The sequence below is a fragment of the Luteibacter sp. 329MFSha genome (genome assembly GCF_900111665.1).
GTDB lineage: Bacteria > Pseudomonadota > Gammaproteobacteria > Xanthomonadales > Rhodanobacteraceae > Luteibacter.
The window spans coordinates 1,340,460-1,393,655 of sequence record NZ_FOJE01000001.1 but is presented as its reverse complement, the minus strand read 5'-3'; the positions used below and the strand labels follow the sequence as shown (position 1 = coordinate 1,393,655).

61 protein-coding genes and 2 tRNA genes (1 of these 63 cut by a window edge) are annotated in these 53,196 nt (G+C 68.3%); 28 read left to right on the top strand and 35 right to left on the bottom strand.

Annotation, left to right across the window (positions count from 1 at the left end; genetic code table 11):
- Positions 1–29: 29 nt before the first annotated feature.
- A tRNA-Ala gene (locus BMW54_RS06125) sits at positions 30–105 on the bottom strand.
- A gap of 53 nt (positions 106–158) precedes the next feature.
- The gene (locus BMW54_RS06120) at positions 159–1,277 is read right to left on the bottom strand and encodes a ribonuclease D (protein ID WP_090053807.1); all 1,119 of its coding nucleotides are present in this window, start codon (positions 1,275–1,277) and stop codon (positions 159–161) included.
- Between the two features lie 109 nt (positions 1,278–1,386).
- Between BMW54_RS06120 and BMW54_RS06115 the strand changes: the two genes are divergently transcribed.
- The 3 genes from BMW54_RS06115 to BMW54_RS06105 all read left to right on the top strand — a co-directional run bounded on the left by BMW54_RS06115 (position 1,387) and on the right by BMW54_RS06105 (position 4,884).
- On the top strand, positions 1,387–3,342 hold the full coding sequence (locus tag BMW54_RS06115; protein ID WP_090053805.1) for a formylglycine-generating enzyme family protein: 1,956 nt from the start codon (positions 1,387–1,389) through the stop codon (positions 3,340–3,342).
- 65 nt (positions 3,343–3,407) lie between these two features.
- A complete protein-coding gene (locus BMW54_RS06110; protein ID WP_090053803.1) occupies positions 3,408–3,989 on the top strand; it encodes a TetR/AcrR family transcriptional regulator in 582 nt (193 codons plus the stop codon).
- Positions 3,990–4,146: 157 nt separating this feature from the next.
- The gene (locus BMW54_RS06105) at positions 4,147–4,884 is read left to right on the top strand and encodes an SDR family oxidoreductase (protein WP_090053801.1); all 738 of its coding nucleotides are present in this window, start codon (positions 4,147–4,149) and stop codon (positions 4,882–4,884) included.
- 211 nt (positions 4,885–5,095) lie between these two features.
- Here the strand turns inward: BMW54_RS06105 and BMW54_RS06100 are convergent, their stop codons facing one another.
- A complete protein-coding gene (locus BMW54_RS06100) occupies positions 5,096–5,332 on the bottom strand; it encodes a hypothetical protein (RefSeq protein ID WP_090053799.1) in 237 nt (78 codons plus the stop codon).
- Positions 5,333–5,577: 245 nt separating this feature from the next.
- Here BMW54_RS06100 and BMW54_RS06095 point away from each other — a divergent pair, with 245 nt between their 5' ends.
- A complete protein-coding gene (locus BMW54_RS06095) occupies positions 5,578–5,931 on the top strand; it encodes a hypothetical protein (RefSeq protein ID WP_090053797.1) in 354 nt (117 codons plus the stop codon).
- 110 nt (positions 5,932–6,041) lie between these two features.
- Here the strand turns inward: BMW54_RS06095 and BMW54_RS06090 are convergent, their stop codons facing one another.
- On the bottom strand, positions 6,042–6,470 hold the full coding sequence (locus BMW54_RS06090) for a low affinity iron permease family protein (RefSeq protein ID WP_090053795.1): 429 nt from the start codon (positions 6,468–6,470) through the stop codon (positions 6,042–6,044).
- Positions 6,467–6,625 carry a hypothetical protein gene (locus tag BMW54_RS18760; protein WP_175472783.1) on the bottom strand — a complete coding sequence of 53 codons (159 nt, stop codon included), beginning with the start codon at positions 6,623–6,625 and terminating at the stop codon, positions 6,467–6,469. Before BMW54_RS18760 ends, BMW54_RS06090 begins: the two co-directional genes overlap by 4 nt.
- On the opposite strand from BMW54_RS18760, the gene chrA reads away from it, so the two are divergent.
- Positions 6,624–8,015 (top strand): chromate efflux transporter, encoded by a 1,392-nt coding sequence (gene chrA, locus BMW54_RS06085; RefSeq protein ID WP_090053793.1) that lies wholly within the window; start codon positions 6,624–6,626, stop codon positions 8,013–8,015. The genes BMW54_RS18760 and chrA overlap by 2 nt on opposite strands.
- Before the next feature lie 129 nt (positions 8,016–8,144).
- On the opposite strand, the gene BMW54_RS06080 is transcribed toward chrA, so the two are convergent.
- The 18 genes from BMW54_RS06080 to BMW54_RS05995 form a co-directional block, all read right to left on the bottom strand.
- Positions 8,145–8,231, bottom strand: a tRNA-Leu gene (locus BMW54_RS06080).
- A gap of 23 nt (positions 8,232–8,254) precedes the next feature.
- Positions 8,255–8,833, bottom strand: coding sequence for a cysteine dioxygenase family protein (locus BMW54_RS06075; RefSeq protein ID WP_090053791.1), 579 nt, complete (start codon positions 8,831–8,833; stop codon positions 8,255–8,257).
- Positions 8,834–8,896: 63 nt separating this feature from the next.
- Positions 8,897–10,000 (bottom strand): homoserine O-acetyltransferase MetX, encoded by a 1,104-nt coding sequence (locus tag BMW54_RS06070; RefSeq protein ID WP_090053789.1) that lies wholly within the window; start codon positions 9,998–10,000, stop codon positions 8,897–8,899.
- A gap of 11 nt (positions 10,001–10,011) precedes the next feature.
- Positions 10,012–10,713, bottom strand: coding sequence for a tetratricopeptide repeat protein (locus BMW54_RS06065; RefSeq protein ID WP_090053787.1), 702 nt, complete (start codon positions 10,711–10,713; stop codon positions 10,012–10,014).
- Positions 10,710–11,147 (bottom strand): cytochrome c-type biogenesis protein, encoded by a 438-nt coding sequence (locus tag BMW54_RS06060; protein WP_090053786.1) that lies wholly within the window; start codon positions 11,145–11,147, stop codon positions 10,710–10,712. The genes BMW54_RS06065 and BMW54_RS06060 overlap by 4 nt, the downstream gene beginning before the upstream one ends.
- Positions 11,147–11,689, bottom strand: a complete 543-nt coding sequence (locus BMW54_RS06055) for a DsbE family thiol:disulfide interchange protein (protein WP_090053784.1) — start codon at positions 11,687–11,689, stop codon at positions 11,147–11,149. The genes BMW54_RS06060 and BMW54_RS06055 overlap by 1 nt, the downstream gene beginning before the upstream one ends.
- Entirely contained in the window at positions 11,686–13,656 is a 1,971-nt protein-coding gene (locus tag BMW54_RS06050) for a heme lyase CcmF/NrfE family subunit (protein WP_090053782.1), read from the bottom strand. The genes BMW54_RS06055 and BMW54_RS06050 overlap by 4 nt, the downstream gene beginning before the upstream one ends.
- Entirely contained in the window at positions 13,653–14,120 is a 468-nt protein-coding gene (ccmE, locus tag BMW54_RS06045; RefSeq protein ID WP_090053780.1) for a cytochrome c maturation protein CcmE, read from the bottom strand. Before ccmE ends, BMW54_RS06050 begins: the two co-directional genes overlap by 4 nt.
- Positions 14,104–14,298 carry a heme exporter protein CcmD gene (gene ccmD / locus BMW54_RS06040; protein WP_090053778.1) on the bottom strand — a complete coding sequence of 65 codons (195 nt, stop codon included), beginning with the start codon at positions 14,296–14,298 and terminating at the stop codon, positions 14,104–14,106. Before ccmD ends, ccmE begins: the two co-directional genes overlap by 17 nt.
- Positions 14,295–15,056, bottom strand: coding sequence for a heme ABC transporter permease (locus tag BMW54_RS06035; protein WP_090053776.1), 762 nt, complete (start codon positions 15,054–15,056; stop codon positions 14,295–14,297). Before BMW54_RS06035 ends, ccmD begins: the two co-directional genes overlap by 4 nt.
- 64 nt (positions 15,057–15,120) lie before the next feature.
- Entirely contained in the window at positions 15,121–15,807 is a 687-nt protein-coding gene (gene ccmB, locus BMW54_RS06030; protein WP_090053774.1) for a heme exporter protein CcmB, read from the bottom strand.
- Entirely contained in the window at positions 15,804–16,439 is a 636-nt protein-coding gene (gene ccmA, locus BMW54_RS06025; protein WP_090053772.1) for a heme ABC exporter ATP-binding protein CcmA, read from the bottom strand. Before ccmA ends, ccmB begins: the two co-directional genes overlap by 4 nt.
- A gap of 124 nt (positions 16,440–16,563) precedes the next feature.
- Positions 16,564–17,925 carry an FAD-dependent oxidoreductase gene (locus BMW54_RS06020; RefSeq protein ID WP_090053770.1) on the bottom strand — a complete coding sequence of 454 codons (1,362 nt, stop codon included), beginning with the start codon at positions 17,923–17,925 and terminating at the stop codon, positions 16,564–16,566.
- An 88-nt stretch (positions 17,926–18,013) separates the two neighbouring features.
- Positions 18,014–18,514: a polyhydroxyalkanoate synthesis repressor PhaR gene (phaR, locus tag BMW54_RS06015; RefSeq protein ID WP_090053768.1), complete on the bottom strand. Its 501-nt coding sequence runs from the start codon at positions 18,512–18,514 to the stop codon at positions 18,014–18,016.
- 106 nt (positions 18,515–18,620) lie between these two features.
- The gene (locus BMW54_RS06010; protein ID WP_090053766.1) at positions 18,621–20,186 is read right to left on the bottom strand and encodes a DHA2 family efflux MFS transporter permease subunit; all 1,566 of its coding nucleotides are present in this window, start codon (positions 20,184–20,186) and stop codon (positions 18,621–18,623) included.
- Entirely contained in the window at positions 20,183–21,382 is a 1,200-nt protein-coding gene (locus BMW54_RS06005) for an HlyD/EmrA/EmrK family protein (protein WP_090053764.1), read from the bottom strand. The genes BMW54_RS06010 and BMW54_RS06005 overlap by 4 nt, the downstream gene beginning before the upstream one ends.
- Positions 21,379–22,839, bottom strand: a complete 1,461-nt coding sequence (locus BMW54_RS06000) for an efflux transporter outer membrane subunit (RefSeq protein WP_090053763.1) — start codon at positions 22,837–22,839, stop codon at positions 21,379–21,381. The genes BMW54_RS06005 and BMW54_RS06000 overlap by 4 nt, the downstream gene beginning before the upstream one ends.
- Positions 22,836–23,360: a MarR family winged helix-turn-helix transcriptional regulator gene (locus BMW54_RS05995; protein ID WP_090053761.1), complete on the bottom strand. Its 525-nt coding sequence runs from the start codon at positions 23,358–23,360 to the stop codon at positions 22,836–22,838. The genes BMW54_RS06000 and BMW54_RS05995 overlap by 4 nt, the downstream gene beginning before the upstream one ends.
- A 207-nt stretch (positions 23,361–23,567) precedes the next feature.
- Here BMW54_RS05995 and BMW54_RS05990 point away from each other — a divergent pair, with 207 nt between their 5' ends.
- On the top strand, positions 23,568–24,368 hold the full coding sequence (locus BMW54_RS05990; RefSeq protein WP_139206051.1) for a hypothetical protein: 801 nt from the start codon (positions 23,568–23,570) through the stop codon (positions 24,366–24,368).
- 16 nt (positions 24,369–24,384) lie between these two features.
- Here BMW54_RS05990 and BMW54_RS05985 read toward each other — a convergent pair whose 3' ends face one another.
- The gene (locus BMW54_RS05985; protein ID WP_090053758.1) at positions 24,385–25,152 is read right to left on the bottom strand and encodes a TatD family hydrolase; all 768 of its coding nucleotides are present in this window, start codon (positions 25,150–25,152) and stop codon (positions 24,385–24,387) included.
- A gap of 140 nt (positions 25,153–25,292) precedes the next feature.
- On the opposite strand from BMW54_RS05985, the gene BMW54_RS05980 reads away from it, so the two are divergent.
- Together BMW54_RS05980 and BMW54_RS05975 are read left to right on the top strand one after the other, a co-directional pair.
- Positions 25,293–25,880, top strand: a complete 588-nt coding sequence (locus BMW54_RS05980; RefSeq protein ID WP_090053757.1) for a glycine zipper 2TM domain-containing protein — start codon at positions 25,293–25,295, stop codon at positions 25,878–25,880.
- A gap of 31 nt (positions 25,881–25,911) precedes the next feature.
- Positions 25,912–26,388: an outer membrane lipoprotein gene (locus BMW54_RS05975; protein WP_090053755.1), complete on the top strand. Its 477-nt coding sequence runs from the start codon at positions 25,912–25,914 to the stop codon at positions 26,386–26,388.
- Positions 26,389–26,539: 151 nt separating this feature from the next.
- Here BMW54_RS05975 and BMW54_RS05970 read toward each other — a convergent pair whose 3' ends face one another.
- The gene (locus BMW54_RS05970; RefSeq protein ID WP_090053753.1) at positions 26,540–26,974 is read right to left on the bottom strand and encodes a cell wall hydrolase; all 435 of its coding nucleotides are present in this window, start codon (positions 26,972–26,974) and stop codon (positions 26,540–26,542) included.
- A gap of 476 nt (positions 26,975–27,450) precedes the next feature.
- Positions 27,451–28,236 carry a CAF17-like 4Fe-4S cluster assembly/insertion protein YgfZ gene (locus tag BMW54_RS05965; protein WP_090053752.1) on the bottom strand — a complete coding sequence of 262 codons (786 nt, stop codon included), beginning with the start codon at positions 28,234–28,236 and terminating at the stop codon, positions 27,451–27,453.
- Between the two features lie 126 nt (positions 28,237–28,362).
- Between BMW54_RS05965 and BMW54_RS05960 the strand changes: the two genes are divergently transcribed.
- From BMW54_RS05960 to lolD, 9 genes are all read left to right on the top strand, one after another.
- On the top strand, positions 28,363–28,530 hold the full coding sequence (locus BMW54_RS05960; RefSeq protein WP_090053750.1) for a DUF1674 domain-containing protein: 168 nt from the start codon (positions 28,363–28,365) through the stop codon (positions 28,528–28,530).
- Positions 28,531–28,591: 61 nt separating this feature from the next.
- Positions 28,592–28,984, top strand: a complete 393-nt coding sequence (gene sdhC / locus BMW54_RS05955; RefSeq protein WP_090053749.1) for a succinate dehydrogenase, cytochrome b556 subunit — start codon at positions 28,592–28,594, stop codon at positions 28,982–28,984.
- A complete protein-coding gene (sdhD, locus tag BMW54_RS05950) occupies positions 28,981–29,367 on the top strand; it encodes a succinate dehydrogenase, hydrophobic membrane anchor protein (RefSeq protein ID WP_090053747.1) in 387 nt (128 codons plus the stop codon). Before sdhC ends, sdhD begins: the two co-directional genes overlap by 4 nt.
- 3 nt (positions 29,368–29,370) lie before the next feature.
- Positions 29,371–31,155 (top strand): succinate dehydrogenase flavoprotein subunit, encoded by a 1,785-nt coding sequence (gene sdhA / locus BMW54_RS05945; RefSeq protein WP_090053745.1) that lies wholly within the window; start codon positions 29,371–29,373, stop codon positions 31,153–31,155.
- 21 nt (positions 31,156–31,176) lie between these two features.
- Positions 31,177–31,962, top strand: a complete 786-nt coding sequence (locus BMW54_RS05940; protein WP_090053744.1) for a succinate dehydrogenase iron-sulfur subunit — start codon at positions 31,177–31,179, stop codon at positions 31,960–31,962.
- 95 nt (positions 31,963–32,057) lie between these two features.
- Entirely contained in the window at positions 32,058–32,306 is a 249-nt protein-coding gene (locus BMW54_RS05935; protein WP_090053742.1) for an FAD assembly factor SdhE, read from the top strand.
- The gene (locus tag BMW54_RS05930; RefSeq protein WP_139206050.1) at positions 32,278–32,679 is read left to right on the top strand and encodes a hypothetical protein; all 402 of its coding nucleotides are present in this window, start codon (positions 32,278–32,280) and stop codon (positions 32,677–32,679) included. Before BMW54_RS05935 ends, BMW54_RS05930 begins: the two co-directional genes overlap by 29 nt.
- A 148-nt stretch (positions 32,680–32,827) precedes the next feature.
- The gene (locus BMW54_RS05925) at positions 32,828–34,069 is read left to right on the top strand and encodes a lipoprotein-releasing ABC transporter permease subunit (protein ID WP_090053738.1); all 1,242 of its coding nucleotides are present in this window, start codon (positions 32,828–32,830) and stop codon (positions 34,067–34,069) included.
- Complete coding sequence (gene lolD / locus BMW54_RS05920) at positions 34,062–34,754, top strand: lipoprotein-releasing ABC transporter ATP-binding protein LolD (RefSeq protein ID WP_090053737.1); 693 nt, start codon at positions 34,062–34,064, stop codon at positions 34,752–34,754. The genes BMW54_RS05925 and lolD overlap by 8 nt, the downstream gene beginning before the upstream one ends.
- 2 nt (positions 34,755–34,756) lie before the next feature.
- Here lolD and BMW54_RS05915 read toward each other — a convergent pair whose 3' ends face one another.
- The gene (locus BMW54_RS05915; protein WP_090053735.1) at positions 34,757–35,506 is read right to left on the bottom strand and encodes an anti-sigma factor family protein; all 750 of its coding nucleotides are present in this window, start codon (positions 35,504–35,506) and stop codon (positions 34,757–34,759) included.
- On the bottom strand, positions 35,503–36,015 hold the full coding sequence (locus tag BMW54_RS05910) for an RNA polymerase sigma factor (RefSeq protein WP_090053734.1): 513 nt from the start codon (positions 36,013–36,015) through the stop codon (positions 35,503–35,505). The genes BMW54_RS05915 and BMW54_RS05910 overlap by 4 nt, the downstream gene beginning before the upstream one ends.
- A 130-nt stretch (positions 36,016–36,145) precedes the next feature.
- Between BMW54_RS05910 and BMW54_RS05905 the strand changes: the two genes are divergently transcribed.
- From BMW54_RS05905 to BMW54_RS05890, 4 genes are all read left to right on the top strand, one after another.
- Positions 36,146–37,228 (top strand): catalase family peroxidase, encoded by a 1,083-nt coding sequence (locus tag BMW54_RS05905; protein WP_090053732.1) that lies wholly within the window; start codon positions 36,146–36,148, stop codon positions 37,226–37,228.
- Complete coding sequence (locus BMW54_RS05900) at positions 37,225–37,782, top strand: cytochrome b (RefSeq protein WP_090053731.1); 558 nt, start codon at positions 37,225–37,227, stop codon at positions 37,780–37,782. Before BMW54_RS05905 ends, BMW54_RS05900 begins: the two co-directional genes overlap by 4 nt.
- Positions 37,783–38,310: 528 nt before the next feature.
- Positions 38,311–39,354 carry an aminopeptidase gene (locus BMW54_RS05895; RefSeq protein ID WP_090053729.1) on the top strand — a complete coding sequence of 348 codons (1,044 nt, stop codon included), beginning with the start codon at positions 38,311–38,313 and terminating at the stop codon, positions 39,352–39,354.
- 117 nt (positions 39,355–39,471) lie between these two features.
- The gene (locus BMW54_RS05890) at positions 39,472–40,743 is read left to right on the top strand and encodes a dicarboxylate/amino acid:cation symporter (RefSeq protein WP_090055751.1); all 1,272 of its coding nucleotides are present in this window, start codon (positions 39,472–39,474) and stop codon (positions 40,741–40,743) included.
- 12 nt (positions 40,744–40,755) lie between these two features.
- Here the strand turns inward: BMW54_RS05890 and BMW54_RS05885 are convergent, their stop codons facing one another.
- On the bottom strand, positions 40,756–41,562 hold the full coding sequence (locus tag BMW54_RS05885; RefSeq protein WP_254779101.1) for a cytochrome c: 807 nt from the start codon (positions 41,560–41,562) through the stop codon (positions 40,756–40,758).
- Positions 41,563–41,650: 88 nt separating this feature from the next.
- Between BMW54_RS05885 and BMW54_RS05880 the strand changes: the two genes are divergently transcribed.
- Together BMW54_RS05880 and pncB are read left to right on the top strand one after the other, a co-directional pair.
- A complete protein-coding gene (locus tag BMW54_RS05880) occupies positions 41,651–42,034 on the top strand; it encodes a thioredoxin family protein (protein ID WP_090053726.1) in 384 nt (127 codons plus the stop codon).
- The gene (gene pncB, locus BMW54_RS05875; RefSeq protein WP_090053725.1) at positions 42,031–43,215 is read left to right on the top strand and encodes a nicotinate phosphoribosyltransferase; all 1,185 of its coding nucleotides are present in this window, start codon (positions 42,031–42,033) and stop codon (positions 43,213–43,215) included. Before BMW54_RS05880 ends, pncB begins: the two co-directional genes overlap by 4 nt.
- 136 nt (positions 43,216–43,351) lie before the next feature.
- On the opposite strand, the gene BMW54_RS05870 is transcribed toward pncB, so the two are convergent.
- The 3 genes from BMW54_RS05870 to BMW54_RS05860 all read right to left on the bottom strand — a co-directional run bounded on the left by BMW54_RS05870 (position 43,352) and on the right by BMW54_RS05860 (position 45,923).
- Entirely contained in the window at positions 43,352–44,167 is an 816-nt protein-coding gene (locus BMW54_RS05870; RefSeq protein ID WP_090053723.1) for a MetQ/NlpA family ABC transporter substrate-binding protein, read from the bottom strand.
- Positions 44,168–44,247: 80 nt separating this feature from the next.
- Positions 44,248–44,922 carry a methionine ABC transporter permease gene (locus BMW54_RS05865; RefSeq protein ID WP_090053721.1) on the bottom strand — a complete coding sequence of 225 codons (675 nt, stop codon included), beginning with the start codon at positions 44,920–44,922 and terminating at the stop codon, positions 44,248–44,250.
- On the bottom strand, positions 44,919–45,923 hold the full coding sequence (locus BMW54_RS05860; RefSeq protein ID WP_090053719.1) for a methionine ABC transporter ATP-binding protein: 1,005 nt from the start codon (positions 45,921–45,923) through the stop codon (positions 44,919–44,921). Before BMW54_RS05860 ends, BMW54_RS05865 begins: the two co-directional genes overlap by 4 nt.
- A gap of 109 nt (positions 45,924–46,032) precedes the next feature.
- Between BMW54_RS05860 and BMW54_RS05855 the strand changes: the two genes are divergently transcribed.
- Positions 46,033–46,518, top strand: coding sequence for a glutathione peroxidase (locus tag BMW54_RS05855; RefSeq protein ID WP_090053718.1), 486 nt, complete (start codon positions 46,033–46,035; stop codon positions 46,516–46,518).
- A gap of 102 nt (positions 46,519–46,620) precedes the next feature.
- Here BMW54_RS05855 and dacB read toward each other — a convergent pair whose 3' ends face one another.
- On the bottom strand, positions 46,621–48,063 hold the full coding sequence (gene dacB / locus BMW54_RS05850; protein ID WP_175472781.1) for a D-alanyl-D-alanine carboxypeptidase/D-alanyl-D-alanine endopeptidase: 1,443 nt from the start codon (positions 48,061–48,063) through the stop codon (positions 46,621–46,623).
- Positions 48,064–48,077: 14 nt separating this feature from the next.
- Positions 48,078–48,863 carry an enoyl-CoA hydratase-related protein gene (locus BMW54_RS05845; protein ID WP_090053715.1) on the bottom strand — a complete coding sequence of 262 codons (786 nt, stop codon included), beginning with the start codon at positions 48,861–48,863 and terminating at the stop codon, positions 48,078–48,080.
- Between the two features lie 159 nt (positions 48,864–49,022).
- On the opposite strand from BMW54_RS05845, the gene BMW54_RS05840 reads away from it, so the two are divergent.
- Genes BMW54_RS05840 through BMW54_RS05830 form a run of 3 tightly spaced genes read left to right on the top strand, consistent with a single transcriptional unit; the run spans position 49,023 to position 51,399 of the window.
- Positions 49,023–49,268 (top strand): FeoA family protein, encoded by a 246-nt coding sequence (locus BMW54_RS05840; protein ID WP_090053713.1) that lies wholly within the window; start codon positions 49,023–49,025, stop codon positions 49,266–49,268.
- Positions 49,265–51,112: a ferrous iron transporter B gene (locus tag BMW54_RS05835; RefSeq protein ID WP_090053712.1), complete on the top strand. Its 1,848-nt coding sequence runs from the start codon at positions 49,265–49,267 to the stop codon at positions 51,110–51,112. The genes BMW54_RS05840 and BMW54_RS05835 overlap by 4 nt, the downstream gene beginning before the upstream one ends.
- Positions 51,109–51,399, top strand: coding sequence for a DUF6587 family protein (locus tag BMW54_RS05830; RefSeq protein WP_090053710.1), 291 nt, complete (start codon positions 51,109–51,111; stop codon positions 51,397–51,399). The genes BMW54_RS05835 and BMW54_RS05830 overlap by 4 nt, the downstream gene beginning before the upstream one ends.
- A 171-nt stretch (positions 51,400–51,570) precedes the next feature.
- Here BMW54_RS05830 and BMW54_RS05825 read toward each other — a convergent pair whose 3' ends face one another.
- Positions 51,571–53,049, bottom strand: a complete 1,479-nt coding sequence (locus tag BMW54_RS05825; protein WP_090053708.1) for a phospholipase D-like domain-containing protein — start codon at positions 53,047–53,049, stop codon at positions 51,571–51,573.
- Between the two features lie 89 nt (positions 53,050–53,138).
- On the opposite strand from BMW54_RS05825, the gene ispG reads away from it, so the two are divergent.
- Positions 53,139–53,196, top strand: the 5' end (the start) of a protein-coding gene (gene ispG / locus BMW54_RS05820) for a flavodoxin-dependent (E)-4-hydroxy-3-methylbut-2-enyl-diphosphate synthase (RefSeq protein ID WP_090053707.1). The gene runs 1,202 nt beyond the window's last position; only the first 58 of its 1,260 coding nucleotides appear in the window; the start codon lies at positions 53,139–53,141; its stop codon lies off the right edge, out of view.

Genomic DNA, 53,196 nt, shown 5'->3' with positions numbered 1-53,196 from the left:
CGCGGAGCACGCTTTCCTGGCGGGATGATTGGTGGAGCGGAGGAGGATCGAACTCCCGACCTTCGCATTGCGAACGCGACGCTCTCCCAGCTGAGCTACCGCCCCACGAAGCGCGAACTATATCAGCGGCGAACGCGTCTGCCAACGGGTCGCATGCATCAATCCGGCAGCAGCGGCGACAGCCGGTCGAACAGCACCTCGCGGCGCCAGCCCTCGAGCGCCTCGGGCCATGTCTTCGTCATCACGAACTCCTCCATGGAGCGACGCGCGCAGAGCAGGCCGGGCGGGAGATCGAGCTGGGTGGCCAGCGTGTCGACGGCGCTGCGCATCTCGTTGATGGCACGTTTGGCGTCGCCCAGCGGGTGACCGACGATCGGCGCCGTGGCGGCGACTTCGTCCGGCTCGACCGGACGGTGCAGGAGATCGAACAGCTCCTGTCGCTGTGGAGAGCGCAGGGCGCGCGTGCCGCGCGTCCGTTCGTCGAGGCTGGCCGGCGTCTCGGGAAGGCGGCCCACGAGATCCACCGCCTGCGCGTCCTCGAGCAACCAGGAACGCGGCTTGTCGAGCTCGCGCGCGGTGGTCTCGCGCCAGCGCAGCACGCGGCGCAGCAGCGCCTGGCGTTCCATCGGCCACTCGGCGGCCGGCTTCACGCCGCGTTGCGGCTGCGGATCGCCTTCGCGATGGCTCGCCCGGCGCTTCATGCGCGCGCAATCCTCCGCATGCCACCCGGTGCGCCCACGTTCGGCGAGGCGCTCGGCGAGGATGGCGTGCACGGGGTGAAGGTGGACGACGTCCAGCGTGGCGTACAGCTTCTGCGATTCGGTGAGCGGACGCTGCAGCCAGTCGCTGCGCGTCTCGCCCTTGTCGAGTTCCGCGCCGACGAGCTCCGCGACCAGCGCGCGATAGCTGATGCCCAGCCCCATGCCGACGAAGGCGGCGGCGATCTGGGTGTCGAACAGGGTATGCGGACCATCGGGAAGGAAAGGCGACATCGCCTCGAGATCTTCACCCGCGCTGTGCATCACGGTGACGACCGGCTGCGCCGCGAACGTCGGCGCCAGCGCGTCGCCGAGCGGCACGGCCAACGGGTCGATCAGCGCGTAGCGCCCGTCGTGCGCGAGCTGGAGCAGGGCGAGCTGTGGATAGAACGTGTTGCGACGCATGAACTCGGTGTCGAGGCCGACGACGGTACCCGGACCGATCGGTGCCAGCCAGGCGTCCAGCGCTTCGCGGCTGTCGATCCAGGGAGCGTGGGGAGCGAGATCGCTCGATGTCATGCAGGATCCTTGTGAGGCTCGGGCCGCGCCGATGGTGCGTGTTGCCCTGTCGCGCGCGATTCCCTAAGGTGGCACCGCACGATAGCAGGCCCGCACGGAACCGCCCACCATGCCGAATACCGAGACCGTCCGCCGACAGCGCGCCATTGGCGGCGCGCTGGGCGTCGCCGTGCTCGCGTTCGGGCTCTTCTATCACTTCTTCCCGCAGGCGCTGCACGTCCAGCCCACCCAGCGCACGGCGCGCACGCCCTTGCGTGGCCAACCGACGGTGATGGGCTTCGACCAGCGTCCGCAGGCCGCGCCGCCGTCGCAGGTTTCCGAAATCGACGCGGGGCCGCCGATCATGCTGGCGCCGGCCTCGGTGATCGCGGCACGGCGCAGGGAGAAGACGCAGGACGTCGAGCTGCCGGCGCAGAAGACCCCGGATTCGCCGGAGCTCACCGCCTTGCTCGACCGCGGCGACAAGGCGCTGGCGGGCGACCGGCTGGTGGGCGGCAAGGACAGCGCGGCGGCGCTCTTCGAACTCGCCCTGAAAGAGAAATCGGATAGCCAGCGGGCGCTCGCCGGCCTGAGCGAGGTTCGCGCGCGACTCGCGGCGGAAATCGAGCAGGACATCGCGCTGGGCGACGCCGACGCCGCGCGCGAATCCCTCGGCGCGCTCAAGGCGCTGCCGTCCTCGTCCACCGATGCGGCACCGCTGCAGCAGAAGCTCGCGGTGCTCGACAAGGTGCGGCCGATGCTCGGCAAGGCCGCGTCGCAACTGCAGGAAGGCAAGGCCACGCAGCCGCGCGGCGACAGCGCGCTCGACACGTATCGCGAGGTGCTCGAGATCGATCCGCAGAACGCGGTGGCGGAGCAGGGCATCACCAACGTCCAGCGCACCGTGCTCGACAGGGCGCTCGCGGCGGTCGCGCAGAACGACTTCGGCACGGCCGACTCGGCGCTGGCCGAGGCCGCCGCGATCGAGCCCGAATCGCAGGCCCTACAGGACACGCGTGGCCGCATCGAGGGCATGCGCCGGCAGAACGCCGCGGGCATGCTCGCCCAGGCGCGCTCCGCGCTCGACGCAGGCAACATCGAACTGGCCCAGCAACTGGCGGCCAACGCGCAGAAGATCAGCCCTGATCTGGCGGGCATCGACGATTTCAACGAACGCGTGACCAACGCGCGCCTGTATGCCAGCTACAAGCCGGGGCAGGTCTTCGCCGACCGCTTCGTCGACTCCGCGGGGCAGGCGCCCGCCATGGTCGTGATTCCCACCGGCAAGTTCCTCATGGGTTCCCCGGACGGCGAGGCCGGGCACGACGCGAACGAGGCGCCGGCGCACGAAGTCACGATCGACAAGGGTTTCGCGATGGCGCGAAGCGCGATCTCCATCGGTCAGTTCCGCGACTTCGTGCGCTCCACGGGCTACGTGCCCGAATCGCAGTCGAAGGGCGGCGGCAGCATCTACGACGAGCAAAGCGGTGGACTGCGGGACGATCCGACCGTGACCTGGCAGGACGACTACGCCGGCAAGCCCGGCCAGGATCGCCTCCCGGTCATCAACGTTTCCTGGAACGACGCGAAGGCGTACGCGGACTGGCTGTCCAAGCGCACCGGCAAGACCTACCGGCTGCCGAGCGAAGCCGAGTTCGAGTACGCGCTGCGCGCCGGCAGCACGTCGCGCTACTGGTGGGGTGATGGCGCACCGTCGTCCCGGCTGGAGAACCTGACCGGCGGGAATGATCGCTCCGGCTCCGGCCGCCGCTGGAGCAACGCGTTCGGCGGCTACAAGGACGGCTACTGGGGCCCGGCGCCGACGATGAGCTTCGCCGCCAATCCCTTCGGCCTGTACGACATGGGCGGCAACGTGTCCGAATGGGTCGCCGACTGCTGGCACGACAACTACATCCGTGCGCCGCGCAGCGGCGAGGCATGGGTCAATCCGGGCTGCGGGCGTCACGTCATCCGCGGCGGCTCGTGGGGCAGCGCGCCGGACATGGTCCGCTCCGCGTACCGGCAGGGCGCGCCGGCCGACCTGCGCAACGCGCGCGTCGGTTTTCGGATCGTGCGCGAGCTGTAGCCTCGCGGCACCGCGTCGCCGGTGCTATGCTTTTGTGGACTTTTCGTTCCAGAAACGGTGATGCCATGGCGCGCCCCCGCGAGTTCGACAGGGACACCGCCTTGCAGCGGGCGATCGACACGTTCGCCATGCACGGCTTCGAGGGCACCTCGACGCCCATGCTGCTCGACGCCATGAAGATCGGCCGGCAGAGCCTTTACGACACCTTCGGCGACAAGCGCAGCCTCTATCTCGAAGCGCTCCGCACCTATTCGAACGACAGCGTCGGCATGACGCTGTCGGCGATGTTCGCATCGACCTTCGTGCGGGAAGGCATCGAACAGGCGCTGCTCGGCTTCGCGAAGAACGCGACCTCCGTCACCACCGCCCGGGCGTGTCTCGGCATCCACGCCATCACGGAGTTCGGCACCTTCGCGAGCGACGTCAAGGCCGTGACGGACGAGATCGCGGGCCGGACGGTCCTCGCGTTCGAGAGCCGCATTCGCGAGGGCATCGCGCGGGGCGAGCTGGCGGTCGATCTCGACGCGGCGGCCACCGCGCAGTTCCTGCTCGCCACGCTGTCGGGTCTGAAGATCGCGGCCCGCGCGGGCGCCGATCTGTCCACGCTGCAGGGCATCGTCGGGATCGCCATGCGCGCTTTGGGATAATTAACTGGACTGAACAGTCAATTAAGTGCTACGCTCTGTTCATGGGCCTGACCGAGCCCCGCCTTCCATCAAGGACGGTGACGCTAAAACTCAGGGCGGCGACGCCCCTTTTTTACACCCATTACTTGACTACTCGTTCCATAACTTGAGGCATACCATGACCATTCGTTTTCTCGAAGGCAAGACCGCCCTGGTGACCGGCGGGTCCCGCGGCATCGGCGCGGGCATCGTTCGCTCCCTCGCCGAAGCGGGCGCGCACGTCACCTTCACCTATGCCAGCGCCTCGGCCGCGGCGGACGCCCTTGTCGGCGAACTAGCGGGCCGTGGACTCCGCGCTCGCGCCGTGCGGGTCGACAGCGCCGACGACAAGGCGCTGGTGGCGGCGGTCGCCGAGACCGCCGGCCAGAGCGGCAGCCTCGATATCTTCGTCAGCAGCGCCGGCCTGCTCGTGCATGCCCCGCTGGCGGAGACTTCCGTCGACGACTACGACCGCCTCTTCGCGGTCAACGTGCGCGCCGTATTCGTGGGTGCGAAAGCCGCCGCATCTTTCATGGGTGAGGGTGGCAGCATCATCAGCATCGGCAGCATCAGCGCCGAGCGTGCCGGCGTCGAAGGCGCGGCGCTCTATTGCAGCTCGAAGGGGGCCGTGCAGTCGATGACCCGCGGTCTGGCGCGCGACCTCGGTCCGCGCGGCATCACGGTGAACAACGTGCAGCCGGGCCCGATCACCACCGACATGACCGAAGGCTACGCGGAGATGCTCGTGCCGATGATCCCGGTAGGCCGTCTCGGCAAGCCGGAAGAGGTTGGGGCGTTGGTCGCCTTCCTCGCCGGCCCGAACGCACGCTACATCAACGGCGCGAGCATCGACATCGACGGTGGCTTCATCGCCTGATCGAGCGCATCGGCGATCCCGCGGCAGCGGGCAAGCTTGCGGCGACCATCCACCCTCGGTAGCACCGTCACATGAGCTCTGGTGGGAGCCGATCGCATCGGCGATCCCGCGGCAGCGGGCAGGCTCGCCGCAAGCACCCATCGCGGATGCGATCCGCTCCCACCCCTCCGGTAGCAGCCCCCACGAGAATCTGGTGGGAGCCGACGGCGGCTCAGCGAACCCACGTGGTCGCGTGAAAAAGCACCTCGGCCTGAAGCGCGACGGTGACGTCGTTGCGCAGGATGCGCGATACGTCGTCCGGCGGCACGCCCAGGATCGACGTGGCGCCCGTCCGGGCGATGCCGGAGCGAAACCGCCCGTCGCCGGTCGCGTGCAGTGTCCAGCGAAGCGATGCCCCGACGCGACAGTAGGTAACATCGCACTCGAATGTCTCGCGACGTAGCGTCACCTGGAAGGTCTGGGCCTGCCAATGCGGCGGTGACAGCGCCCGGCGTCGAAGCGTGCGCGGTCTGACACATTCACTGATTTCATCAGTTTTCACGGGAACGCCTTAGTGGATCGCCACCGAGCACTCCCCCCGGAGTCATGTCACGACCTTGGACTCTCACGAGTTACGTGGGCGTGACCGGCGGAACCGCTTCAGTTCCCGCCTGCACGGCCGATGAGATGAGATCGACCATCGGGAGGAATGCCGTGAGGCTCATCGCAGGACTGACACTGGCGGCGCTCGCGCTAGGCACGACCGCGTGTCATCGGGACGAATGGCATCTGATCAGCGTCGAAAAGGGCAATCCCGCCGACATACGCATACGCGGCGACAGCGGCGACGCGAGCTGGACGTGGGGGCCGGATGCCCACTCGGTCGATGTCGCCGTCGTCAGCAACGAGCTGATCGGCGATCCCCTCCCGGCCACCGGCGGCGCGTTGGTTCTGCAACTTGCCGACGGTACGACGCTCGAATTCGCCGGACAGTACAACGCCCTCGTCTGTTCGCGCGGCTGCGACGCGAAGCACATGCCCATCGCGTGGCATGTGCAGAGGGATTAGGTGACGCCGAAGGACTTCGCAGGCGGCGTCTTGCGGCCTGCGACCACGCGTTAGTGGCGGTGCACGGCGCCGACGCATACAAGGTTCGCCAGGGCACCGCGCCACCTGAGTCAGTGGGTGATCCCGTCCGCTTCATGGCCTGGACGATCCTCGCAACCCAGGTTTTTGCGCGCCTCGGCGGCTCGCTTCGTGTAATTCCGGCGGATCGCATCGAGTGTCTTCTCGTCGAGCTGTTCCAGGTCGAGCAGTGCGGCGTTGGCGCCTTTCATCACATTGATCAGCTCGTCGAGCTTGATCTGCATCGCTTCGGTGTCGCGGTTCTGCGTGTTCTGGATAAGGAAAACCATCAGGAAGGTGACGATCGTGGTTCCGGTATTGATCACCAGTTGCCAGGTGTCCCCGAAGCCGAAGACCGGGCCGCTCGCGCCCCAGAGCACCACGATGCCCGCGGCTGCGGCGAACGTCGCCGGTTTTCCGGCGGCTTTGGAGACCGCCATGGCCATGCGCGTGAAAAGGCTTTGCTTACTTTTCTTCGTCATCGGTTCGTCCTCCTGCTGAAGATACCTTCTGACGCGTGGCGCAGGCGTGGCGTGAAGGCCGCGATGCCTTCGTGGTGCCAGGCATCGCGCAACTGATTACGATGGTCGAACCCGAGTTCATCCACGTCATGCCACCGCTCGATCGAGGATGCCATGCCCGAAGCACCCGCCCACCTGCGTCACGGAATCTCGTTTCGCGAAGCGTCATGGGTGTGGGTTCGCGTCGCTGCCCTGAGCTTCGGCGGTCCGGCCGGGCAGATCGCGGTGATGCACCGTATCCTCGTGGAAGAAAAACGCTGGATCAGCGAAACGCGGTTCCTGCACGCGCTCAACTATTGCACGCTGCTTCCCGGACCCGAGGCGCACAAGCTGGCCATCTATATGGGGTGGCTCCTGCACAGGGTGCGCGGCGGCCTCGTCGCCGGCCTGCTGTTCATCGTGCCGGGGCTGCTGTCGTTGGGCGTGCTGAGCTGGGTTTATGCCAGCTATGGCGACGTGGGCCCCGTCCACGCGCTGTTCTTCGGACTGAGGGCCGCGGTGTTGGCGGTGGTCCTCGAAGCGGTGCTTCGCGTGGGACGGCGCGCACTCAACAGCAGGGCATTGGCGGTAGTGGCGGTACTGTCCTTCGTCGCGATCTTCTTTCTGAGCGTGCCGTTCCCGCTGATCATCGCCTCCGCGGCGGCCATCGGCTGGGCCGGCCACCGTCTGCGTATCGCGGGGTTGCAAGGCGGTGCGGCCGGTAGCGCGATGGACACGCCGGACAGCGGCCCGCTGCCGGCTCTCGACGCCGCCTTCGCGGTGGAGGTTCCAACGCACGTCCTGCCGCACCATCGCCGGATACTCAAGGTTCTGGCGGTGTCGCTGGCCGTCTGGCTTGCTCCACTCGTCGTGCTCCTGGCGTGGGCGGGAGCGGGTGACGTCTTCACCGATATCGCGTATTTCTTCACCAAGATGTCGGTGGTGACGTTCGGAGGCGCGTACGCGATCCTGGCGTACGTGGCGCAGCAGGCGGTGGAGCACTACCACTGGCTGGCTCCGGGCGAAATGCTCGCCGGATTGGGCATGGCGGAAACGACACCCGGTCCGCTCATCAGCGTCGTGCAGTTCGTCGGTTTCATGGCGGCCTATCGCCAACCCGGTGCGCTTTCACCGGTCGTCGCGGGTACGCTGGGCGGACTCCTGGCGAAATGGGTCACGTTCGCCCCGTCGTTCCTGATCGTTTTCGTCGGCGCGCCCTATATGGAAGCGCTGCGCAATAACCATGCGCTGAAGGCGGCGTTGAATGCCATCACCGCGGCCGTCGTCGGCGTGATCCTCAACCTAGCCGTCTGGTTCGGCCTGCATACGCTGTTCTCGAGGGTCGAAGCGCATTCGCTCGGGCATCTCGTGCTGCAGATACCGGACCTCTCCAGTCTCGATCGCGCGTCACTGCTGTTGTCCGTCACAGCGGCGGTCCTGCTGTTCCGGTTCAAGGCGGGCATGATCGCCACGCTCGCGCTCTGCTGCCTGGGAGGTGTCGCGCTGCATTTACTCGGGCATCTCTGAGGCATGCTTGCCCTGGAGCCTTGGCGGACAGGGCGGAAGGCATGCTTACGTCAGGCAACAAAAAACCCGCCTGCGGGCGGGTCTTTCGAAAACCGGGAAAAGCCGTGGGCTTGCCCGGTGTTTCGTCTCTGGTGCCGAAAGTGGGACTCGAACCCACACTGTATCTCTACAAACGGATTTTGAGTCCGCCGCGTCTACCGGTTCCGCCATTTCGGCTGGGGCCCGCGATTATGCGTCAATCAATGGACCTGGTCGAGGCCCAGCTTGCGTTCGGTGCGGTGGTACCAGTCGTCGCCCTCGGGGTTGAACACGGCGCACTGGGTCATCCGGCCCGAGTAGATGTGCAGGCTGACGGCCACCGCGTCGTCGCTGGGGTTGCGGATGGTGTGGTACTCGTGGGGCGGAATCAGGCTGCCGGCGGAGCCGGGGCCCGCCTGAATCGAGCCGACCGGCCGGAAGTGGTAGCGCTCCGCATCGTGGCCGAGCAGCTCGTACTGGACGATCTCAAGCGCGCCGTTCCAGACCCCTTCGACGCACCACATGCCCGAATGATCGTGGATCAGGGTGCCCTGGCCGGGGCCCCAGGTCATGGCGACGACGCTGTAGCCGTGCTCGTCGCTGCGATAGAGCTCACGGCGGGCGTAGTGGTCGCCGGCGGTCTCCATGACGCAGGAGGGCAGGATGACCTCCTGGGAGCGGATCAGGCGGCACAGCGCGTTGCGCAGGGAATCCGTCAGGGCCGGGGTGCTCGGCTGAGCCACGGCGGTGTCGATGGCGTCGATGAGCTTGCGGCTGCCCGGGAAGTCGACGGTGATCATGGGTGGAACCTCGTGGGGAAGACGTGGGGGCCCGTTTCGCCCCCGATCATAGCAAACCGGGGGTCAGATCGAGGCCAGGAACCCGCCGATGGCCCGGCTGTAGTTGTCGATGTCGACGAGGAAGGCGTCGTGGCCCTGCGGCGAGTCCAGGGCCACGAAATCGACGTGCGCGCCGGCGGCTTCCAGTCCCTTGGCGATCGTTTCCTGCTGTTCCAGCGGGAACAGGATGTCCGTGCTCACGCCGATGACCAGCGCGCGCTCCACCTGGATCCGGGCCAGGCCGCGCATGACGTCGCCGTCGCCGTACTCCGCCACGTCGAACCAGTCGCTGGCACGCGACAGGTACAGGTAGCTGTTCGGATCGAACTGGCGGTTGAAGCGCTTGGCGTGGGCTTCGAGGTACGACTCCACCTGGAATTCGAAACCGAACGGCGAGGTCTCGTCGCGATCGTCGGGATCGAGGCGAATGCGCGCGAATCGACCCTTCCACTCCATCGCCGAGCGATAGGTGATGACGCCCAGTTTGCGAGCGATGCCCATGCCGTGTTCCGGCCATTCGTCGCCCGCGTACTGGCCCTTGTTCCAGTGCGGGTCGAGACGGATCGCCTCGCGTTGCAGCGAGCGGATCGCGATCGCGAACGGTTGCGCCTGCGGCGCGGTGTCCACGCTGATGTGCGTGCGCGCGGCGCCCGGATGCAGCAGCATGTAAGCGAGCGCGCCCATGCCGCCCATCGAGCAGCCGACGAGGCAGGCGAGCTGGACGATGCCGAGTCCGGTGACCGCTTCCCACGCCGCGTTCGCGACATCCTCGAGCGAGAGTTCGGGAAACGTCAGGCGATACGGCGCGCCCGTCGCGGGATCGATCGAGGCGGGGCAGGTGGAGCCCTTGTCGCTGCCGAGCGAGTTGACGCAGATCACGAAGAATCGGTCGGTGTCGAACGCGCGACCCGGCCCGATCATGGGCTCCCACCATCCCGGCGTCGGATCCTCGGCGTTCGAGGCCGCGTGCGCGCTGGGCGACAGGCCGGTGAGGATCAGGATCGCGTTGTCGCGCGCTTCGGAAAGCGTCCCCCAGGTCTCGAACGCGACGCGCGCGCCGTGCAGTTCGCCGCCGCGCTTCATGCGGAACGGCGAGGAGAGGCTGTGATAGCGGCGTGCGTCGCCCATGGGTCGTTCCTTCAATGGGGTACGTCGATGGTACCCGTGGCGGGGGCGCCGGGCTCCGCTTCGATGTGTTTTTCGGCGACGGCGATCTGCCGGGCGACGGCGTGGGCCACGTTGGAATCCGGGTCGAGCAACGGCTGCAGCTGGCGCCAGGTCGCGATGGCGTCCGCGTAGCGTTCCTTCTGGAACTGCGCGATGCCGAGCAGCCAGAGCGCGCGCTGGTTGTCCGGCGCGGCGTTGGCGGCGCGCTGCAGCAGCTCGAAGGCGCGCCCGTCGATCCGGTGGTCGTCGCGCGCGAGGGAATCGGCTTCCGCCCAGCCGACCATGGCGGGCACGTTCCGCTCGTCGATGGCGAGGACCTTGCCGTAGGCGTCACGGGCGGCGGCGGGCTTTTTGGCCATCCCGTAGGCCTGTCCCAGCAGCATCCAGCCCTGCGCGTCGTCGGGCCGCTCATCGAGGCGCCGCACGAGTTCGCCGATGGCGTCGTCGAGCGTGACTTCCTTTGGCGGCTCGACACCGGCGAGCGTGACGGGCGTGCCGACGAGCATGTACAGGGCGGTGCTGGCGGTCGGCAGAAGGATCGCGATGGCGACCACGATCGCGAAGATGCCGCGCGAGCGACCGTCCCGGCGGCCCTGGCGGACCAGCGGGACGAGGAGTAAGGCCAGCGCGACGACCAGCATGGCCGCGGCGGTGAGATAGAACGCGAGGGTCACCAGTCGTCCCCGTTGTCGTTGGCCGGCGGAGCGGCGGGCGCCAGGCGCGCTCGGCGGCGAACCTGCACGGCGACGACGATGCCGCCGACGGCGAGCAGTAGCAGCGGGCCGAACCAGAGCAGCCACGTCGACGGTTCGACGGGCGGCTTGTACAGCACGAACTGCGAATAACGCTCGACCAGGAACGCCTTGATCTCGTCGTCGCTCCGGCCCGCCTGCATCATCTCGAACACCTGTCTGCGCAGGTCGTGCGCGATCGGCGCGTTGGAGTCGGCGAGCGTCTCGTTCTGGCACATCGGGCAGCGCAGTTCCGCGCTGAGCTTCTGGAAGCGGACTTCCTCCGCGCGATCGCGGAACGGCATCGGCTGGATTGCCTGCGCGGACACGGCGGCCGACAGCATGCACAGCGCGAGCACCAGAAGGACGCGGCGCATCACGGCGTTTCCTTCGCGAGCGCGGCGATGGCGGGGCGGATCTCGTTCTCGAGCACGTCGGGCGTGATCGGGCCGATGCGCTTGTAGCGGATGACTCCCTTCGCGTCGATGAGGAACGTTTCGGGCGCCGCGTAGACGCCGAAGTCGATGCCGGCGCGTCCGTCGCGATCGGCCACGACGACGTCGAACGGATTGCCGTGTTCGGCGAGCCAGGCGGTCGCGGCCTGCGGCTCGTCCTTGTAGTTGAAGCCGACGAGCGGAATGCCCAGCCGCTTCACGCCGGTCATCAGGATCGGGTGTTCGTGCACGCACTCGACGCACCAGCTGGCGAACACGTTGAGCAGGTACGGCTTGCCGAGCAGCGAGGTCTTGTCCACCGTGCGCGACGGCTCGTCGAGCACGGGCAGGGCGAAGGCCGGCGCCGGTTTGTCGATCAGGGGCGAGGCGATGTCGTGCGGGTCGTGACCGGTGTTCCACCAGATGCCGAAGCCGAACAGTCCGGCGAGCAGCAGGAACGCGACGAGGGGCAGCAGGCGGCTCATGCCAGCGACTCCTTCGGCGTGGCGGCCGGCACGTCGGCCGCCGCCGTCTTCTTCGCGCGGAAACGCCGTTCGGCCGCGGCGAAGAAGCCGCCCGCCATCATGAACAGGCCGCCCAGCCAGATCCAGCGCACGAAGGGCTTGTGATACAGGCGAAGCGCCCAGGCGCCCTGGACGTCGTTCGGATCCATCGGCTCGCCGAGCGCGACGTAGATGTCGCGGAACAGGCCCGCGTCGATCGCCGACTCGGTCTGCACCTGCCCACGCGAATAGGTGCGCTTCTGCGGATGCATCGTGCCCACCGGCTTGCCTTCGCGCAGGATCGTCACGATGCCTTCGTCGGCGCGCCAGTTCGGGCCTTCGGTTTCCTCGACACCGTCGAAGCGGAAATCGTAGCCGCCGATCGACGCGCTCGCGCCGGGCGCCAGCCGGACGTCGCGTTCGACGCTGAGGGATTCGGAAAGCATCACGCCGACGAGGAAGATCGCCACGCCCGCGTGCGCGACCAGCATCCCGGCCATTTCCGCGGGGTAGCGCCGCCCGCGCGGCATCTCGCGCCAGCGCTTGATCACGTAGGCGAGCGTGCCGGCGGCGACCCAGACCGCGCCGCCGACGCCCGCGATGGCGCGCAGCTGGCCCTGGGCGAAGAACGCCGCGACGACGGCGCAGACCACCGCGGCCACGCCGGCGCGCAGGGCCATCGCCGTGAGCTGGCGGCCCTCCGCGCGGCCCCAGCGCAGGTAGGGCCCGAACGGCAGCAGGAGCACCGCCGGCGCCATCAGCAGCACGAACAGGAAGCCGAAGTACGGCGGGCCGACGGACACGCGACCGAGGTTCAGCGCGTCGCCGATCAGGGGGAACAGCGTGCCGAGCAGCACCATGGCGGCGGCCGTGGTGAAGAGCAGGTTGGCGACCATGATGCCGGTCTCGCGCGACAGGGGCGCGAATGGCTTGCCGGTCGCGACCTTCGGCGCGCGGATCGCGTAGAGCAGCAGCGAGCCGCCGATCACCACGACGAGGAAGCCGAGGATGTAGAGCCCGCGGCGCGGATCCGACGCGAAGGCGTGCACCGAGGTCAGCACGCCCGAGCGGACGAGGAACGTGCCGAGCAGCGACAGCGAGAAGGCGAACAGGGACAGCAGCACCGTCCAGGCCGGGAGCGAGCCGCGCTTTTCCGTCACGGCCTGCGCGTGGATCAGCGCGACGCCGACCAGCCACGGCATGAACGACGCGTTCTCGACGGGGTCCCAGAACCACCAGCCGCCCCACCCGAGCTCCGCGTAGGCCCACCAGCTGCCGGCCACGATGCCCATGGTGAGGAACGCCCACGCGACATTGGTCCACGGGCGCGCCCAGCGCACCCAGGCCTGCTCCATCTCGCCGCCGAGGAGCGCGGCGATCGAGAACGCGAAGGCGACGGAGAAGCCGACGTAGCCCATGTAGAGCACGGGCGGGTGGAACGTCATGCCCGGGTCCTGCAGCACCGGGTTGAGGTCGCCGCCGTCCGCCGGCATCGGCAGTTCGCGCACGAACGGGTTCGACGTGAACAGGATGAACGCGAGGAAGCCGACGCCGATCAGGCCGAGGACGCCGAGCACGCGCGCGACGAACGGCTGCGGCAGGTGCCGGCTCAGCGCGGCGAGCGCCACCGACCACACGTTGAGGATGGTGACCCACAGCAGCATCGAGCCTTCGTGCGCGCCCCACACCGCGGTGACGCGGTAGTACCAGGGCAGCGCGAGGTTCGAGTTGTCGGCGACGTAGGCCACCGAAAAATCGAACGTCGCGAACGCGTAGATCAGGATGGCCATCGCCGCGAACACGAAGACGCCCTGACCGGCGGCGGCGGGCCGCGCCACGGCCATGAGCGCCGCGTTCCCGCGCCACGCCCCCACGATGGGGAGGACGCCCTGCGCGATGGCCAGGAGCAGCGCGAGGACGAGGGCGAACTGGCCGAGCTCGGGGATCATGGGGTGGCGTCCTGCGTGGCCTTGTCGTCGATCCGACGATTCTCGTGGGCCTTGGCCATGGCGTCCTTGAGTTCCTTCGGCATGTAGTTCTCGTCGTGCTTGGCCAGCACTTCGCTGGCGATGAAACGCCCGCTGTCCATGCGGCCCGTGGCGATCACCGACTGGTTGTCGCGGAACAGGTCGGGGAGGATGCCGGTGTATTCCACCGGCATCGCGCCGGCGTCGTCGACCACGATGAAGCTCACCTTCAGCGTGTCGGCCGCGCGCTGGATCGAGCCGGCCTTGACCATGCCGCCCAGGCGGAAGGTCGGGTACTGCGTGGCCTGGCCTTCCTGCACCTGGCTCGGGGTGAACAGGTAGCTCATGTTCCGCTGCAGGGCGAACACGACGAGGCCCACCGCGATCGCGGCGGCGACGACGACGGAAATGACGATGGCGAGGCGGCGCTTACGCGTTGGATTCATTGCTCTGCGAGGTTCCGGGCCGGCGGCGGTTTTCCTGGCGCGCGATCCGTGCGCGCAGGTCGCGCAGGTTCCGGCGGCGCCTGGCGAGTGGCGCCAGCGTGTCGATCAGGAGGACGATGAGGAAGACGGCGACGGCGCTCCACACATAGAAGCCGTAGGCGCCCATGGCGAGGTTCATGCGACGCCTCCCTCGCGGACCAGCAGCTCGCGCACCCACGCCTTGCCGCCTTCGGAGGCGATGAGGTCGGCGCGGACGCGGGCGAACAGGCTGGCGATGTAATACAGCTTCGTGGCGGCCATCATGGTCAGCAGCGGCCAAAGCATGCTCGCCTCGATGTGCGACGGACCGACGAGGCGCACTGTGGAGCCCTGATGAAGGGTGTTCCACCAGTTCACCGAGAAGTGCACGATCGGCACGTTCACGGCCCCGACCAGCACGAGGAAGCATGCCGCGCGCGCACCCTGGCGACGATCCTCGAACGAGTGATACAGGCCGACGATGCCGAGGTAGATGAAGAGCAGCACGAGTTCGGAGGTCAGGCGCGCGTCCCACGTCCACCAGGTACCCCACATCGGCTTGCCCCACAGCGAGCCGGTGACGAGCGTGATCAGGGTGAACGCGGCGCCGACGGGCGCGGATTCCATCGCCACGACCTCGGCGATCTTGATGCGCCAGACCAGCGCGACGAAGGCCGCCACCGCCATCGCGCCGTAGATGAAGAGGCTCATCCAGGCGGATGGCACATGGATGAAGATGATGCGGTACGCGTCCCCTTGCTGGTAATCCGCGGGCGCCACGAAGAGGCCCGCATAGAGGGCCACCGCGCCGAGGGCGAGCGCGAGGCCGAGCGCCCACGGGCGCACGGCGCCGGCGAAACGGTAGAACACCGGCGGCGAGCCGAGGCGGTGAAGCCAGAGCGGAACCCAGTTAGCCATCGATCCTCGTGGGGTTGCGTGCGGTAAGCCGGGCGTCCCCCTACGGGCCGCACGGCTGCGTGCGTCAGGTGTCCATGGCGATGCGAAGCGCGGCGGCGCAGGCGAGCGGCGCAAGGACGACCGCCATGACCAGTCCGGCGCCCAGCCAGGCGATCGGCGCGATCCACGGCAGCCCTTCCTGCGCGGCGGCCACGGCACCGGCGGCGAAGATCACGACCGGCACGCACAACGGCAGCAACATGAGCGCCAGAAGCATACCAGAGCGCCTCGATCCCGCCGTCAGCGCGACGAGCACGGCGCCGAGCAGGCTGAGCAGCGGCGTCGCGATGCCCAGGGCCATCACCAGCGCGGGCAGGGCGGCGGCGGGCAGTTTCAGCATCCCCGCGAGCAGCGGTGCGACGACGATCAGGGGCAGCGCCGAGGTGATCCAGTGCGCGAGGATCTTCATGCCGACGAGCAACGCCAGCGGTTGCGGCGCGAGCATCAGCTGCTCCATCGAGCCGTCGTCGATGTCCGCGCGGAAGAGCTGGTCGAGCGACAGCAGCACCGCCAGCAGCACGGTGACGAAGACGACGCCGCCGGCGATGCGGGCGAGCAGCTGCGGCTCGGGTCCCAAGGCGAACGGGAACAGCGTGGCGACGATCAGCGCGTACAGCACGGGCATCGCGATGTCGCCGCGGCGCCGCCAGGCCAGGGTGAGGTCGCGCCGGAGCAGGGCGGCGCAGGCGGCGGGAGTGCTGCCCGGCGTCATGCGTGCAACCGGATGCGCCGCGGTTCGCCGCCAGCGAAGCTCACCGCGCCATGGCTGGTGACGAGCGCCGCGCCGCCGCGGTTCGCGTGGCCATCGAGCAGGCGGTTGACCAGCGCGATGCCATCGCGGTCGAGGTTGGCGTAGGGCTCGTCGAGCAACCAGACGCGCGCCGGCAGGATCAGCAGCCGCGCCAGCGCGGCGCGCTTCTTCTGACCCGCGGAAAGGCGGCGTACCGGTTCGTCCTCGAACCCCGCGAGCCCCGTGTCCGCCAGCGCGGCGTCGGCGTCTGCGCCGGCGCGAAGGCCGTACAGGCCCGCGCTCACGCGAAGATTCTCCCGCGCGCTCAGGTCGAACTTGAGGCCCAGATGATGGCCGAGAAAGACGACGGCGCCGGCCATCGTGTCGAGCGAGAAACGCAGGCCGTCGAGGAGCACCTCGCCTTCGCCGGCACGCAGCATGCCGGTCAGCACGCGCAACAGCGTGGTCTTACCGCTGCCGTTGTCGCCCTCGACGAGCGCGATCTCCCCCGCGCGCAGCGCGAAGTCGACCGGCCCGAACACCGGCTCGTCCTGGCGCGAGAACGACAGCGCGCGGGCTTCGAGGAGGATCGGCGGTTCGGCGGACGCAGGCATCCGGCGATTGTTGCGAGGTACGCCAAGGAAGTCCATGGCGCGGGCGTCCACTGTGGGAGCGGACCCGGCCGCGACAGCTTCTCGCCGGACGCCACAGGTCCTGCGGCGCGGTAGTAGCAGACCGTTAAAGCGGCAGCGGAGGCAACGTGGCCTCCAGCGCACGCACCGCCGCGTCGATATCCACCGAAGCGACGCTGTCATGACCCTTCAGCAACTGCTCCAGCAACGTATCCTGCGCCCGACCCCGCTCCAGCGCGTACGCATACGGAAGGTGGGTGAAGGTGACCATGCGGTAGCGCGGAAGGTAGTGCGTCGGCGAGCGCTCCGCGAGCAGCGCGCCGAGTTCGCGCTTGCGCAGGTAGTGCGGATCCGCGACCGAATCGCGCATCTCCACGTAGTTCTCGAGCGCCATGGTCGCGATGGCGTCCGCGTTCGGCTTGCGCCGGGCCTCGAACGCGGCGAACACGGCCGCCGGATCGTCGGGCGTCGCGGCGAAGAGTTCCGCCAGTTCCGCCGCGTCCTCGAAGCCGCAGTTCATGCCCTGGCCGTGGAACGGCACGATCGCATGCGCCGCGTCGCCGATGAGTAGGGCGCGCCCCCCGATGTGCCAGCGATCGAGGTAGAGCGTGCCGAGCGTGCCGACCGGATGCGCCGCCCAGTCGGCCGCGAAATCCGGCATCAGGGCGAGCGCGTCGGGAAAATCCGCGCGGAAGAACGCCTCGGCGGCGCCGACGCCCGCGATCGTGCGGAAGCTCGGGTGCGGCCCGTCGTTCGGGAGGAACAGCGTCACGGTGAAGCTGCCTTCGCGATTGGGCAGGGCGATCGACATGTAATGACCGCGCGGCCAGATGTGCAGCGCGTTGCGCTCGATCGCGAAAGGCGCCGACGGATCGCGACCGGGAGGAATCTCCAGTTCCTTGTAACCGTGGCCCAGTTCTTCCACGCGTTCGCCCAGCGGCGAATGCGCGTGCATGGCGGCGCGCAGGGCCGAACCGGCACCGTCCGCACCGATGACGACCGGCGCGTCGACGGTGCGCCGCGTGCCGTCCGGCGCGCCCAGCGTGAGCGTTCCGGCGTCGAGATCGGCGGCGACGAGGCCCTGGTCGAAATGGATCGTGGCGCCGGCGGCTTCCGCGGCATCCAGCATCAAGGTGTTGAGCCCGCCACGCGACACCGACCAGATCACTTCGGAGTCGTCGACGCCGTAGCGTTGCAGGCCACTGTGACCCGCGGGGTCGTGGACCATCCGGCCGCGCATCATCACGGCCTGATCCAGCACTTTTTCGGCCAGGCCCGTCGCGCGCAGGGCATGCAATCCGCGCTCGGCGAGGGCGAGGTTGATCGACCGGCCCCCTTCGAAACCCGCGAGGCGCGGATCGGAACGGCGCTCGTAGACGGTGACGCGGAACCCGCGCTGGGTGAGGAGCGTGGCGACGAGCGCGCCGACCAGTCCGGCGCCGACTACGGCGATGTCGTTACGGGGCATGGAGGCCTGTGTCCGTGCGCGATATTGCGGGGCAGCGCATCGTGCGCCGCAGCGCCGCCGTGGGCAAGCCCAGGGCGGCCGGACGGGCTCAGCCCGCTTTCTTGCCCGGTCGCGTCGCCGGGCGGACCGGTTCCGCCGGCTTGGCCGTCGCGGCGTCGAGGAAGCCGCGCTGCATCGACTTCCACACGTCGAGGTTGCGCTCGGTCATCTCGTTGAGCATCGACCAGGGGGTCTGGCCCATCAGGCTGTTGAGCTGGTTGCGGAACTGCTGCTGCTGGTCGAGGAAGACCTGCAGGCTGCGCTCCAGGTACGGGCCCATGAATCCCTGCAGCGAATCGCCGTAGAAACGGATGATGTGGGAAAGGAGTTGGGGCGACAGCATCGGCTGGCCGTGCTCCTCGTGCTCCGCGATGATCTGGAGCAGCACGGAACGGGTCAGGTCCTCGCCGGACTTGGCGTCGCGGACCTCGAAAGTTTCCCCGTCGAGGACCAGCTGGCGGACTTCCTCCAGCGTGATGTAGCTCGAGATTTCCGTATCGTACAGACGACGGTTCGGATACTTCTTAATGATGCGTAGGGTTTGTGCCATGCGGCGAAAGCTACCACGAGGTATTGCGCCGCACCAGTTGCCGCGGACCCGCGTAATCGTTTACATCCGAGCCAATTCGATTTGGATCGATTTAGCTCGGCTTGAATTAATGCGCCGCGGCACCGCCGGCGTTGCCGAAGGGTGGGCGGGCGAGCCAGAGGATGGGGATGAGCGCGAGGAACAGGATCGCGCATCCCCAGAACACGTCGTTGACCGCGAGCGTGGCCGCTTCGCGGGTCACGATCTGATCCATGACGCCAAACGCCGGTTTGCCGGAAATCCCCAGGGTGTCGAGCCGCTGGGTGAACGCCGTCGTCGCGGGTGAGGCGTGCGTCACGTATTCGGTGAGCGAGGCGTGGTGGGAGTCCGTCCTGTGCTGCCAGAGGGTGACCGTGATCGCGGTCGACACGCTCGAAGCGAGGGTGCGGCAGAAATTCGCCAGCCCGGACGCGCCGGCGATCTGGTCGGGATTCAGTCCGGACAGGAAGATCTGGTTGAGCGGGATGAAGAAGCAGGCGATCGCGATGCCCATGATGAAGCGGGGCAGCACGAGCGCGCCGTACGAGGCGCCGCTGTTGAATCCGGCGAACCAGAACGAGGTGAAGGCGAACACCATGAAGGCGAACGTCACCACGGCCCGCAGTTCGAGGCGCTGGATGTTCTTGCCGATGAAGGGCGAGACGATGAACGCGAGGATGCCCACCGGCGCGGTGGCGAGTCCCGCCCAGGTCGCCGTGTAGCCCAGCGTGGTCTGCAACCACAGCGGGAACACCACGTTGATGCCGAAGAAGGCGAGCATCCCGAGCGAGAGCGCCGTCACGCCGACGGCGAAATTGCGCCGCCCGAACAGCGACAGATCGACGACCGGATGTTTCGCCGTCAGCTCCCAGATCACGAGGAACACGAGCGCCACGAGCGCGATGAGCCCGAGCGTGAGGATCATCGGCGAGGCGAACCAGTCGTGGTCGTTGCCGTTGTCGAGCATGAACTGCAGCGACCCCACGCCGATCACCAGCAGCGCGAGGCCGACCGAGTCGATGGGCGCGCGCACGATCTTCGTCTCGCGATGGCGCAGGATGCTCCAGGTCACCACGCCCGCGGCGGCGCCCACCGGCACGTTGATGTAGAAGATCCACGGCCAGGAGAAGTTGTCGGTCAGATAGCCGCCGAGGATCGGGCCGAAGATCGGCGCGACGACGACCGTCATCGCCCACATCGCCAGCGCGATGCCCTGTTTGGTCTTCGGATAACTGGCCAGCAGCAGCGACAGCGACAACGCCACCATCGGGCCCGAGCCGGCGCCCTGCATGAGGCGGAAGATCACCAGCATGGGCATGTTGGTGGCGAGGCCGCAGAGCATCGAGAACGCCACGAACAGCGCCACCGACACGCAGAACGTGCGCACCTCGCCGAAGCGCTTCGCCAGCCACCCCGTGAGCGGCTGCATGATCGCGCTGGCCAGCGCGTACGAACTGATGGCCCAGGTGCCCTCGCTGGCGCCGACGCCGAGGCTGCCGGCGATGTGCGGCACCGCGACGTTCACGATCGTCATGTCGAGGATCTCCATGAAGGTGGAGAACGCGACGGCGATCGTCAGCAGGACGAGCGGGCCGCCGTGCAGCGGCTTCGGTCCGCCGTTGGCGGGCGTGTCGGGGAGGGCGGCGTCGCTCAAGGCGTGGAGGCTCCGAGGTTGTCGCGGACGATGGCATCCGCGGCGGCGTCGGCCTTGGCGGCGACCTCGTCATACACGCGGGTCTGCGCCACGGCGACCGTGGACGGCTGCTTCGGCAGCACGTCGCCCTTGTCGTCGGTGATGTCCACGGTGACGGCGGTGGACAGGCCGATCCGCAACGGGTGCGCGTCGAGGTCCTTCGGCTCGAGCGCGATGCGAACCGGCACGCGCTGCACCACCTTGATCCAGTTGCCGGTGGCGTTCTGCGCGGGCAGCAGCGAGAACGCGCTGCCCGTGCCGGCGCCCAGGCCGATCACCTTGCCGTGGTACTCGACGCCGCTTCCGTAGATGTCGGCCTCGATGGTCGCAGGCTGGCCGATGCGCACGTGGCGCAATTGGCTTTCCTTGAAGTTCGCATCGACCCAGAGATCGTGCAGCGGGACCACGGTCATCAGCTGCTGGCCGGGCTGCACGCTGTTGCCGACCTGGACGCCGCGCTGCGCGACGTAGCCGTCGATGGGCGCGACGATCGCGTTGCGCTGGGCCGCGACCCAGGCCTGGCGGAAGTTCGCCCGGGCCTGCTCCACCGCCGGATTGCCTTCGACATCGGCACCGTCGACGAGCGCGCGTGCCGCGTCGGCCTGCCGCTGCGCGGCGTCGAGCGCGGACTGCGCGCTGGTGACGGCGTCGCGGGCGTGCTGCACTTCCTCGGGCGCCACGGCCTTCTCGGCGAGAAGCGGGATGCGCCGCTTGAGGTCGTCCTGCGCGCGCTTCAGGTCCTGCCGGCGGGCGACCAGCGCGGCATCCGCGCCGGCCGCCGACTGCGTCTGCTGGCGCACCTGGCGCACGGCCTGCGCGAGTCCGCTGCTGGCCTTGCGCAGCGCCACGTCGGCGTCGGTCGGGTCGAGGCGGACGAGCACCTGGCCGGCCGTCACGCGCTGCGTGTCGTCGGCGTAGACGCCAATCACGATACCGGGCACCTGTGCCGAGATGCCGACCTGGTTGCCGCCCACGTAGGCGTCGTCGGTGGTCTCGCGGGTCGAGAACACGAACAGCCAGAGCAGGAACCAGGTGAGCGCGGCGAGGAGGAACACGACCAGGGCGATGAGCAGCGCGCGGCCACGCTTGCGCTTGTCCTTCGGCGCGTTGCCGCTCTCGTCCTGCGCGCGCGGCGTTTCGTTGGGGGTGGCGCTCATGGGCTCGGGGCTCCGTTCGTGCGAGGCGTGGATGAGGAGGCGATGGGCTCGGCGCGGTAACCGCCGCCGAGGGCCCTGATCAGTGCGACGTCGGTGGACAGCGCCTGGCCGTGCAGCTCGGCGGCCATGTCCTGCTGCTGGATCAGCGCGGCTTCCGTCGCGAGGGATTCGCGATCGTCGCGGACGCCGCGCGCCGCGCGGGCGCGGGCGCTCGCGAGCAGCGTGGTCGCCGCGTCGAGCTGGGTGTCCTGCTGGGCGCGGCGATCGGCGAGCTGCCGCGCGCCGAGGGCCTGCGTGGCGACCTCGCGCGCGGCGCTGGCCACCGTGGCGTTGTACTGGGCCACGGCGGCGCCGAGCTGCGCGCGGCTCACGCCGTGGTTGGCCTCGAGCGCGCCGCCTTCGAAGATCGGCAGGTGGATCGCGGGCGTCAGCCCGAAAACGCGGCTGTCGGCCGAGAACACCTTGTCCATGTCGATGCTCGACAGCCCCGCCATCGCGGTCAGGCTGACGTCGGGAAAGAACTGCGCGCGCGCCGCGTCCGTCTGGCGCAGCGCCGCCTCGACCTGCCAGCGCGTGGCCGCGATGTCGGGTCGGCGCGCCATGAGGTCGGAACCGGCGTCGGCGGGCAGGCCGGGCGTGACGTCGGGTAGCGGTCGCGGTGAGAGCGCCGGCAGCGCCGCCGGCGCGACGCCGACGAGCGTGGCCAGCGACGCGCGGCGGATCGCCGCGGAGCCGCGCAGGGCGACAAGCTGCTGGCGTGCGCCCGCGAGTTCGCCGCGAGCCTGCTGCGCGGTATCGGGGACATCGACACCCTGCCTGACGCGAAGCTCGGCGATGCGCAGGGCGCGCTCGCGTGCGGTGACGAGGCGCTCGGCGAGGGCGACGCGCGACTGGTCGGCCAGCCAGCCGAAGTAGGTGTCGGCGACGGTCGCCTGGATCGTCAGTGACGCGGCCGAGCGTTCCGCCTCGGCGGCGCGCGCGCTGTCGATCGCGGACTCGATCGCGTAGCGCTTCTTGCCCCACCAGTCGAAGTCGTAGCGCGCCTGGATGCCCAGATCGGCCTGGTTGTACCAGGTGAAGCCCAGGAACTGCGCCGGAATGATCCCGTTCTCGCTCATGCGCTGGCGTGCGACCTGCGCGCTGGCGTCGATGCGCAGGCCGGCCTGCGCCGCGGCGACCTGGATGTTCTGCTGCGCGGATTCGACGCGCGTGCGTGCCTGCGCGAGATCGGGTGCGCCACGCAAGGCAAGGGCGATCAGTTCATCGAGCTGCGGATCGCCATAGACGCGCCACCAGTCGGCGGCCGGCCAGCCCGCGCGCTGGCCCGCGTCCACGCCGGCCAGCGGGGCTTCGTCGCGCAGCGCGGGCCGGTCGATCTTCGCAGGCACGTGGCACGCGCCGAGGGCCAGCGCCATCGCGCCGGCGAGCAGGGCGGATCGGATCGGAATCGGGGTCATGGCGTGGCATCCGCGTCGACGGAAGGATCGAGGTGCAGGGCGAGCTTCTTCAGCAGGCGCTCGAACGTCTTGCGCTCGGCCGCGCTGAAACACGCGAAGGACTCGACCAGCGGAGGGAACATGGGCGGCAGCAGCTTGTTGACGAAGCGGCGGCCGGCGGCCGTGATGCGAAGCACCACCTGCCGGCGGTCGTGCGTGGCATGCGAGCGGGAAATAAAGTCGCGCTTGACCAGCGCGTTCGCGATGCGCGTCATGTTCGTCGGCTTCTGTTCCGCCAGCAGGCAGAGCTCGCCCGGCGTCGCGCCTTCTTCCGACGCGTAAAGCATCATCAGCGTGCGGAAATCGCTGTCGTTCATGCCATGCGGCTTGAGCTTGCTCTCGAAGTCCCGCAGCAGGGCGCCGGCGTTGAGCATGAGCAGGCGTACGAGGAACACTTCGCAGCGGGGTAGCTCCGGTATGCGCTCCGCGACGCGGTCGACGCCCTCATAGAGCGCGTCGACGCAAGGTTTGAGACTCGACATTTCGCTGGCTAATAGTTCGCTGGTGAACTATTAGGCTAACCGGCGACGTTCCATGACGCAAGTTCGGAAAGAACGGGAAGTGCGGCCCGGACTGCGGGAAACATGCCGGTACCGCGCGTCGTTTTGCTGCTCGTCGCGGTCCGCGGTGATGGCAGGGGGGATATAGTCATACGGCCGGGCCGGCGGCCCGCTTGCGAAGGCCAGGCCATGGAACGGTATGCGGAAAATCGATCGGAGCGTCGTCTCGGTGAAATGGTGGAGGCCGATCCGGCGTTCCTGCAAGCGCTGGAGGCGGTTCGCGGCGCGACGGGAACGGTCGCGCGACTCGAGGCGACTTCCGGCGCGCAACATACGATTTCCGATCCGGGCAGCGGAGGAGGGTCGCTCTTGCTCATCGCGTTCGACGCGGATGGCGAGCGGGTGGCGGGGGCGATACTCCATTATGTGATCGAGGACGACGGGGGGACCGGGGCCTCTTTCATCGTCGCGGGTAGCGACACCCCTGTCCCCGACTCCTACGCGATCAGCGGCGCCGACGGCGTCGCGCTTCCGGGTGACCAATGGCGGCCGGGTAGCCGGCCGGGGCGCGCCAGGGTGCGCGTCACCGTCCTCGAGAACGACGTGCCGGTGTTCTTCGAATTCACGCGGGAGTACTCGGACCGCATACCGACCTATCTGACGATCCTGGATGGGGGCGATCAGGTCGTCACGTACCGACCGGGCGAGCGCGTCGACCGGTCGATACACATGCGCCTGAGGGACGAGCGAGGTCAGCCTGTGAGCTGGGGGCGGCTGGAGACGGAGATCTACGACCCCAATGGCACCGGCACGGGACGGCTGGTGGTCATGAACACCCTCGACACGGACGGCGAGGTCACCAACCGTCTCGACATCGTCGTCGGAACCGACATGCCCGGGAAAAGTTTTTACCTGCGGGCCTATCGTCGCAACTATCCCCGGACGACCGTCGATATCGAATGCAGGATATCCGGCGAGTCCGCGTCATGAGCATCACGGGCCGCCCTCAGGGCAGGGCGAACAGCCGGATCGCGTTGGCGGTGGTTCTCGCGGCGATGTCTTCGGCGCGCTCCTCGCGCAGCGCGGAGATGCTTTCCAGAACGTCCAGCATGAACGCCGGTTCGTTCCGCTGGCCGCGACGGTGCGCGCACGGCTGGTCGGGCGCATCGGTCTCGAGAAGTAGCCGTTCGATCGGCATGGAGGCGACGACGCGGCGGATGCGGTGGGCCCGTTCGTAGGTGACGGGGCCACCGATACCGATGTGGAAACCCATGTCGAAAAGCTGGCGCGCCTGCTCCTCGCTGCCTGCGAAGCTGTGCACCACGCCTCGCAGGCCACCGACGCGGCGCAACGTGTGGATCGTTTCCTCGAACGCCCGGCGCGCATGCACGATCACGGGGAGATCGAGCTCCTTCGCGATGTCGAGCTGCCGGGCGAACAGGTCGCGCTGGCGTGCCGGATCGAGGCCTTCGACGTAGAAGTCCAGGCCGATCTCGCCCACGGCCACGGCATCGTGGTCTTCCAGCCAGCGGGGAAGTTCGTGGAGATGCGCGTCGCGATGAGCGTCCAGGAAGAGCGGGTGCAGGCCGTAGGCCGCGAATATGCCCGTCCGGGTCGTCGCGAGGTGGTGGACCTTCTCCCAGTTGCCGCGATCGATCGCGGGCACGATCCAGCGCCGCACGCCGGCATCGACCGAGCGCTGGAACATCGCCGCGCCGTCCGCGTCGAACGCGCCGTCGTCGAGGTGGGCGTGGGTATCGATCAGGTCGAGCATGTCGGTGTGATGCCGTGATGAATGTCGGCGCCAGTCTAAGGCCTCGTTCAGTTTAACGACTGTCAAATGTCGTCGAGGCGGCTTCCGGGTGATGGGGCTCAGCGCCATCGGGCCGCCGATATCTGTCTGGAGATTACGGTATGAGCAGGTTGAAACTTTCCGTCCTGAACGTGGCTTTGGGTGCGGCGCTGGTGTTGGGTCTTTCCGCCTGCAACCGTGACGCGAACGCCGACGTGGCCAACGCCACGGGTCCGGGCGCCGCGCCGCAGGAACCGGCAGGCCCGAAGTACGGCCGCGTGGTGAGCGTGGACCCGGTGCGGCAGGCCGCCACGGCGCCGCAGCGCGAATGCCACGACGAGGTCGTGACGCGCCGTGCCCCGGTGAAGGACCAGCACCAGATCGCCGGTACCGCCATTGGCGCGGTCGCCGGTGGCCTGCTGGGCAACCAGATCGGTGGCGGCAAGGGCCGCACGCTGGCCACCGTGGCGGGCGCCGTGGGCGGCGGTTACGCCGGTCACGAGATCCAGGAGCGTCGCCAGGAGACCAACACGGTCACCAGCACCGTGCGCAAGTGCAGCACGGTCCAGGGGGTCAGCAGCGACAAGATCGTCGCCTACGACGTGCGCTATGAATACAACGGAGTCACCCGCACGGTTCGCATGGACCACGACCCGGGCGACCGCGTGGAAGTGCAGGAAGGCGTGACGGTCGTTTCCGACTCGCGCTGATCCCATCCGGACCGAACAGAGGCAGCCCGTCATGCTAACGATCGTCAGAAACTCCGGCCTGGTCGCCATCGCCCTTGCGTCGCTCTCGCTCGCGGCGTGCTACGACCAGCCGCGCCGCGGTGGCTATTACGACCGCGGAGACCGCGTGGTGTATTCGGGCTCGTCGCGCACGTGCGAGCAATGCGGCGTGGTGGAGGATGTCGAGCAGGTGTACGTCGACAAGCAGTCGTCGCCGCTCGGTGCGGTGATCGGCGCGGTCGCCGGCGGTCTGCTCGGCAACACCATCGGCAAGGGTGACGGCCGTTCGGCGGCCACGGTCGGCGGCGCGGTCGTCGGTGGTCTGGTCGGCAACCAGGTGGGCAAGCGCAACGGCGCCGAGGATGTCGCCTTCCGCGTGAAGATCCGCCTGGACGACGGACGTTGGGCGACGGTGACGCAGCGGGAAGATCCCGAACTTCGTCGCGGTGATTACGTGGAAGTCCGCGGCGATCGCGTCTATCGACGCTGATCGTTCGGACGTCTGGACGTCCAAATGAAGAACCCCGCCGATGGCGGGGTTTTTTTTTGGGCAAAAAAAAGACCCTCATCCGAGGGCCCCTTTTCCCGGAGATCCCAAGCTGCCCGCCTGGATCCCTTTTCCCCCGCACGTTCCTGCGCGATCAGTTCACCGCATAGAACGCATGGTCGCCGATCTTGCGAACGACGCGGCTGGCGGACCAGCTTGGCGATACCGCGACGGTGGCGAAATGATCGGCCTGCGGTACGTATACGAGGCGTTCGCTCTTCGGCAGGCTCCAGTTGTTGATGGAGTCGCCAGCGATCTTCCATGCCTTCGTCCATGCCACGAGATCGGTGATCTCGAAATCCTTCGGCATGAGGGTGATGGCGAACTGACGCGGCGCCTTGACGACTTCGCAGACGTTGTTGCCACCCATGCCGCGGTCGCGGCGCCTGAGTGCGACTTCCGCCACGGCGTACTGGCCGATGGTGGGTTCGCTACGAGCTTCCAGGTACACCGTCGTGGCCAGACACGTCTGGTCGGCGAGGTGGCTCGGGAGGACGGACGCCATCCAGAGCAAAGCGGAAAGTTTCATGTGTATCTGCCTCCAACGAGCTTTTCCGTCACTTGCGGCGATAGCCATGGGAGACGTATGAGCGGTAGACGGGCGGGCAGGCCGTTACTACCTGGACCAACCGATGGCATCCGTCGAATCAGTGGAATACGGATGACTCGGGCGTCACACACTGTGACTTTACTGGGCGGCTGTCCGGAGCCGTCCGGTATGGGGTTGCGCCGCAAGGGAGCGGCATCGCGATGCGGCGGCTCCGTCGGCTGATAACGCGTCACGAAGGATCGCGTTGCTTGATCTCCGGCTTCACGCCGGGTCGCGCCAGAACCGTCATCGTCGACGGATCGTCGCGGGTGTCACCGTGTCGTTACACCACGGCCACTTCAAATCGATCGGCGGAGCCTAGTGGCGCGATTCCATTTGCGCAAGTGCGCGGGCTGTCTGGTTCAGCTTCGACTCATGAGAGCGAGAGAACAGATTTTTTACGATGCATGTCGCATTCAATCCGTGAATGTCGAAACGATGTGGAGGCGATTGCCCTCGATATCAAGATTCTGCGCCGCGGCCGTCGCATCGTCGAGTACGACGAGAGTCGTAGGCCGCGATGCGGATGCGTCGCTCGTCAATGCGATGCCGGCGTCGCGTCCGTTAATGCGCAGCGTCGTGCCTTCGATCAGTGCGCGATCGCTTTGCACGATGTGAAGATGCCGTTTGTGTCCGCCAAGAAAATGCAGGCGCGCAGCGATTTCCTGCCCGGGAAAACATCCCTTGTCGAATGCGACGGCGCCGATACGTTCCATCGACAGCGCGGGCGGCAACAACGCGTCGAGTGCGCCGTCTGGCAGCCATGCGAAACCCTTCGCGATGTGGCGGGCGCGCCACGCGTCGTCGCCTTCGTTCGCGGCGATGCGCAGCGACGCGTCACCTTCGCCAAGCAGCAGTGCACCATCGGCGTCCTCGCTGGCCTCGCCATCGGCACGCGCGACACCGTCGCCGACATGGAGCGTGTCCGACACATCGATCGTCACTTTCGAGCGGAACACGAAGCGTTTCAGATCGGCCGCCAGCGCGGTGGCGTCGCCGCCACGCGGGACGAGCACGAATCGCTCGTCGCCGATGCGCGCCACGTGAAGCAGGGCGCGGACCCGTCCCTTCGGATCGAGCCAGCCGCTGAAGTGCCAGCGGCCCACGGGGAGTCCGAGCACGTTGCTGCTCAGCTGGCCGTTCGCGAAGGCGGCGGCATCGCGGCCGGCGAGGGTGATCGTACGAGTGGTAGTACTCGGCATAGGGGCGGCGCGGGGAGGGTGGGAGGGGTAAGATATACGGTCGGACCGGGGTCAGACCAAGGTCCGCGCGTTCGTCAAGGTTGTGCTGCCGTGGCACAGGTATTACGCTTTTAGGGCTTTATAACCATGTCCGACAATCCCTCCGAACCCCAGGACACGAACGATTCCGCTCCGGCGAAGCCGCTCGTACCGCCGGTCGTCCCCACGAACGGCGAGCCAGGGGTCGAGAAAGCGCCATTGGACCCAACGCGTTACGGCGACTGGGAAAAGAACGGACGCTGCATCGACTTCTGAGTATCGGGAAGGCGAGGGGGAGACTGTCGGGCACCAGCGATTCCAATCCAGGATAGCCGCCATGGCACAAACGGGACGACCGCTTTCTCCCCATCTCCAGGTCTACAAGTGGCAAGTGCAGATGGTCTCGTCCATCCTGCATCGCGCCACCGGCATCATCAATGCCGTCGGTAGCCTCGTCGTCGTCTGGGGCCTCGCCTCCATCGCCGCGGGTCCGGAGGCCTTCGCCACGTTCACCGGTATCGCGGGTTCGGCCTTCGGCACGATCCTCCTGATCGCGTGGACCCTGAACTTCTTCTATCACCTGTGCAACGGCATCCGTCATCTGGCGCAGGACGCCGGCGCGGGTTACGCCGTGCAGTCGTTCATCCGTTCGAGCTGGATGTCGATCGTCGGCGCCGTCGTGCTCACGGCGCTGGTATGGGCCTATGTGCTGACCGGGAGCCACGCATGAACAAGGACCTGCGCAATCCGCTCGCCCGGGCCCGCGGCCTGGGTTCCGCGAAGGAAGGCGTGAGCCACTGGATGCTCCAGCGCGTCACCGCGCTCGGCCTGATCTTCCTCACGCTGTGGTTCATCGGCACGATCCTCAGCCTCCTGCACGCCGATTACGCCACGGCCCGCGCCACGCTCGGCAAGCCGTGGAACGCGGTGCTGCTGATCGCCCTCATCGTCACCATGTTCCGGCACGCCACGCTCGGCCTGCAGGTCGTGATCGAAGACTACGTCCACACCCGCTGGCTCGAAGTGGCCTCGCTGGTGATCATCAAGTTCATCGCCGTACTCGCCGCGCTCACGGGCGTACTGGCCGTGCTGCGCGTCGCGCTCGGAAGCTGATCGATGGAAGCCTACAAGGTTCAACAACACAAGTACGACGTGATCGTGGTCGGCGCCGGCGGCGCTGGTCTTCGCGCCACGTTCGGTCTCGCCGAGAAGGGCCTCAAGGCCGCCTGCATCACCAAGGTGTTCCCGACCCGCTCGCATACCGTGGCGGCGCAGGGCGGCATCTCGGCCGCGCTCGGCAACATGGGCGAGGACGACTGGCGCTTCCACTTCTACGACACGATCAAGGGCTCCGACTGGCTCGGCGACCAGGACGCGATCGAATACATGTGCCGTGAGGCCATCCCGGCCATCATCGAGCTCGAACACTATGGCGTGCCGTTCTCGCGTACCGAGGAAGGCAAGATCTACCAGCGCCCGTTCGGCGGCATGACCACGCACTACGGCCAGGGCACCGCGCAGCGCACCTGCGCCGCGGCGGACCGCACCGGCCACGCGATCCTGCACACGCTCTACCAGCAGGCGCTGGCGCACGACGCCACGTTCTTCATCGAGTACTTCGCCATCGACCTCGTTTTCGAGGACGGCAAGTGCGTGGGCGTGCTCGCCCTCGACATGAACGAAGGCACGCTGCACCTCTTCCGAGGTCACGCGGTGGTGATGGCGACCGGCGGTTACGGTCGCGCCTACTTCAGCGCCACGTCGGCGCACACCTGCACGGGCGATGGCGGCGGCATGGTGCTGCGCGCCGGCCTGCCGCTGCAGGACATGGAGTTCGTGCAGTTCCATCCGACCGGCATCTACGGCGCGGGCTGCCTGATCACCGAGGGCGTGCGCGGCGAAGGCGGTTACCTGACCAACTCGGAAGGCGAGCGCTTCATGGAGCGTTACGCGCCGAACGCGAAGGACCTCGCGTCCCGCGACGTGGTCAGCCGCGCGATGACGATCGAGATCCGCGAAGGCCGTGGCGTGGGCCCGAACAAGGACCACATCCACCTCAACCTGATGCACCTCGGTCCCGAGGTCATCCACGAGCGCCTGCCGGGCATCGCCGAATCCGCGCGCATCTTCGCGGGCGTGGACGTGACGAAGGAGCCGATCCCGGTCCTTCCGACCGTGCACTACAACATGGGCGGCATTCCGACCAACTACCACGGCGAAGTCGTCACCAAGCGCGACGACGATCCGGATTCGATCGTCCCGGGCCTGTTCGCCATCGGCGAGGCGGCCTGCGTGTCGGTGCACGGCGCCAACCGCCTCGGCTCCAACTCGCTGCTCGATCTCGTCGTCTTCGGCCGTTCGGTGGCCAACCGCTGCGCCGAGCTCATCAAGCCGGGCACGGCGCACAAGGATCTGCCGGCCAACGCGCTGGACAAGATCCTGGGCCGCTTCGACGCGCTGCGCTACGCGGACGGCACGAAGCCGACCGCGCAGATCCGCGCCGAGATGCAGAAGACGATGCAGTCCGACGCCGCCGTGTTCCGCACGGGCGAGACGCTGAAGGAAGGCTCGCAGAAGATTTCCGAGGTCTACTCGACGTTCAAGGACGTCAAGGTGACCGACCGCTCGCTGGTCTGGAACTCCGACCTCATCGAGACGCTGGAGCTGTCGAACCTGCTCGCGCAGGCCGTCGCGACCATGCATTCGGCCGAGCAGCGTCCCGAGAGCCGCGGCGCGCATGCCCGTGAGGATTTCCCGGACCGCGACGATCACGACTGGCAGAAGCACACGCTGGTGTGGATCGACGAGGCCGGCAAGTCGAGCTTCGACTTCCGCCCGGTGCACATGTACACCCTGACGGACGATGTCGAAGTCGTGCCGCCGAAGAAGCGCGTTTACTGATACCGGACCGGAGAGGCCAACGTGGCAGAGTTCACGCTACCCAAGAATTCCCAGATCCAGGCCGGCAAGCATTTCCCGGCGAAGGGCGCGAAGAACGTGCGCACCTTCAAGGTCTACCGCTGGACGCCGGACGACGGTCAGAACCCGCGCACCGACACGTACGAGGTCGACCTCGATACGTGCGGTCCGATGGTTCTCGACGCCCTGCTGAAGATCAAGAACGAGATCGATTCGACGCTCTCGCTGCGCCGCTCGTGCCGCGAAGGCATCTGCGGTTCCTGCGCCATGAACATCGCCGGCACCAACACGCTGGCATGCACGAAGGCGATCGAGGACTGCGGCAGCGGCACCGTCAACATCTATCCGCTGCCGCACATGCCGGTGGTGAAGGACCTGGTCCCGGACCTGACGCATTTCTATGCGCAGTTCGCCTCGATCAAGCCCTGGATGCGCACGCAGAGCCCGGCGCCCGCGGACAAGGAGCGCCTGCAGTCGCCGGAAGACCGCAAGAAGCTCGACGGTCTCTACGAATGCATCCTCTGCGCCTGCTGCTCGACCTCGTGCCCGAGCTACTGGTGGAACGGCGACCGCTACCTCGGTCCGGCGATCCTCCTGCAGGCTTACCGCTGGATCGTCGACAGCCGCGACGAGGACACCGGTGCGCGCCTGGACGATCTCGAGGATCCGTTCAAGCTCTACCGCTGCCACACGATCATGAACTGCGCGCGCACCTGCCCGAAGGGTCTCAACCCGGCGAAGGCGATCGCGGAGATCAAGAAGCTGATCGTGCAGCGCCGCTCGGCCTGACCCCAGACGGCTGGCTACGAGCGGGCCATGTGGGAGCGCGCTTTCGCGCGCTCCCACATAAGCGCTTCCGCTTCCCCCTATAGCCGAGACTTTCCATGGACGAAGCCCGCCTCAAGCGACTCCGCTGGCGTACCCGCCGTGGCACGCGCGAGCTCGACCGCCTTTTCGGCGGCTGGCTGGACGAGCGCTTCGCCGACGCCGACGAGCCCACGCGGCTGGCATTCGATGAACTGCTCGACGTGCAGGATCCCGATCTCTGGGACTGGGTGATGGGTCATGCCCGCGCGCCCCGCGACGACTGGCAGGGCATCATCGATGACATCCGTTCGAGGCATCGCCTTTGACTACCGTCCATCCGTCGCGCTGACGCGGCTCGGCACCGGCATCGTCTTCCTCGCTTCCGTATCACCGCTCTTCACCGGATTGCCCGCGGTTCTCCGATGTTTCGTGTCCGTCGGCATCGCCTTCGTCGGCTGGCGGCAGCTGGCCGCCTGGCGCCGGCCGCCGGTGACGGCGCTGGCGTGGGCCGCCGACGGTGTCTGGAGCGTCACCCTCGCGGCGGGTTCCGAGCGGGAGGCCGAGCTCCGGCACACGCGGGTTTTCGGGCGTGCCGTCTTCCTGGATCTGCGCTGGGACGGCGGGGCCGCGCAGGTGGCCCTGCTGCCGGATAACGCGCCCGCCGAGGAGCTGCGGCTGCTGCGGGCCCGGCTGGCGTGAAGGCGCGTCGGAACCGGGATAGCGGCCTCGCTGTCATACGACGGGCGGTTTCCCGGTCGGCTTGCCCCGGCTGGCCGCATCGGGCACTCTGCCGCGCGGTACCTGCCTTTCGCGCGGTGCCCTCATCACAGGCGTTAAGTCGACAGGTATGTTCAGACCCCTAGAGCTCTTCATCGGACTGCGCTACACGCGCGCGAAGCGCCGCAACCAGTTCATCTCGTTCATTTCGACGGTATCGATCGTCTGCATCGCGATCAGCGTCACGGCGCTCATCACCGTGATGTCGGTGATGAACGGCTTCGACAGCGAGCTGCGCAACCGCATCCTCGGGGCGGTCTCGCACATCACCGTGTCCGGCATCGGCGAGACCGTGCAGAACTGGCAGCACGCGGTGACGACGGCGGAACATACCGACCACGTGCTCGGCGCGGCCCCGTACGTCGAGATCCAGGCCTTCCTCCAGGCCCGGCGTCCGAGCGGCGCGTTGATTCGCGGCGTGCTGCCGGCCATGGAGCCGAACGTGTCGGACATCGACCGGCACATGGTCGAAGGGAAGATGTCCGACCTCACCGACCGCAGCTGGAAGATCGTGCTGGGCCGCGAGCTGGCGCTTGCGCTGGGGGCGTCGGTGGGCGACAAGGTCACGGTCGTCGTGCCGCAGTTCACGGCCACGCCGATGGGCGCGGTGCCGAAGCTGCGCAGCTTCACGGTCAGCGGCATCTTCGAACTGGGCATGCAGGAGTACGACGCCAACCTCGCGCTCGTGTCGATACAGGATGCCGAGCGCCTCAACGGCCTCGACGGCCCCACCGGCGTGCGACTCAAGCTCGACGACATGCGCGACGCCTATCCCGTGGCGCGCACGCTCGCCAACGAACTCGGGCAGACCTACAGTTTCCAGACGTGGATGGACACCCACGCCAACTTCTTCCGCGCGATCGAGATGGAGAAGAAGGTGATGTTCATCATCCTCTCGCTCATCATCCTCGTCGCCGTGATCAACCTCATCTCGATGCTCATGATGCTCGTCACCGACAAGCAGGCCGACATCGCGATCCTGCGCACCCTGGGTTCCACACCGCGCAGCATCATGGGGATGTTCATGGTGCAGGGCGTGCTCGTGGGCGTCGTCGGCATCGGCTTCGGTGTCCTGCTGGGCGCCGTGCTGTCGCTGAACCTTCCGGCGATCGTGAAGTGGATCGAGCACGTGACGGGCCAGAACTTCCTCTCGCCGGACGTCTACTACATCAGCGAACTGCCGAGCCAGCTGCTCTGGTCCGACGTGGGCTGGGTGGTGCTGACGACCTTCGCGTTCTCCCTGCTTGCGACGCTCTATCCCGCGTGGCGCGCCTCGCGCACGCAGCCTGCCCAGGCGCTCCGTTATGAATAAGCCGAACGACGACATCGTGCTGCGCGCCACCGGCGTCGCCAAGGTCTACGAGGAAGGCGACCTGCGCACGGGCGTCCTCTCGAACGTGAACTTCGCGCTGCGCCGCGGCGAAACCATGTCCATCGTCGGCGCCTCCGGCACCGGCAAGTCGACGCTGCTGCACATCATCGGCGGGCTCGACACGCTCAGCGCCGGCAAGGTCGAGGTGAACGGCCGGGTGCTTTCGGAGCTCTCCGACGCGGAACGCGGTCGCGAGCGCAACCGTTCGCTCGGCTTCATCTACCAGTTCCATCACCTGCTTCCCGAGTTCACGGCGCTCGAGAACGTCTGCATGCCGCTGCTCATCCGCGGCGTGTCGATCGCTCAGGCACAGAAGGAGGCCACGGCGTTGCTGGAGCGCGTCGGGCTCGGTTCGCGCCTGCGCCATCGCCCGGCCGAAATGTCGGGCGGCGAGCGCCAGCGTTGCGCCGTGGCGCGCGCGCTCGTCACGCGGCCCGCGTGCGTGCTCGGCGACGAGCCCACCGGCAACCTCGACGAGGCCAACGCGGCGCACGTGTACGAGCTGATGATCGAGCTCAATCGGGAGATCGGCACCAGCTTCGTGCTGGTGACGCACGATTCGCGCCTCGCCGGCCGGATGGATCGCACGCTCGAGCTGCACGCGGGCGAGCTGCACGAGCGCTAGGCTCAGATCGAGCGTTGCACCACGCGCTCCGCCGCGCCGCGGCCGCCGTCGTTCGCCGAGGCGACGACGGCGTAATTGTGCCCGCCGTTCGACCAGTAGTTCGCGAGCAGGCCGTTTTCCTCCCGGGATCCGCGCGGGAGCATGCGGCGGGCCGGGCCCGGCGGCCGAACGTAGAAGCTCACCGTGTGGCCGTTGCCGTCGTCGTAGAGGACCATGCCCGCGGGACCCTGCTCGGTGGCGAACAGCCGGCCGCCGATGGGGCGGAAGCCGGCGTCGGCCAGATCGGGCAAGCGCACGTCGGAGCCGACGCGTCCCGCCAGCCAGGCGCGGAGGTCGGTCTCGTTGCCCGTCGTGATGTCCATGCCGACACCGTGGTCGAGCGCGAGCAGCCGATAGGCCTGCATGGCATCGGCCATCGGCGCGTCGCCCGTGCCGATCCCGCGGACGGTCCAGCCCGCCATGCTTCCGACGGCCAGGCACAGGAACAGCGACGCGGCCAGGGCCAGGCGGCCGCTGCGGCGCCGGCGCGCGGTTTCGCGCACCGTGATCGGATCCAGGCCGGGCGCGGGCGTCAGGTCACCTGCGAGCAGCGTGCGCAGCTGCTGCGCGTCGTTCCGCCAGCCCTGCACCTCGTCCGCCTGCTCGGGGTGGCGGGCCAGGTAGCGTTCCACCTCGCTGCGGTGCGCGCTGTCGAGGTGCCCGTCCACGTAGGCATGGATGTCGTGTTCGCTCGGGGGCGTCGTGGTCGTCATTTCAGCAGTCGCAGGGACGGGGATTCGGATTCGCCTTCGCCAAGCTGGCGCAGGGCGCGCCGCGCACGGGAGAGACGCGACATGACGGTGCCGACCGGCACCTTCAGGATGTCCGCGACCTCGCGGTAACTCATGCCTTCCACCGTGATCCAGAGCAGCAGGCTGCGCTGCTCGACGGGCAGGGCGGCGAATGCGGCAAGCGTGGAATGCGCCAGGGCGACGCGCTCGGCGGACGGCCAGGTGGGTTCCTCGCTGGGCAACGAGCCCAGGAGCAGCGCCTGCCGGGCGGAGCGACGCTTCCCGTCGAGGAACAACCTGTACAAGATCGAGAACAGCCAACCGCGCAGGCTCTCCTCATCGCGCCGGGTATGCCAGCGGGAAAGCGCGCGCTCGACGGTCGACTGGACGAGGTCGTCGGCGGCATGCACGTCACGGGCGAGCCACAGCGCGAAGCGCCGCAGGCGCGGCAGCATCGTCCGAAGGGCTTCGTCGATTCGCGGGTCGGACATGCCGGGCCTCTCGCCGGGGCTTTCATGGACGTTAGACGTCCGGTCGGGAGAAATATTCCCCGGTCCGGGAATAAAAGTCCCTGACGTACGTCCCACCCTGAACACGCCAACGCAACCAGGAACGCACACGATGACAGAGAAACGGCAGGACCCGCGCCCTCCGGCGCACGCGGCAGGACGATGGGCGCTGATAGGGCTCGCGGTGGTGGGCGCCGCTGCCGTTTTCGGGTACGTCGGCGGCTGGCTCGCGCCCGAGCGGCTGACCCCGAAGCGGATCATCAACGCGCTGCAGGCCAACGGAGGCGACTATCCCGGGTTCCGGCGCAACCATGCCAAGGGCATCTGCGTGACGGGGCGCTTCGAGTCCAACGGCGAGCTGGCGAAGTACTCGACGGCGGCCGTGTTCGCGCCCGGCAACACGCCGGTGGTGGGGCGCCTCGCGATCCCCGGCGGAAACCCCTATGCCGGGGACAGTTCCGCGCCCATCCGCAGCTTCGCGCTGCGCTTCGACATGGCCGATGGCGAACAATGGCGGACGGGCATGAACGCCATGACGGTGTTCCCGGTGTCCGATCCGAAGGCGTTCTACGAACTCACGGTCGCGACGCATCCGGATCCCTCCACCGGAAAACCGGACCCCGCCAAGGCCGGCGCTTTCTTCAAGGCTCATCCGGAATCGGCGGCGTTCCTGGACTGGATCAAGACGGCGAAGCCGTCGGCGAGCTACGTGCCGGAGACCTACCGCAGCATCAACGCGTTCTACCTGCGCGATGCGCAGGGCGAGCGCCACGCCGTGCGCTGGATGCTCGTGCCGGAGAAGGGCCCGGAAGGTGACGGCGGTGCCGCCGCCGGGGACACCGACTACCTGGCCGCCGACCTGATGAAGCGTCTGGGGCAGGGTCCGGCGCGCTGGCATCTGCAGATGGTCTTCGCCAACCCCGGCGATCCGGTCGACGACGCGACGAAGATCTGGCCCGATGATCGCCGCACCGTGGACGCCGGCACGCTCGTCATCGACGCCGCCGAGGCGCAGGCCGATGGCCCGTGCCGCGACGTGAACTACGATCCGACCATCCTGCCGCGCGGCATCGAAGTGTCCGGCGATCCGTTGCTTGCCGCGCGTTCGGCGGCCTATGCCGATTCCTACCTGCGCCGCACCAGCGAGGAAGCGCACGTCCCGGGCACGGCCCGTCCGAAGGAGGCCCAGCCATGAGCCGCGCCGATACGTTCCATGGGTTCGCCCGGCTGCTGCACTGGCTGATGGCCGCGATGATCCTGTCGATGCTCTTCATCGGCGCCGGCATGGTCACGTCCGTCGAATCGAAGTACCTGTGGCTGGTGTCGATCCACAAGCCGCTGGGCATCGCGGTCTTCGTGCTCGCGCTGATCCGCCTCGGGTTCCGCCTGACGCATCCCGCGCCGCCGCTGCCGGCCGACATGCCCCTCTGGCAGAAGCTGGCCGCGCACGCGTCGCACTGGCTGCTTTACGCGTTGATGATCGGACTGCCGCTGATCGGCTGGGCCATGCTGTCGGCCGGTAACTATCCGGTGACGCTGGGCGGCGGTCTGCGCCTGCCGCCGATCGTGCCAGCGGATGCATTGCTCTTCGCGTGGCTGCGCGAAGCCCATCGCTACCTGGCGTGGCTGTTCTTCCTGACGTTCCTCGCACACATGGGCGCCGCGTTGATGCACGGCCTGATCCGCCGCGACGGCGTCCTGCAGTCGATGACAGGCGGGCGACGTCCGGAGCGATCCGACATCGCCTGAGGCAAGCCCGCCGATCGCCTCACCGTCGCACCGGCGCACGCCGGTGCCCACGGCGAGGCGATCGGTCGCCGCGACACCGCACACGCACGAACGCGTGGTGCGCGGCGCCCCCTCATGGACCGAGGACGTGGACCCCGGCGTGCGCCGGGGTGACGGGTTCATGCATGCGCTCATACCCCCTCACGTCGCACCGGCGCACGCCGGTGCCCACGGCGAGGCGATCGGTCGTCGCGACACCGCACACACACGAGCGCCCGGAGCGCGACGCCCCCCTCGTGGACCGAGGACGTGGACCCCGGCGTGCGCCGGGGTGACGGGTTCATGCACGGCGTCGCTGCCCCCTGACGTCGCACCGCGGTGACGGTGACCGGATTCACGCATGCGCTCACACCCCCTCACCGTCGCACCGGCGCACGCCGGTGCCCACGGCGAGGCGATCGGTCGTCGCGACCGCGCCCGACCAGGTCCGCGACGAAGCGCGCGACACACCATCCCACGACGCCCTTCGGCCCGTGCAGAATAGGCCGGATGCGCCTCGCACTCGCCACCCTGATCGTCCTGCTCGCCGGCTGCCGCTCGCTGGGCTACTACGCGCACGTCGCGCACGGCCAGGCGGCGCTGCTGTCCGAGCGCCGCCCGATCGCGAAGGTCGTCGCCGATCCGAAAACGCCCGCGAAGACGCGGGAGCGGCTCGAACTCGCGAGCGAAGCGCGCCGCTTCGCCTCCACGCGACTGGCCCTGCCCGACAACCGCAGCTACACCTGGTACGTGGCGCTCGACCGACCCTGGGTCGCGTGGAACGTGTTCGCGACGCCGGAGCTATCCGTCGCGCCCATCACCCATTGCTTTCCGATCGCCGGCTGCGTGGCCTATCGCGGCTACTTCCGCCACGACCTCGCCCAGCGCGAAGCCGCGCGGGAGTCGGCGCTGGGGCACGACGTGTCCATCGGTGAGGTGCCCGCCTATTCGACGCTCGGCTGGTTCGCCGACCCGATCCTCAGCAGCATGATGCGCTGGGACGATGACGAACTCGCCGGCACGATCTTCCACGAGCTCGCGCATCAGGAGCTCTACGTGAAAGACGATTCGTCGTTCAACGAATCCTTCGCCACTTTCGTCGAGCGGGAAGGCCTGCGCCAGTGGCGGCGCTCGCGGAACCTTCCCCCGCCGGACGAGCGCGGCGACATCCTCGATCGGTCCTTCACGCGGCAGATCCTCGCGCTGCGCGAGCGGCTCGGGACACTTTACGCGGAGGATCGTCCCGACGAGGCGAAGCGCGTCGCCAAGGCCGAGACCTTCGAGGCGTTCCGCGGGCAGTATCTGGTCTGGCGCGAGACCGAGGCGAAGGGCGACCGCCGCTACGACCGCTGGATGGCGAAGCCGTTGAACAACGCGCGACTGCTGCCGTTCGGTCTTTACGACACGTGGGTGCCGTCGTTCGCCGCGATGTTCGCCGATACCGGCGGGCGCTGGCCCGTCTTCTACGCGCGGGTCCGCGAACTGGCGAAGCGGCCACCGGACGAGCGGACGAGGGAACTCCAGCGGCTGGCGACGCGAAGCGACGCCCTGTAGGCAAGGCGGGATGCAAGCCCCCAGCGTTCGTCCCGGCGAACGCAGCGTCCGATTTCGGGCGTCCGGACGTCCATACGCGGGTGTAGTGTCTGGGTTCGTTATATGGGCAACCCTCTCATGTCGCTTCTCACCTCCTGGTTCCGCATCCGTTTCTGGAAGCGCGTGGCCGCCGGTTTCGCGCTCGGCGCGCTCGCTGGCTGGGTCCTGGGGCCTGCCGCGGCGGCGTGGTTCGGCCCGCTCGGGCAGCTCTACGTCACGCTGATCAAGATGATCGCGGTGCCGCTGGTTTTCTTCGCGGTGCTGCACAGCGTGTCCAGCCTCCACGGGGTCAAGGACGTCGCCGCGCTGGGTTCGCGTACGTTCGGCTGGTTCGCGGCCACCGCGACGCTGGCCGTGCTCGTCGGCCTGCTCGTGGCGCACGTCGCGCAGCCCGGTCTGGGCGTCGAAGGTCTCTCGGCACCGCTCGACTGGAAGCCGAAGGCGGTACCGGAGCCCGTCAAGGTGCTGCTCGACATCGTGCCTGCCAATCCGTTCCGCGCGTTGACCGAAGGCAAGATCCTGCAGGTGATCTTCTTCGCCGGGTTGCTCGGCCTCGCGCTGGTGAAGATCGGCGAGAAGTCGGCGAAGCTGCGCGCACTTGCCGGCGAGGCGAACGACGCCATGATCCAGGTGACGCGCTTCGTGCTCGAAGTCACCCCGCTGGGCACTTTCGGCCTGATCGCCGCGCTCGTCGGCAGCTACGGCTTCGAGAAGCTGCTGCCCCTGGCCAGCTTCGTCGGGGCGTTGTACGTCGCGTGCGCGTTGCAGATCGTCGTCGTGTATGGCGGCCTGTTGCTGGCGCACGGCCTCAACCCGTGGAAGTTCTTCCGCGCCGCGTTCCCGGCGATGCAGGTGGCCTTCACGTCCTCGTCGAGCTTCGCCGCCATGCCGATCGCGTTGCGCACCGTCGTGCGCAACCTCGGCGTGAAGGAGGAGTACGCCGCGTTCGCCGTGCCGCTGGGCGCCAGCATCAAGATGGACGGCTGCGGCGCGATCTATCCCGCGATCTCCGCCGTGTTCATCGCGCAGTATTTCCATCTCGACCTGCAGCCGGCGCAGTACCTCGTGATCCTGCTCGCGTCGGTCCTCGGCTCGTTCGGCACCGCCGGCGTGCCCGGCACCGCCACCGTGATGGTCACGCTGGTGCTGAGTTCGGCGGGCCTGCCGCTCGAAGGCATCGGTTACCTCGTGGCGATCGACCGCATCCTCGACATGATGCGCACCATGACCAACGTCACCGGCCAGATGGTCGTGCCCGTGCTGGTCGCGCGCGAACGGGGCATCCTCGATCTGGAGGTCTACCACCGGGCGTCGGGCGACGCGGTGGTCGAGGGCGAAACGCTGGCCTGAACCAGCCAGGCCTCAGTGCGGGGCCTTCCGCGTCGACATGTGCCTCAGGTACGCCACGAGGTCGTCGAGATCGGCGTCGGACAACACGGCGCGATCGAAGCCGGGCATCTTCGACTGCGGCCAGCGGCGCAGGTCCTGCGGGTTGCGGATCAGCGCGCGCAGCATGTCGGCCCGCAGGTATTCGGTCGGGTTGTGCGGGAGGTTGAGGTCCGGCCCCAGCTTCGCGTCGCCCTGGCCGTTGAGCGTGTGGCACGTGATGCAGTTGCGCTGGAACACCGTGAACCCATGCCGCTCCGGGGCGTCCTTGGCGAGACCGTCGGCGGGCCGCATCGCCGGGAAGCGCGACGCGGGGTCGGCGAGCACCCGGATGGTCGCCACCTGGTACGGCCACTGCTCGGGCCCGATGTGGCCCGCCGCCGGGTTCGTCCAGACCAGGTAGAACGGACCCGCGCCGGCCTTGCCTGCGCCCAGCGCGGGCCAGGGCTTGCCGGGCGGCTCCACGGCCAGCCAGGCCTCGGCGCCGTGGCCGTCGACGACCGCTTCCGCCGGGATTTCGGCGGCGAAGCCGTCGAGCGCCACGAACTGGAGGTGGGCGTCGGTCGCCACACCGGGCAGCAGGGCCTTGAGCGGCACGGCGAGATACCTCGTCTCGCGGTGGTACGAGACATCGTCCGGAACCCGCACCTCGCGCACGTCGGCCCGGGACAGCAGCTGCTCCGTCGTGAGGGCGCGCGGGCCCGCGCCGGTGTCGATCGTGAGCGTGGCGGCGCGCGGGGCGCCAGCGATGACGAGTAGCAGGGTAGCCAGGAGAAGGCGCACGATCGTTCCTTGGGAATCGCGGGGGACGGCCCTCGGATTATCCCCGCAACGCCCCCATGTGGAGCGGACACGACGCACGGATTTCCCCATGGCAGACACTTCCGTCCCCGACTTCTTCCAGCGCTTCCCCATGGAGCGCGTGACCACCGGCGAACTCGACGCCGAACTCGCGCGAGACGACGATCGCATCGTGATCCTGTTCCTGTGGGGTCGCGACTGCCCGAACTGCGACATCGCCAAGCGGCAGATCCTGCTGACACCGGAGCGGTTCGCCTGGCCGGAAGTGCGCTGGCTGCACGACAACGTCTACGACGATCCGAAGATGGCGACGCGTTTCGGCCTGCACGGCATCCCCGCCTTGTTCGTGTTCCACCGCGGGAAGAAGCTCGGACGCATCACGTCGTGGCCCGGAGCCGATGCCTTCGTCGACGCCGTGAACCGGCAGATCGCCGCGACGGGCGCGACGGCATGATCGTCACGTCGTTGCTGGATACCGACCTCTACAAGTTCACCATGATGCAGGTGGTGCTGCATCAGTATCCGGCGGCCGAAGTGGAGTACCGCTTCCGCTGTCGCACCCCCGGCATCGACCTCGTGCCGTTGATCGGTCGCATCCGCGAGGAAGTCGACGCGTTGTGCTCGTTGCGCTTCGACGACGACGAACTCGATTACCTGCGCGGCCTGCGCTTCATCGACAGCGATTTCGTCGACTTCCTCGGCCTGTTCCAGCTCAACCCGAAATACGTCCGCATCGAGCCGGGCGCTGAGGACAACGGCGAGATCGAGATCGTGATCGCGGGGCCCTGGCTGCACACCATCCTCTTCGAGGTGCCGCTGCTCGCGATCGTCAACGAGCTCTACTTCCGCGCGACGTATCCGGGCCTCGACCTCGACGAAGGGCGCCGTCGGCTGCAGGCCAAGATCGCGCTCCTGCGCGACACGCCCGGTTACGAGCGGGTGCGCATCGCCGACTACGGCACGCGCCGCCGCTTCTCCCGCGACTGGCATGACGAAATGCTCGCGACGCTCAGGGCGGAGCTCGGGCCGCAGCTCGCCGGCACCAGCAACGTCTGGCTGGCGAAGCGGCAGGGGCTGGTGCCCATCGGCAGCATGGCGCATGAATACCTGCAGGCCTTCCAGTCGCTGGGTCCGCGCCTGCGCGACTCGCAGACGGCGGCGCTCGAGGCCTGGGCACGCGAATATCGCGGCGACCTCGGCATCGCGCTGTCCGACGTGTACGGGCTCGACGCGTTCCTGCGCGATTTCGACATGTACTTCTGCAAGCTCTTCGATGGGGCGCGGCACGATTCCGGCGACCCCTTCACCTGGGGCGACCGCGTGCTGGCGCACTACGAGAAGAACCGCGTGGATCCGCGCACGAAGACGCTGGTCTTCAGCGACGGCCTCGACATCCCCCGCGTGATGGAGCTCTACCGCCACTTCGCCGGCCGCTGCCAGCTGTCGTTCGGCGTGGGCACGAATCTCACCAACGACGTCGGTCCCTCGCCGTTGAACATCGTGATCAAGATGACCCGCTGCAACGGCCAGCCGGTGGCGAAGCTGTCAGATTCACCGGGGAAGGCGATGGGCTTCGAGGATCCCGATTACGTGGCGTACCTGCGGAAGGTGTTCGGGCTGCCGTCGCCGACCTGAGGATCGCTCCCCGGTCATGGTCGGGCGTAGGAGCGGACCCGGCCGCGACGGCTTTTCGCGATAAGGCGGCAGGGGCTGTCGCTCCCGGCTCCAACGGCGTCGCGGCCAGGGCCGCTCCCACGGGGAGGGGCCGCGATCAGAAGGCGGGGAGTACCGCGCCGCCGTAGGTCTTCTCGATGAACGCCTTCACCTCCGGCGAGGTGAGCGCCTTCGCGAGCTTCTGCACGCGCGGGTCGTCCTTGTTGTCCGGGCGGGAGACGAGGAAATTCACGTACGGCGAATCCTTGTCCTCGATGAGCAGCGCATCCTTCACGGGATTCAGCTTCGCCGCCAGGGCGTAGTTGGTGTTGATCAGCGCGAGGTCCACCTCGCCCAGCACGCGCGGCAGCATCGCGGCTTCCAGTTCGCGGAACCTGAGGTTCTTCGGATTGGTGGCGACGTCCTTGAGCGTGGCGAGCCGGTCGTTCGGGTTCTTCAGCGTGATCAGCCCGTGCTTCGCCAGGAGGAGCAGGGCACGGCTGTTGTTGCTCGGGTCGTTCGGGATCACGACGTCGGCGCCGTCGGGCAGCTGGTCGATCGAGGTGTAATTCTTCGAATAGGCTCCGAACGGCTCGATGTGCACGCCCGTGACCTTCACCAGGTTCGTGCCGCGTTCCTTGTTGAAGGCGTCGAGATAGGGCTCGGTCTGGAAGAAGTTGACGTCCAGCTGCTTCTGCGCGACCTGCATGTTCGGCTGCACGTAATCGGTGAACACGCGGATCTCGAGGTCCACGCCTTCCTTCGCCAGCAGCGGCTTGATCTCCTTGAGGATCTCCGCGTGCGGCACGGGCGTGGCGGCGACGCTGAGCTTCGCGCCGCCATTGCCACCGTTATCGGCGCCGCCATCGCCACCGGAGCAGCCCGCGACGAGCAGGGCCAGGGCGGTAGCGAGGGGAAGCAGGAAGTTCTTCATGGCGGCGGACCGTCGCTCTTGTTGCGGTGCGACAGCATAGACGTCCATACCGCCGGATGCAAAACGGCACCCGCCACCGCTCATCGCCGGCTGTAGCGCCCCACGAGGCGGTCGCCGATGGACTGGAGGATCTGGACGAGCACCACCAGCAGCGCGACCGTCACCAGCATGTAGTCGGGCTTGTAGCCGTTGTAGCCGTACTGGTAGGCGAGAGCGCCGAGGCCGCCGGCGCCGACGATGCCGCCCATGGCGGTGTAGCCGACCAGCGCGACCGCGGTGACGGTCGTGGCCGCGATCAGGCCGGGACGCGACTCGGGCAGGAGCACCCGCGTGACGATCTGCGCCGTCGTGGCGCCCATGGCCTGGCTGGCCTCGATCACGCCGCGATCGACCTCGCGCAGCGCGGTCTCGACGAGGCGGGCGAAGAAAGGCGCCGCGCCGATCACGAGCGGCACGATCGCACCGCGGATGCCGATGCTCACGCCGGTGATGGCCTGCGTCACCGGAATCAGCAGGATCATCAGGATGATGAAGGGGATCGAGCGGAGCACGTTCACCACGAGCGAAAGCACGCCGTAGAGCTTCGGCCTGGCATGCAGCTGGCCGCGCGCGGTGAGGAACAGCCACACGCCGAGCGGCAGGCCCAGCACGAGCGTGAAAAGCAGCGAGCCGCCGAGCATCAGCAGCGTGTCGAGGCAGGCCTGCGCGATCTCCGGCCAGTCGATGTTGGGGAACAGGGTCTGCATGGGGCTCATCGGGCCACCTCCTCGATGTCGACGTCGGCGGCGCGGATCTGCGCGAGCGCGTCCTCCAGGCGTTCGCCGTTCATGGCGAGCGTCAGTTGCCCGTAGGGCACGTCCTTGATCCGGTCCACCCGGCCGGACAGCAGGTTGTATTCCACGCCGGTATCGCGCACGACGCGCGACAGCAGCGGCGAGTAGGTCGCGTCGCCGCGGAAGGAGAGGCGGAAAAGCCGCCCCGTCACGCCCGGGAACTCGGGGCCGCGACCCTCGCGGTGGTCCGCCTCCGCGACGAAGCGGCGCGTGGTCGGGTGCCGCGGATGGAGGAACACGTCGGCCACGGGGCCGGATTCGACCACCTGGCCGGCATCGAGCACGGCCACGCGATCGCAGACGCGGCGGATCACGTCCATCTCGTGCGTGATGAGCACGATGGTCAGTCCGAGGCGGCGGTTGATGTCCGCCAGCAACTCGAGCACCGACGCCGTGGTCTGCGGATCGAGCGCGCTGGTCGCCTCGTCGCAGAGGAGGATCTTCGGCTGGCTGGCCAGCGCGCGCGCGATGCCGACGCGCTGCTTCTGTCCACCGGACAGCTGCGCCGGGTACTTGCGGGCGTGCGAGGTCAGGCCGACCAGGTCGAGCAGTTCGTCGACGCGCGCGGCGATGGCCGTCTCGTCCATGTCGCCGTGCAGGCGCAGCGGGAACGCGACGTTGTCGGCGACGGTGCGCGACGACAGCAGGTTGAAGTGCTGGAAGATCATGCCGATGCCCGCGCGCAGCCGGCGCAGGTCCGCGCCCTGGGCCTGCGTCACGTCGCGGCCATCGATGAACACCTGGCCGGAGGTGGGGCGTTCCAGCAGGTTGATCAGGCGCAGCATCGTCGACTTGCCGGCACCGGAATGACCGATGATGCCGAAGACCTCGCCGGCCTCGATGGCGAGGTCGACGGGATGCAGGGCGGGGACGAGCGTCCCGTCCACGGAATAGGACTTCGACGCGGCGGCGAAACGGATCACGGGCGATGGCTCATTGCCGATAAGACGGCCCATGGTAGCCGAAGGAAGGCCTGCGGGCCGCCAATCGGGCGTAGACTCTGCCCGGTCCCGCCCTCAAGGAAGCCGCGCCATGGCAAGCATCTACGATTTTTCCGCCCGCGACATCGACGGCAACGAACGCTCGCTCGCGGAGTTCCGCGGCAAGGCGTTGCTGGTGGTGAACGTGGCCTCGAAGTGCGGCTTCACGCCGCAGTACAAGGGGCTCGAGGCGTTGCAGAAGTCGTTCCACGAGCAGGGGTTCGAGGTACTCGGCTTTCCGTGCGACCAGTTCGGGCATCAGGAGCCGGGTGACGAAGCCGAGATCCGCGACTTCTGTTCCCTCACGTACGACGTGAGCTTTCCCATGTTCTCGAAGATCGAGGTCAACGGTGACGGCGCGCATCCGCTGTATCGTTGGCTGAAGAGCCAGAAGAAGGGCCTGCTCGGCACCGAGGGCATCAAGTGGAACTTCACCAAGTTCCTGATCGACCGCGAGGGCAACGTCGTGGACCGGTATGCACCGACGGATACGCCGGAGAAGATCGCGAAGGATCTGCCGGGCGTTCTGGCGGGGTGACAGCGCCATGTAGGAGCGCGCCCTGCGCGCGACATCTTTTCGCGAGGCGTACCGGGACCTTTGGCTCACGGCCCCAACACATGTCGCGCGCAGGGCGCGCTCCTACAATCGCGTCGCTTCCTCCGCCAGCATGACCGCGATCGCGTCGACTGCCGCGGACACGGGGGGCGCCGGCGTCGCCATGCGCGGCGGCGCATAGTTGTTCAGCACGATCGCGAAGGCTAGCCGCTGGCCTGCTTTCGTCGTCACGTACCCTGCGAGCCCGTTGACGAAGCTCATGCTGCCCGTCTTCGCCACGACGTTGCGTTCGGCGGCGGTGCCACGCATGCGCGTCGCGAGCGTTCCATCGACGCTGGCCACAGGCAGCAAGGCCTTCCAGCGTTCCGCCAGGGGCGATGAGGCCATGTCGGCGAGCACGCGTGTCAGCGATGCCGCCGTCGTCAGGTCGTGGCGCGACAGACCCGTGCCCTCGTTCATGGTGACCGCGGTCGGCCCGATGCCCCGGCCCGCGAGCCATGCCCGCAGGGCGCCGGCCGCGCGTTCCTCGGCTGGTCCCGGACCGGCGGCCTCGAGGCCGGTCAGCTGGAAGACGCTCTGCAGGTAGAGGTTCTGGGAGCGCTTCAGTCCCGCCCGCAGGATCTCCAGCAGGGGTGGTGACGGAACGCTGGCGAGCACGGTTCCGCCCGGGGAGCCCACCGGCCAGCGGACGCTGCGGGCCTCACCGTCGACACGGATGCCATGCGCGACCAAGGCCTGCCGCAGGCGACGGGCCGCCGCCAGGGCGGGATCGGGCATCGACAGACGGCCGCGTCGCGTCGCGCACACCTCGTCGCTTCCGCACGCGGCGCCCGGGGCAGGCACGAAGACGGTGGCGCTGCCGGGAGCCCGGTACATCGACGACGGGCCGTCCGCGGTGCCCGTGACGTCGATCGCGATGGCGGCGTCCTCCGGGACGACGCGGGGAACGCCATTCCCCGGCACGGTGACGGTGAGCGTGTTCTCGTCGATCGTCAGCGCACCGGCTTCCGCGCCGTAGGCGGTCTGCAGATCGGAGGCTTCCCATCCGGCGCCGATGGGAGGGCCGGCGAAGGCGGTGTCGTCCCCCAACACGCCGCCGTCGATCCGGCGCAGGCCCGTCGCGGCGAGCTCGGTGGCGAGGCGGTCGGCCCAGCCGTCGCCCGACAGCGTCGGGTCGCCGCGGCCGCGCAGGACCAGAGGGCCATGCAGCCGCCCCTTTCGTATCTCGCCGCCCGCGAGCACGTCGGTGTGGGTGCGGTAGTCCGGGCCCAGCGCGTCGAGCGCGAAGGCGGCGGTGTACAGCTTCGCGGTGGAGGCCGGCAGCAGCAGGCGCCCGTCGTCGTGCGCGTACACCGTGCGGCCATCGTCGAGCGAGACGACCGAAATGCCCCAGGACGCCGAGGCGAAGCGCGGCGCCGCGATGTGGGCGTCGATGCGCTGGGGCAGGGTCTGGGCCTGGGCGGGAAGGGCGATCAGGAAGAGCGCCGTGAGCGCCCAACGGCGGAGCGGGCCAAGGTACTGTGGCAAGCGCCCTTCGCGCATCAGCCGAGCCACGAGGGCTGGGTCTTTCCCAGGAAGGCGGTGAGACCGTCCTGGCCTTCGGGCGAGACGCGGAGCTTCGCGATCAGGGCGGCGTTCGTGGCATCGGTGGCTTCCATCGCCGCGGCATCCATGCCGCCCATCCCGAGCGCCAGACGCTTGGCCTCGGCCTGCGCGACCGGTCCACCCTTCGTGAGCAGGCCCAGGACGCGCTCGACGGCGGCGTCCAGCTCGTCGGCCGGGACGGTTTCGTGGACGAGCCCCATCGCCAGCGCCGCCGGCGCGGTGAAGATCTCGCCCGTGAGGAACAGCCGCCGGGCCTGGCGAAGTCCGATGGCCGCGATGACATAGGGGGAGATCACCGCCGGCACCAGGCCGAGCTTCACCTCGGACAGCGCGAACTTCGCGCCGTCGGTCGCGATGGCGATGTCGCAGCACGCCACGAGTCCCACGCCACCGCCGAACGCCGCGCCGTTGACGCGCGCGACGGTCGGCTTCGCAAGAAATTGCAGGCGGCGCATGAGCCGGGCCAGCCGCAGCGAATCCTCCCGGTTGTCCGCCTCCGACGCCGTGGCCATGCCGCGCATCCAGCGTAGGTCGGCACCGGCGGAAAAGCTCGCGCCCGTCCCGGTCAGCACCACCGCGCGGATGGCCGGATCGCGCTCGACCGCGTCGATGGCGTCCGTCAGGTCGGCGATCAGCCCATCGTCGAAGGCGTTGTGCACCTCGGGGCGGTTCATGACCAGATGGGCGACGTGGCCCTTGGGGATCAGCTCGACGGCAGGCATGCGCAACGCTCCGGATTCACGGCCACCGATCATAAACGCTGAAAGGTCCGCGACGTTTCGCCGGTCCATGCTCGGGAAGGTGTGGGTGCGGCGTCCGTCGGGATGCAGGCACACGCCCGAAGGCATATAATGCGAACAGTTCTTATTTGAGTAAGCCCAGTGCGCCTCTCCGACGCGCCGAAAGGTGCCAATGCCGTGGTCCAGTCCGTCAGCGATGCCCATCCCGCCGATCCGATCGCGCAGCGCCTGCGCGATCTCGGCTTCGTCGCGGGCGAGCCGGTGCGACTCGTCGCGCGCGGCCCGCTGGGCGGCGATCCGCTGCTGATCCAGATCGGGTCGACCCGTTTCGCCCTGCGCAAGAGCGAGGCGGCCCGCGTGGACGTGTCGGTGGAGAACGCCGCGTGAGCGCCGCCGCCCTGCGTATCGCGCTGGTGGGCAACCCGAACTGCGGCAAGACCGCGCTCTTCAACCAGCTCACCGGCGGTCGCCAGAAAGTGGCCAACTACGCCGGCGTCACCGTCGAGCGCAAGGAGGGCCGCTTCGTCGCGCCGTCCGGCCGCATGCTCCACATCCTGGATCTTCCCGGCGCGTACAGCTTCGACGCGACGAGCCCCGACGAAGCGATCACACGCGACGTCTGCCACGGACGTTACCCGGGCGAAGCCGCGCCGGATCTCATCGTCTGCGTGGCCGACGCCACGAACCTGCGCCTGCACCTGCGCTTCGTGCTCGAGGTGCGCCGACTCGGCCGTCCGGTCGTGCTCGCGCTCAACATGATGGACGCCGCGCGTCGGCGCGGCATCGCCATCGACGTCGCGGCGCTGTCGCGGCGCCTCGGCGTGCCGGTTGTCGAGACGGTCGCCGTGAAGCGCGGCGGAGCGAAGGCGCTGATCGAACGCATCGACGCGAGCGTGCCGGACATCGTGCCCGCGGCCATCGACGTCGCCGGCGTCGAGCAGCTGCACGCGGAGGTCCGCTCGATCCTCGCCGACACGGTGACGATGTCGCGCGACACCGTGGCGATCGACGACGCGATCGACCGCTGGGTGCTGCATCCGGTGTTCGGGCTGGCGATCCTCGCCACGCTCATGTTCTTCATCTTCCAGGCGGTGTTCTCCTGGGCGCAGCCGATCATGGACGGCATCGAGGGCGGTATCGCCGCGCTCGGTACCTTCGTCACGGGGTTCCTGCCGGAAGGCAGCGCGCTGCACAGCCTGCTCAACGACGGCCTGTTCGCCGGCCTGGGCGCGGTGCTGGTGTTCCTGCCGCAGATCCTCATCCTGTTCCTCTTCATCCTCGTGCTCGAGGAATCGGGCTACCTGCCGCGCGCCGCGTTCCTGCTCGACCGCCTGATGTTCCGCGTCGGACTGACGGGCCGGGCGTTCATCCCGCTGCTGTCGAGCTTCGCCTGCGCCATTCCCGGCATCATGGCCACGCGCAGCATCCAGGACCCGCGCGACCGCCTGACCACGATCCTGGTCGCGCCGCTGATGACCTGTTCCGCGCGCCTGCCGGTCTACACGCTGCTGATCGCGGCGTTCATTCCGGATCGCGCCGTGTGGGGCGTGTTCAACCTGCAGGGCATCGTGCTGTTCACGCTGTACTTCGCGGGTATCTTCAGCGCGCTTGGGGTGGCGTTCGTCATGAAACGGCTGCGCAAGGACAAGAGCGAGCATGCGCTGATCATGGAGCTGCCCTCGTACCGCCTGCCCAACGTGCGCGACATCGCACTGGGCCTGTGGGAACGCGCGCTGATCTTCCTCAAGCGTGTCGGCGGCATCATCCTCGCGCTCACCGTGCTGCTGTGGTTCCTGTCGAGTTTCCCGGGGCCGCCGGAAGGCGCGACGCAGCCTGCCATCGACTACAGCATCGCCGGCCGGCTCGGCCGCATGCTCGAGGTGATCTTCGCTCCCATCGGCTTCAACTGGCAGATCTGCATCGCGCTGGTCCCGGGGCTCGCCGCCCGCGAAGTGGCGGTGGCGGCGCTGGGAACGGTCTATGCGATGTCCGGCAGCGACGACTCCGTCGCGTCGCAGCTCGGGCCGCTGATCGCCAACGAGTGGTCGCTCGCGACCGCGCTGTCCCTGCTGGCGTGGTACGTGTTCGCGCCGCAATGCATGTCCACGCTGGCGGTGATCCGCCGCGAAACCAATTCCTGGCGTAACGTCGCCGTGGCCGCCGGTTACCTCTTCGGCCTGGCCTACCTCGCGTCGTTCGCCACGTATCAGATCGCGAGGGCGCTTTCATGAGCACGTTCGAACTGGTCCAGGGCGCGATCATCGGCGCCGTCGTCGCCGCCAGCGCGCTCACGGCGTTTCGCAAGCTGCTGCCGAAGACGTCGGCACGGTGGATGGCCCGGATGTCGGCGAGCCTGAATCGCGACGGTCGCGCGGCATGGGTGCGCGCCTTCGGTCGCCGCCTGCAACCCGCCACCGCCACGGGAAGCTGCGGCGACGGCTGCGGATCGTGCAACAGCTGCGGCCCGGTACAGCCGCGCACCGAGGCGCAACCGCTTCACTTCAAGCCGCGCACCTGAAAGGGTGGGAGCCGATCGCATGGCTTCGTCCTGATCGGCTGGGTCGCATCACCGGCGTCGGGCCCGCTGCCGCGGGATCGCCGATGCGATCGGCTCCCACCAGGGCAGCTACCGAAGGGTGGGAGCCGATCGTATCGGCGATGGGGCTGGCGCGGGCTCCGTGGCGGACGGTTACGCCGGGGGGGCGGTGCGGTCCACATCCTCGGCCGATTCCCTGCGCTTCCTGCGCAGCGTCCACCAGCTCACCGCCAGGTTCACGGTGAACCATGCGCCGATGAGCGCCAGCGGCCATGCGATGACGGCGGGCCAGAGGATCGCGATCGTCGTCAGCACGAGCGCCGTCGCCGCGCCGGCGAGCAACGGCCCTGTCTCCGTGTCGCCCAGCACGCGGTGCTGGGTGATCGCGGCCCCCACCGTGTTGGCGATGCGCAGGGCCCCCGCGGCCGCCCGGCTCGAGCTGCCGCCGGCGCGATGCGGGCGGGGCGGGCGAGGCGAACGGCTGCGCATGCGCTCGTTGCCGGAGCGACGGCGGCGGCCGCGCAGCAGTATCTCCGTGGCGTTCTCCAGATCCGTCTCGTACCGCTCCTCGAGCTGACGCGCGAAGCCGGCATCCTCGATCGCGACGTCGATCTCGCGATTGCTCAGCCAGCTGGCGATGTTGAGATTGGACGAGCCGACGCGCGCCCAGCGGCCGTCCGCGACGGCGGTCTTCGCGTGCAGCATCGAGCCGTTCCACTCGAAAACGCGGATACCCGCCTTCAGCAGCGGCCGGTAGCCGGAGCGCGACATGCTGGCGACCATCGGGATATCGCTCGTGCCAGGAACGAGCAGCCGCACGTCGACGCCATCGCGCGCGGCAGCGGACAGCGCCTGGACGTAGGGCGCCACGCCGACGAAATAGGCGTCGGTGAGCCAGAGCGTCTTGCGCGCCATCGCGGCGACCATCTGATCGAGCCGGTACATGCCCGCCGTGCTCGGCTGCGTCGCGATGAGGCGCAGCGACACGTTGCCCGCGTCCGCCATGGTCGCCAGCGGCCGGATCCGCTCGTCGTCGGGCAGGGCGTCGCCGGTTTCGCGCCAGCTGTCGGCGAACGCGTGCTCGATTTCCGCGACCGCGGGACCGCGCAGCATCACGCCGGTGTCGCGCCAAGGCGGTACGTCGCGGCTGGGATCGCCCAGCCATTTTTCGCTGATGCAGACGCCCGAGAGGAATCCGGTCTCGCCGTCCACCACCAGTACCTTGCGATGATCGCGGCTCACCCAGCCGAACGAACTGCCGAGCCGCGGCGGGTTGTAGATGCGGACCTGCCCGCCGGCGTCACGCAAGGGCTGCCAGAAGGCGGAGCGCGACTGCCCGAGGCAGCCGGCCCAGTCGGCGATGACCGCCACGAAGACGCCGGCCTTCGCGCGCTCGACCAGCGCGTCGAGGAACGCCTTGCCGACCGCGTCGTCGCGGATGATGTAGTTCTCGAGGAACACATGGCGGCGCGCGCCCGCGATGGCCGCCAGCCACGCGTCGAAATGCGCGCGCGCGTCGATCAGCAACTCGACCGCGTTGCCGCCGATCAGCGGCGCGCCCGCGCTGCGGCTCAGCGCCTGCTCGGCGAACAGGCGGCTGGAGAAACCCATGGTGCGTTGACGGACGTTCATGATGCGGAGTGTATCGGCATCCCATGTGAACGCGGGGCCGGGGTGCGGGATCCGGCCAACCAGGCGCCGATGCGCTAAAATCGGCGGCTATGACCGAAGACCTCACCAGCCGCCCCCGCCCCGCGGAAGCCGGCGCCCGCCGGCCCA

Excerpts from the sequence above, each read along its gene's own strand:
- BMW54_RS05910 (WP_090053734.1), bottom strand. The coding sequence starts at position 36,015 with ATGTCCGACCCGCGAATCGACGAAGCCCTTCGGACGATGCTGCCGCGC.
- lolD (WP_090053737.1), top strand. The coding sequence starts at position 34,062 with ATGAATAAGCCGAACGACGACATCGTGCTGCGCGCCACCGGCGTCGCC.
- BMW54_RS05830 (WP_090053710.1), top strand. The coding sequence starts at position 51,109 with ATGAGCACGTTCGAACTGGTCCAGGGCGCGATCATCGGCGCCGTCGTC.
- sdhC (WP_090053749.1), top strand. The coding sequence starts at position 28,592 with ATGGCACAAACGGGACGACCGCTTTCTCCCCATCTCCAGGTCTACAAG.
- BMW54_RS05855 (WP_090053718.1), top strand. The coding sequence starts at position 46,033 with ATGGCAAGCATCTACGATTTTTCCGCCCGCGACATCGACGGCAACGAA.
- sdhD (WP_090053747.1), top strand. The coding sequence starts at position 28,981 with ATGAACAAGGACCTGCGCAATCCGCTCGCCCGGGCCCGCGGCCTGGGT.
- BMW54_RS05845 (WP_090053715.1), bottom strand. The coding sequence starts at position 48,863 with ATGCCTGCCGTCGAGCTGATCCCCAAGGGCCACGTCGCCCATCTGGTC.
- BMW54_RS05925 (WP_090053738.1), top strand. The coding sequence starts at position 32,828 with ATGTTCAGACCCCTAGAGCTCTTCATCGGACTGCGCTACACGCGCGCG.
- BMW54_RS06110 (WP_090053803.1), top strand. The coding sequence starts at position 3,408 with ATGGCGCGCCCCCGCGAGTTCGACAGGGACACCGCCTTGCAGCGGGCG.
- BMW54_RS06050 (WP_090053782.1), bottom strand. The coding sequence starts at position 13,656 with ATGATCCCCGAGCTCGGCCAGTTCGCCCTCGTCCTCGCGCTGCTCCTG.
- ccmA (WP_090053772.1), bottom strand. The coding sequence starts at position 16,439 with ATGCCTGCGTCCGCCGAACCGCCGATCCTCCTCGAAGCCCGCGCGCTG.
- BMW54_RS06020 (WP_090053770.1), bottom strand. The coding sequence starts at position 17,925 with ATGCCCCGTAACGACATCGCCGTAGTCGGCGCCGGACTGGTCGGCGCG.
- BMW54_RS05960 (WP_090053750.1), top strand. The coding sequence starts at position 28,363 with ATGTCCGACAATCCCTCCGAACCCCAGGACACGAACGATTCCGCTCCG.
- BMW54_RS05970 (WP_090053753.1), bottom strand. The coding sequence starts at position 26,974 with ATGAAACTTTCCGCTTTGCTCTGGATGGCGTCCGTCCTCCCGAGCCAC.
- BMW54_RS06035 (WP_090053776.1), bottom strand. The coding sequence starts at position 15,056 with ATGGCTAACTGGGTTCCGCTCTGGCTTCACCGCCTCGGCTCGCCGCCG.
- chrA (WP_090053793.1), top strand. The coding sequence starts at position 6,624 with ATGCCCGAAGCACCCGCCCACCTGCGTCACGGAATCTCGTTTCGCGAA.
- BMW54_RS06075 (WP_090053791.1), bottom strand. The coding sequence starts at position 8,833 with ATGATCACCGTCGACTTCCCGGGCAGCCGCAAGCTCATCGACGCCATC.
- BMW54_RS06115 (WP_090053805.1), top strand. The coding sequence starts at position 1,387 with ATGCCGAATACCGAGACCGTCCGCCGACAGCGCGCCATTGGCGGCGCG.
- BMW54_RS05890 (WP_090055751.1), top strand. The coding sequence starts at position 39,472 with ATGTCGCTTCTCACCTCCTGGTTCCGCATCCGTTTCTGGAAGCGCGTG.
- BMW54_RS05965 (WP_090053752.1), bottom strand. The coding sequence starts at position 28,236 with ATGCCGAGTACTACCACTCGTACGATCACCCTCGCCGGCCGCGATGCC.
- BMW54_RS05825 (WP_090053708.1), bottom strand. The coding sequence starts at position 53,049 with ATGAACGTCCGTCAACGCACCATGGGTTTCTCCAGCCGCCTGTTCGCC.
- ccmE (WP_090053780.1), bottom strand. The coding sequence starts at position 14,120 with ATGAATCCAACGCGTAAGCGCCGCCTCGCCATCGTCATTTCCGTCGTC.
- sdhA (WP_090053745.1), top strand. The coding sequence starts at position 29,371 with ATGGAAGCCTACAAGGTTCAACAACACAAGTACGACGTGATCGTGGTC.
- BMW54_RS05990 (WP_139206051.1), top strand. The coding sequence starts at position 23,568 with ATGGAACGGTATGCGGAAAATCGATCGGAGCGTCGTCTCGGTGAAATG.
- BMW54_RS06090 (WP_090053795.1), bottom strand. The coding sequence starts at position 6,470 with ATGACGAAGAAAAGTAAGCAAAGCCTTTTCACGCGCATGGCCATGGCG.
- BMW54_RS05980 (WP_090053757.1), top strand. The coding sequence starts at position 25,293 with ATGAGCAGGTTGAAACTTTCCGTCCTGAACGTGGCTTTGGGTGCGGCG.
- BMW54_RS05865 (WP_090053721.1), bottom strand. The coding sequence starts at position 44,922 with ATGAGCCCCATGCAGACCCTGTTCCCCAACATCGACTGGCCGGAGATC.
- phaR (WP_090053768.1), bottom strand. The coding sequence starts at position 18,514 with ATGGCACAAACCCTACGCATCATTAAGAAGTATCCGAACCGTCGTCTG.
- pncB (WP_090053725.1), top strand. The coding sequence starts at position 42,031 with ATGATCGTCACGTCGTTGCTGGATACCGACCTCTACAAGTTCACCATG.
- BMW54_RS05905 (WP_090053732.1), top strand. The coding sequence starts at position 36,146 with ATGACAGAGAAACGGCAGGACCCGCGCCCTCCGGCGCACGCGGCAGGA.
- BMW54_RS05915 (WP_090053735.1), bottom strand. The coding sequence starts at position 35,506 with ATGACGACCACGACGCCCCCGAGCGAACACGACATCCATGCCTACGTG.
- BMW54_RS06120 (WP_090053807.1), bottom strand. The coding sequence starts at position 1,277 with ATGACATCGAGCGATCTCGCTCCCCACGCTCCCTGGATCGACAGCCGC.
- BMW54_RS05995 (WP_090053761.1), bottom strand. The coding sequence starts at position 23,360 with ATGTCGAGTCTCAAACCTTGCGTCGACGCGCTCTATGAGGGCGTCGAC.
- BMW54_RS05900 (WP_090053731.1), top strand. The coding sequence starts at position 37,225 with ATGAGCCGCGCCGATACGTTCCATGGGTTCGCCCGGCTGCTGCACTGG.
- ccmD (WP_090053778.1), bottom strand. The coding sequence starts at position 14,298 with ATGAACCTCGCCATGGGCGCCTACGGCTTCTATGTGTGGAGCGCCGTC.
- BMW54_RS06060 (WP_090053786.1), bottom strand. The coding sequence starts at position 11,147 with ATGCGCCGCGTCCTTCTGGTGCTCGCGCTGTGCATGCTGTCGGCCGCC.
- BMW54_RS06105 (WP_090053801.1), top strand. The coding sequence starts at position 4,147 with ATGACCATTCGTTTTCTCGAAGGCAAGACCGCCCTGGTGACCGGCGGG.
- BMW54_RS05975 (WP_090053755.1), top strand. The coding sequence starts at position 25,912 with ATGCTAACGATCGTCAGAAACTCCGGCCTGGTCGCCATCGCCCTTGCG.
- BMW54_RS05930 (WP_139206050.1), top strand. The coding sequence starts at position 32,278 with ATGACATCCGTTCGAGGCATCGCCTTTGACTACCGTCCATCCGTCGCG.
- BMW54_RS06070 (WP_090053789.1), bottom strand. The coding sequence starts at position 10,000 with ATGGGCGACGCACGCCGCTATCACAGCCTCTCCTCGCCGTTCCGCATG.
- BMW54_RS06000 (WP_090053763.1), bottom strand. The coding sequence starts at position 22,839 with ATGACCCCGATTCCGATCCGATCCGCCCTGCTCGCCGGCGCGATGGCG.
- BMW54_RS05935 (WP_090053742.1), top strand. The coding sequence starts at position 32,058 with ATGGACGAAGCCCGCCTCAAGCGACTCCGCTGGCGTACCCGCCGTGGC.
- ccmB (WP_090053774.1), bottom strand. The coding sequence starts at position 15,807 with ATGACGCCGGGCAGCACTCCCGCCGCCTGCGCCGCCCTGCTCCGGCGC.
- BMW54_RS05895 (WP_090053729.1), top strand. The coding sequence starts at position 38,311 with ATGCGCCTCGCACTCGCCACCCTGATCGTCCTGCTCGCCGGCTGCCGC.
- BMW54_RS06005 (WP_090053764.1), bottom strand. The coding sequence starts at position 21,382 with ATGAGCGCCACCCCCAACGAAACGCCGCGCGCGCAGGACGAGAGCGGC.
- BMW54_RS05880 (WP_090053726.1), top strand. The coding sequence starts at position 41,651 with ATGGCAGACACTTCCGTCCCCGACTTCTTCCAGCGCTTCCCCATGGAG.
- BMW54_RS05985 (WP_090053758.1), bottom strand. The coding sequence starts at position 25,152 with ATGCTCGACCTGATCGATACCCACGCCCACCTCGACGACGGCGCGTTC.
- BMW54_RS06055 (WP_090053784.1), bottom strand. The coding sequence starts at position 11,689 with ATGAGCCGCCTGCTGCCCCTCGTCGCGTTCCTGCTGCTCGCCGGACTG.
- BMW54_RS05870 (WP_090053723.1), bottom strand. The coding sequence starts at position 44,167 with ATGAAGAACTTCCTGCTTCCCCTCGCTACCGCCCTGGCCCTGCTCGTC.
- BMW54_RS18760 (WP_175472783.1), bottom strand. The coding sequence starts at position 6,625 with ATGGCATCCTCGATCGAGCGGTGGCATGACGTGGATGAACTCGGGTTC.